Genomic DNA, 57,671 nt, shown 5'->3' with positions numbered 1-57,671 from the left:
GATCACATTTCCCCTGCAAGTGCGATTCCGAAAGATAGCTACGTCGCTGACTTCCTGGTGGAGCGCGGCGACGATCGTAACGACCTCAATGTTTTTGCGTCTCGCCGTGGGAACTGGGAAGTCATGGTGCGTGCCGCCTTTTACAACAAGACGCTTGTCAATCTATTGAAGGCTGACGCCCCGACGGCGAACACGTTGCACGTCCCGACTGGTGACGTGCTGCCGATCTTCGAAGCTGCCAATCGATACCGCGCCGATGGAGACTCGGTCGTTCTCATCGCCGGCGAGCGATATGGGACGGGATCCTCGCGCGACTGGGCCGCGAAAGGCCAGCGACTGCTCGGCATTCGCGCGGTCCTGGCTGTCAGCTTCGAGCGTATTCACCGGTCGAATCTGATCGGGATGGGCATCCTGCCTCTGCGCCTGATCGTGGGTGCGCGGTCGTTTTCCGGCAATCCGTACGATGGCCACACGCTGGCCGAGCAGCTCGAACAGACGCGCATTCTGTTAGAAAACGTGCCGGGTGAACCGAAGCCCAAGACGGTACTTGCTGATCTCGGCTTTCGCGGTGTTGACGCTGAACTTGGCCCGGTACAGTTGATTCACCGTGGCAAACACAAGACGTTGACCAACCCACAGCGGCGCTGGCTCAAGCGACGCCAGGCAATCGAACCGATCATTGGCCACCTGAAGCAAGACCATGGCATGCGACCTTGTTGGCTTAAAGGACAAAGCGGCGATGCGCTGCATGCGGTGTTGTGCGCGACAGGCTATAACCTGCGCTGGCTGCTGCGCGCGATTGTTCGCCTGGGTCTGACGGCGGTATTTTTGTGCTCGCCTGGCTGCGCTGCTTCATCGCGAACGCCACATTACCGCCCATTTAACCCTTCGGGCGTGCGATCCCGAGTCCGTCCCGACATCCAATCACAACTCCGAATAGCTTTGCCGGGTGAATTTTGCAGGACCGACTAAGTACTGGCTCACCTGCGTGTTGTGACTGGTTGAAACAGCACTAACGCGGTACTGGAGGTTTCTTTGCTTTGGCGATTACCTAACGCCGGTTTATCGGTTTGACGATTAACATCCGCGCCAGACAATGTGGAACCGTTAACATTGAGCACGACTGGGCAATTGATTACAATGCTTGTACGCGTAACGGCAACCTCGTCTTTGCGCACTGCCTCTAGCAAAGCCGCTTCGCTCTTTAGCATATAAGGATGCGACGCGTTATTCCAACTAACCGTGTATAGCAGCCATAAAGGGCTGTATTGCTTGTCTGCACTGGCAGCGCCGACGGGATTCGGCGCCGAGGAAAACACAGCATCCTGGTCGCCGGCGGGGAATTTTTAGACACGCTCAAGAACAGTTTTTACCCCCGGCGGCTTCGGATACGACGGTACAGCGTCGCGCAACCTTGGCGTAAGCGTGATTCCGGTTCCGGCCGCCATTGCTGGATCTGTAATTTCGGTAGTGATGTAATACACCAGCCTGTTATCGTACCAAGCGGCTGACAAAGGCAATGTAATACTTTTAGGTGCGAGCGAGTTGGAGAGCACGGGTTTCCCGCCGCACGCGACCAATCCACACACCATGAAAACCGTCGCCCACTTTCGACACATTGATTACACCCAGGTTGTTGTAACGAACCTCGCAAGACCTTCGCCGGAGTCAGATTTCGAACACGGATACAGACTCGACTAAACTGTCCGATTGTTCTTTGAGCGAGCGGGCAGCACTTGCAGTTTGTTCTACCAGCGTTGCGTTTTGCTGGGTCGATCGATCCATCTGCGCGACTACGCCACTTACTTGTTCGATGGCGATCGACTGTTCCGATGCGGCAATCAAAATTTCGTGCATCGTCTTCGTTACTTTTTCGGCCGAATCGACGATCTCTTGCATGGTCCGCCCTGCTTCTATAACCTGTTCTGACCCGCGCTCCACAAACACCGCGGAATCCTCTATCAATACCTTTACTTCCTTGGCTGCGTGAGCACTGCGCAGAGCCAGCGAACGAACTTCTGCAGCCACCACTGCAAAACCTCGCCCATCCTGCTGCGCTCGCGCTGCTTCGACCGCTGCATTCAGCGCAAGGATATTCGTCTGAAACGCAATGCCATCGATGATGCTAACGATGTCCGAAATTTTCCGCGCGCTATCTGCTACCTTTTCCATCGTGCCAATAATGCGCTCAACGTTTTCACCACCACGCTTTGCGTCAACCGTTGCGCGCTGCGCAAGCTCATTGGTCGTTCGCGTGTTGTCGGCGTTTTCTTTCACTGCTGCTGCAAGGCGCTCGAGCGTGGCTGCGGTCTGCTCCAAATCCGATGCTTGCTTCTCGGTGCGTTCAGATAGCTCGGTGTTGCCATCGGCGATATTACTCGCGCCCTTGTAGACATCTTCCGTGCCGCTACGAATCGACGATACGGTACGGATCAAGCCCTGCTGCATTCGGCCTAGCGCGGCCATCAATGCGCCAATCTCGTTATCGCGTAGAGAAGTGACTGCTATGGTCAAGTCACCGCCGGCGATCCGGTCAAAATGCGCCGCCGTCGCGCGCAGCGGCTTCAATAACAGTCGTTCCACGATCAACCAATACAGACCGACCAGAAGCAACGATATTGCGAATAATGAGAGCGCCAGCTTACTGGCCGTCCGATACCGCTCTGCCGAGGCGCGCTTGAAGCTGTCACGATCGGCTTCCACGTGGGTGCTAACTTCACGCAGCGTCGACTGGAAGTTGGAATCTGCACTTTCAGCCTTGCCGGTCGCCGCCACATACGCATCCAGCGATACATCGTATAGCGCTTCTTCGCGTCCATCGAGCACCCTACCGTACATGTCGTAGGCCGCAATGAGTCGAGCGAAATCCTGGTCGGCGCCAGCGTCACCGGCGGCCTTGCGGGCGGCGTCGAATACTCGTTTAGCCTCTTGCCTCGCATTCGAAGCCTTGCGGGTGTAGTCGGTAGCAGTCACTTGATCGCCGCGTTGCAAGTTGATATAGGCGTTGTCCATGTTCACGAGCGCAGTTAGCAACAGCCGCTCGGTGTCGTGCAACGGCTGGATACGTTCATCCGACAATCGGATCACACCTTCCATGGCGCGTGTGGCTTCCCGTGCGTTGGACCACGCCTGATACACGGTGCACCATAGTGCCACGGAGAACAAGCCCAATAGGACGAGCAAGGCGGTACGGATCTTAAGCTTCTCAAACATTGGAATGCCTGATTGATAAATGTAGTGGCGTTAATGAGGGTCTCGGCACTCCCGAGCGGGCGATTGCTTATTTAATGCCTAACTTATTATCGAGGGAACACGTTCCCCCACCTCGCGCGATCAAGTACAGCATCAAGCCGGCCCAGGACAAATGCGTGGGCCATGCGTCAGGGTAGACAAACACTTCGATCACCGTCGTCATTCCGAGCAACGCAAACGCGGACAACCGCGTGAAAACGCCCAAAACCAGTAGGATCGGAAAAAAATGTTCTGAGTAGGCTGAGATGTGCGCGGCAATTTCCGGCGGAATAATCGGGATTTTGTATTCCGTGCGAAACAGCTCATACGTACCGGGAGTAATGGTTAAGATGCCCGAAACTTTGGTACGTCCGGACATGAAGAAAATGGCGGCTATCGCGAACCGGGCGATGAATGCAAGCAGGGAGTGCGTAATCAGCCGATCTGCGATAACTGCACCGGCATTCCAAAATGCGCGCAATCGGCCAGCAGGCGAAGTAGATACTGAAGTAGAAAGGTCCAAGCGAACTCCATCAAGAGAGGAAATGATCATGACCGCGCGCAGTGAAAACGCCAGCGGAGACTAGGCTTGACAGCATGGCGCCGACGTCCAGAGAAGGTTCAACGGCTATCGATTTTTCAATCGCGAGATCCAACAGCAGATCGTCAGCGCATGCGTCCAAGAACGTACAACCCCCGGCCGAGAGTGCACGCCAGGACACCGCGCCATCCACGCGCGTAATCAAGGCGCCCTCTCCAATCCAATCGAGCGGCGTGGGGACATCTACATGCTCGCGGTTCGCGCTCCAGATTGTGTAGACAGGCTGATCCGCAAACCAGATCCATCGAGCGGCTTTCTGAGGCGTCAGCTTGCTGGTTTGCATGCATTCAGTGGGAAGCTGAGCGATTGTGGTCGCGTTCAACAGGCGGTCATCGGTCGCCATATGTGCCTCCGTCCATAACCTGTCCAGGTACGCTATGTTCGCCAGATACGGCAAACTTTGAGCAGGTTCAAACTCCCCAAGGAAATGGGCGAAATCTCGACCGTACTCAAGCAGTCTCGAGTCGTGTGGTGGCGATTGTCGTACATGCACCGCTGCAGCAGCGCGAAACCAATCTGTGCCCACCAGCCTTTCGACTGTCGGGTAATTCGCCTGCAAGGCATCAATGCATGCCTTGATTATCGTATTGCGATAGACAGCAAAAGCTGGTTGCCCGATAAACGACCTCAGAGGTTCGCAGCAATCCATGGTGGTATGGTCGAAGTGATAGATTGCGCGAACAAATTGGTCTTGAAAAATCCTTAACGCCGTGCTCACTTAGCCTCCGCCATTGCTGCATCCAGCACTGACTGTGCTCGGGCACGCTCGCCAAGCAATACATCGAACGGGGGAATCTCATCATCGCGCTCGATGATCGTAGGCCGAGCACCAATACGTGCCACAAGGCGTTCGAACAAATCCCAGACAGGGTCTGCCACGGGTGCCGCATGGGAATCGATCAGCAAAGCACTTTCGCCATCTTCGCCGTGGCCGGCCAGATGAATTTCTAAAACAACGTCGCACGGAACATTATCAATATAGTCGTTCGCATCAAACCCGAGGTTGTAAGCACTGAGATAAACATTGTTCACGTCGAGCAAAATCCCGCACCCTGTGCGCCTCGTAAGTTCAGAGAAGAAGTCAAGTTCACCCCAGTCGTGCCCTTTCAACTCACCATAATGGGTCGGATTTTCGATCGCAATGCGCCGGCCGAGTACCTCTTGTGTTTTTTCGACGTTGTCACAAACACGCGCTAGCGCTTCGTGCGAGCGTGGGAATGGCAAAAGGTCGGGGTGATACTGCCCACGCCACGTAGACCAGGCAAGATGCTCCGATACCAACGCGGGTTCTATTCTGTTAGCAAGCGATTTCAAGCGCTTGAGATGGTCGCTGTCTGGAGAGCAATCTGCCGCCAGCGAAAGCGATACGCCGTGCAGCGAGACCGGACGACGCGCGCGAATGGCCTCAAGCAAGGCCAGGCGTGGCCCGCCGTCGACCATGTAGTTTTCTGGATGCACTTCATACCAAAGACCAGCCTCGGTGCACGCAAGCGCAGCCTCGAAGTGGATGGGCTTGAATCCGACGCCCGCCCCCGTGTTCCTCGTCTGGTCAATCATACGGCACTCAACAGTTACAGTTCGACTGGCGTCAGCGAGCCGGCACCATGGGGCGTCTTAATCGAGGTACACGTGCCTGCAGGGACGTTTTTCCAGGAATTAGTCTGATAGTCCATCTTTTGCGTGCCAGCACACGTGGTTCCTGCACCCGCCTTGCAGTCGTTATGGCTCGCAAGCGACACACCATAGCACTTTTCCACCGCTGCGCTAGCGGGCTTAGTTTGGGCGACTGCGACAGTTGACGCAACAGAAGCGAGCAAGACAGCAGCACTACCGACTTTGAGTAAATTCATTTGATATCTCCGTAAGTAAAAACAGCGCGCCGCACAGCGGGACGCCCAGATGGCGACACGAGCGGTCAATCATTTCCGTCGTGCAACGTCTTCAACGGCATTTCGTCAGGGATCTTTAATTTTTGATTGGAAAAGAAACCCTGACCGGTATCACGAACTTGCCGCTTGCGAAACGTCCAAACAGTAGTGGTAGCAAATGTTGAGCAAACGACGAGACGATCTAATCCGGGCGATTCTCCGGACATCTTTCCTTCGTGCCCCTTGCCGAGACGTAACATCATCCGAAGCGGTGGCTTCAATGAACCCGGGGTGGATAAGCTTCACAGTGGGCTAGCATCAACATTCTTTTGGCCAACGTGTAACCACATGTGCCTGCGAACCGAATTAGGTGAAGAAACTTGAAGGTTGGAAGGGGCTAAGCCTTCTATGAATGCAAGGTGCGGGTCGGCTACGCGCCCGCAATCGAAGGTGAACAACATACAGAGAAATACCTTTACAAGTTCTTCAACCCCGGGAGAGAGAAATGCCATTCGCGGGGTAGGCAGGTCACGCATCGTACTTGCGTGAAAATGGAATCACTGAACCCACCACACCTGCAGCTTAGTCCCTTGCCCCGGATGCAGCCTGACTTACCCGTTCACACGAATGTGGAGGAAAAGTAAGCAGCAGTACGACGTCACCGGAACCGGGAGCATGCGTAAGGTCGCACAAAGGGGCGGTGGCAGTCCCATCAAGACGTTAAGCCGAAAACTGGACGCGACTGTTTTAATAAACACAAAAGGAAAATAACTTTGAAAATTCGAACTCTAATAGCCGTAGCCGCCGCGCTGATTGCGACCCATGTGGTGCACGCCGCTTCACTTCCGTCGATCTCTTCAACAACCTCCTATCACACTTTAACGGTCGATGGCATAGGCATCTTTTACCGGGAAGCTGGACCAAAGAATGCGCCTACATTGGTACTTCTGCACGGCTTTCCTTCCTCCTCGCGCGAGTTTGACGCACTCATTCCATTGCTTGCTACGCGTTATCACCTCCTGGCGCCGGATCTCCCGGGCTTCGGCCAAAGCGACGCTCCGCCGCCATCGTCGTACGCTTACACCTTCGACCATTTGGCACAGACGACCGATCATTTCCTCGAGCAACTGGGAATCGACAAATACAGCCTTTATCTGCACGACTACGGCGGACCAGTAGGCTTTCGGGTCATGACAGCCCACCCAGAGCGGGTCCAGACACTCGTCGTTCAGAATGCCAACGCTTACCGAGACGGACTCGGGACCAAATGGACCGATATCGCTCAATATTGGGCGAATCCTCAAGGGCACCCTGAGATACTAGATGCATTTATGTCGTTGCCGGCTACTGAACAGCGACACACCGCCGGCAGTTCTCATCCAGACCGATACGATCCGGATGCCTGGACTGACGAGTACGCGCACCTGTCAAAACCTGGCCAACGCGCAATTCAGGGTTCACTCCTATACGACTATCAAACGAACGTCGCTTCCTACCCCGCGTGGCAAGCGTGGTTACGCGAGTTCAAACCACCCACCCTGGTGGTGTGGGGTAAAAATGATCCTTCGTTCCTTGCTTCTGGGGCGGAAGCGTTCAAACGTGATCTGCCCGATGCTGAAGTTCATCTCTTGAACGCCGGCCATTTCGCCTTCGACGAGAAAGTCGATGAGATTGCCGCAATTATGCTGGTCTTTCTAAACAAGCATCTCGACTAGGCCGCCTCCTAGCGGCCTTGTCGAATACTTGCCGCTGAGGTGGTTCCAGTCCGCAGCCTGACCGGACCTGCCATTCAAGTGTCGGTCTAGACACAAACAAATTGATCTCACTTGATGATTAGATGATTGCCTTCCAGCGCGACAAGACAGTATCGAAGCGCTGCCTCCACCGTACGAGTTAACCGCCCTATGCCGGTTCAGTAAAAGGATTAATTTATACAACGCGTACATTGTTTTAGAACGTATGTCGAATACCAGCGACAACTCCGATTTGCTTGTAGGATTGCTACCGCTCGGTCCGCCCCCGGCGTCGAAGCTCTTCCCCGTAAAGTGCACATTTCGAATGTTTAAACTAAATTGATTTCATAGGGACACGACGCGGTCGTTACAGCGCTTCGGTGGAACCAGACGAGCCGGGACGAGCGAGTTCCTGCCATGCAATCCGTCCGAGGACACGATCCTTTGAGCGGGAGGTAGCTGCTCTCGAGCGGTTCTGCATCCATCCTGACAGGCGGAAGGTAGATCGCGATGAGACTCGGCCGAGTTAAGCGGAAATCTCTTTATTTCGGGAGAGGTAAAATAAACGACTGGGCAGCCGCTTAAGGTTACTGTTTCTTGCCGGCGACGCTTGCCGCGGTCTGGCCGAACAGTATATTCTTGCCTTCCTCCGTGACCGAGGGACGGCTCGAAAAGTTGTCACCCTTCGCATAAGCGCGCACGGTTGCGGGCCGTTCACGCACGTTGTCGAACCAGCGGCGCAGATTCGGAAAGTCGTCGAGGTTCATCTGCTGGCGTTGCCATGGCACCACCCACGGATAAGACGCCATGTCAGCGATCGAATAGTGCTCGCCCGCGATGAAAGCACGGCCCTCCAGGCGGCGATCGAGCACGCCATACAGCCGGTTCGTCTCGTTGACATAGCGCGCGATCGCGTAAGGCAGTTTGTCCGGCGCATAGATACCGAAGTGATGATTCTGTCCAGCCATCGGCCCCAGACCCCCGACCTGCCAGAAGAGCCACTCGTTGACCACATTGCGGGAACGGACATCGGACGGAAAGAAGCGACCCGCTTTCTCCGCGAGATACGTGAGAATTGCACCAGACTCGAACACGCCGATCGCTTCGCCGCCATCGACGGGCGCGGTATCAATGATTGCCGGCATGCGATTGTTCGGCGAGAACGCAAGGAACGCCGGCGCAAATTGGTCGCCCGCGCTAATGTCCACCGGATGGATGCGATAGTCGAGACCCGCTTCCTCCAGGAGCATCGTAATCTTGTGACCGTTTGGTGTTGGCCAGTAATAAAGTTCGATCATTAGGCTAAAACTCCTTGCTTCTCATGATTGTCGAGCAGCACGAGGGCGGTCTGTACGAGCCCATGCAGCAATGCGGGTTCGGGTCGGGAGCGGGCCAACACACGGATAGCGAGCAATACGCCAAGCAACATGCGCGCGAGGTCATCCGCCGGCTGGGAGCAGGCGATTTCTCCCGCCTGCTGCCCCGCCAACACGCAACGCCGAAAGAACGCTTCGATCTTGACTAGCACGCCCGCCACGACCTGCTGGAACTCAGGATCGTGAGGCGCTACCTCCAGGGCCGAATTGACGAGCATGCAGCCTTTGCGGTCCTCATCGCGCAGGGAACGTTCGACGATCTCGGCAAAGAACCCTTTGATGGCTTGCAATGGAGGAAGGTGTCCCTCGAAGCGGCAGACCCGTTCATCGAAACTCGTCGCGACGTAATAGACAAGCGCCCGGCGAAACAGCGAGCGCTTGTCGCCGAACGCGTTGTAAAGGCTGGCACCCGTGATGCCCATGCTCTCGGCAAGCTCGCGCACCGAAGTAGCCTCGTACCCACGTTTCCAGAAACATCGCATGGCGGTGTCGAGCACTGCGGCCTCATCGAACTCACGTGGTCTCGACATGCTGGCTTACTCCTCGTTTCCACCAGTAGGTTGCCATCCCGAATAAGCTAAGATATTCTAAATCGATCGATCTAAAAAGCAAGCGACTTCTCTGTGGAAGACATCTGGGCGCAGTTAGCGTTGCGTTGCGTTCCGAGTGCAAGACAACGAGATACTCTTTTCCATGCAAGGACACCATGATTCGCTTCTACTTTCACCCCACGCCGAATCCCGCGAAGGTCGCCCTTTTCCTCGAAGATGCAGGGCTGGATTACGAATTGATTGCCGTCGACACCAGCAAGGGCGAGCAGCACTTGCCGGCGTTTAGGCGCATCAATCCCAACGGCAAGGTGCCGGCCATCATCGACACGGAAGGTCCAGGCGGACGCGAGGCGCGCGTATTCGATTCCAGCGCTATCCTGCTGTACCTCGGCGACAAGATCCAGCGCTTCGTCGGCATGCCGGCGGACCGCCCCGAGCTGCTGTCGTGGCTCTTCTTCCTCGGCACGGGTCTTGGGCCCTTTTCCGGCCAGGCGGTGCACTTCCAGCACGCGGCGCCCGAGAAGCTGCCCTACGCCATCAACCGGTATCGCCGCGAGATCGAGCGCCACTACCGCGTGCTCGACGAACACATGGCCGGGCGCGAGTACGTCGTTGGCAATGAGTACTCGATTGCCGACATGTCCGCATGGGGTTGGCTCGATCGGGCGCCGCGCGTGCTTCCAGGCGAAGGTGACCCGCTTGCCGCTTTTCCCAACCTGCAGCGCCTCTTCGACACCGTCGACGCCCGCCCTGCGGTGGCACGGGCGCGTCTTGCAGGACGCGACCACGTCTTCAAGCGTGAACTGGATGACGAGGCGCGTCGCGCGCTCTTTCCGTCCAACTATGCCGATGCCGCAAGCTGATTCCTCGAGGAAATTCCGCCGTGACTGATTTGGCTTTGTTCGTGGAACTCAAGCGAAAGTCGGCAAGGAAAAGGAAGTTGCCGCATTTCTGAGCGGCGCTCAAGCATTGCCGTGCAAGAGCCGGGAACGACGGAATGTTCGCCGTGCGCTTTGTGCACGATTGCCATCCCGATCAATCCTTGATTCACTTTTGCTCCTGGCTGGCTCAAGATCCACCAAACCCGTGCAAGACCGCGCTCTGTCATCGCGATGTGTCAACTCAACCAGGCGGGTCTGGAAGACTAATTGAGATGTCTTTGGATTCAGGTCGTAGATTTGATCGGCTCGCTCTTCCTAGTTAATCATGCGATGGCGAGACGACCAAAGACGCTTTGGCGAGTAATACCTATTGTCTCCGTTCTGATCAATTGATTTTCCAGGTACCGCTGCGCGGCAGCCTCGGCTCGATATATCGCTTAAAAAAGAAAGCGTTTGACCGGTCCTGTCCACCGCTCGATAGGAAGACTTCCGCCCTCTTTTCAAGTTGACGTACTTTCGCAAGAAATCGTTTGCCTTGCCACGTATCACATCACAGCCTTAATGCAACAAATCCCGGCGGTTCTGGGTCTCGGTATGCCTTGGCGGAATAGGTGTTATTTGCTGTTGCGCACTACTGCGTGCATGGCGACTGCGCGAACATAGTTTACGCCACGCACCGCCCGGCGCTCACCGAAACGGATAAATCCCATGACTCACTTCACCGCAGATACAGCACCGGAAGCATCGAAGGCAACGCTGGCGGCCGTCAAATCCACGTTCGGCTTCGTCCCGAACCTGCAAGCAAATATGGCCGAGTCACCTGAATTGCTAACCGGCTACTCGGCGCTCTGGGATCTCTTTTCCAAAAGCACGCTGAGCTCGCACGAGCAGCAGGTAGTCTATATGAGCTCAAATTTTGAAAACAACTGTCACTACTGCATGGCGGGCCACACGACGCTTGCCGGGATGATCAAGATGGATCCCGCCGTGATCGAAGCGTTGCGTGCCGGCGTACCACTCCCCAACGCAAAACTCGAAGCATTGCATCGCTTTACCACCCTTGTCGTCCGCGATCGCGGCTTTGTACCGGAAGTGGACATTGTCGCCTTCCTTGCTGCCGGCTATACGCGTCAGAACGTTCTCGAAGTCGTGCTGGGCGTCGCTGCCAAGGTGATGAGCAATTACACCAACCATTTGGCGCACACCCCGCTCGACATTTTCATGAAAGGCAACGAATGGACCAAACCGGTCTCTGAAGCCGCCTAAGTTCTTTTATCTATTGTTCAAGGAGCACTCGTCATGTCACTGCAAGACAAACTCGATGCCTTCAAGAGAGACTTCAAGGTGGGTAAGGCCCCTTATTTTGCACCGCCTGAGATCCATCCAGTGATGGAGCGCGCCACGGCCGAACTGATTGCATCGGGACAAGCGGAACGCGCGCTGAAAGCCGGCGCCAGCGCACCTGCGTTCACCTTAGCCGATCCAGACGGCACACCGGTATCTTCGATAGAACTACTCAAGAATGGGCCGCTTATTATCACCTTCTATCGCGGAGTCTGGTGCCCATACTGCAACATGGAATTACAGGCGTTGGAGGAAACTCTGCCGAAATTTGAAGCCGGGGGCGCGCGCCTGGTCGCGATTTCGCCGCAGAACCCGGTGAACAGTCGCAAGTCCGTTCGGCAGAACAAACTCAGCTTTCCCATCCTGAGTGATGCGCGCAACGATGTCGCCGCCGCATTTGGCTTGCGCTTCGCGCTGCCGGATTATCTCGTCGCGCTGTACAAGAATCTAAAGAACGACTTGCCTGCTTTCAACGACGACCCGAGTTGGACGCTACCGATACCCGCGCGCTACGTGATCGGGCAAGACGGCACGATCCTGTATTCGGAAGTCAATCCCGACTACACCCGTCGACCGGAACCGTCAGACATGCTGCCCGCGTTGCGACGGGCAGTTGCATAGGCAACGCGAGGGACGCTGTGGTCGTATCGCGGACCGGTCCAGCCCCTTGCTGCGTGGCGTTGTGGAGCGCTCGGCCTTTTTAGGTGGATACGGTTGCGAATCCCAGGGTCGCCTCGACGAACGTGACAAACGCGCGCGCCTTCGCGCTGGCCATCCGGCCGGTCGGAAACACGGCCCACAGATCGACGGGCGGCAAGGTCCAGTCGGTTAGTACCGCGTCCACCGCGCCGACCGCAAGCTCCGGTGCAAACATCCATTCGGATACTATCGCGATCCCTATGTCTGCGAGCACGGCCGCGCGGACGCCTTCGGCGGCCGTTACGCTCATCCGGCCAGATACCGCCACCGCGGTTTCCGAGCTGCCCCGTTTGAACGTCCATGCAGCAACGCCGCCAGACTGCCCGTAGACAATCGCCTGATGCCCGATCAGGTCGGCAGGCACATCGGGGGTTCCAGCCGATCTAAAATAGGCGGGGGTCCCAACCACGAGCCGCCGGGCTTGCCCGATCTTGCGCGCAGTCATGCCCGAGTCAAGAAGGACCCCCATGCGCAACGCGACATCAATGCCCTCTTCGAGCAAATCGATATGACGGTCGTCGAGCACGACTTCGATGGTCAGCTCCGGATGCGCGGCCAGAAAGAGCTTCATCGCAGGAACAATGCGCAGACGCGCAAAAGTCACCGGAGCGCATACCCGCAAGCGTCCGGAGAGACTCGCACCGGCGCCGCGCGCGACTAGCTCTGCTTCATCCGCTTCCTCGATAGCGCGTTTCGAACGTTCGTAGAATTGCTTGCCGGTATCGGTAGGCGTAAGGCCGCGTGTTGAGCGCAGCAGCAAACGCACGCCAAGCCTTTCCTCAAGCTGCGCAATTGACTTCGATACAGCCGGCTGCCCCACCTTTAACCGGCGCGCGGCGCCAGAAAACGAGCCGGCTTCGATCACGCTGACAAAGGTTTCCATTGCGGTCAATCTATCCATTGCGTCATTCCTCCAGGGAATGAATCATATCTCCGCGACCGGTCTACCGTCCGGAAGTCGAAAAGGACATTCTTCCTCTCGAAATGGGACAGAACGGCCTTTTAATTGATGGTGACACTGCGAGCGAGCCGCGGGACGATCATCGAGACGGGGCGTTTCGGCACAACAACCGACGATACACACAGGAATTGCATTATGGAACTCAAGCAGGAACTCGCAGCTTTTCGCACTGAATACGAACGCACGGCACCGGCTGAACGGGTCGCGCTCTATGACGCAAAGGTTGAGGAGTTGCAAGCAACTTTCCCAATTGCCAACGTGCTGGCTGTCGGACAGCATGCACCTGACTTTGTATTGCCCGGCGTTGCTGGCCAAATGTTTTCACTTTCGGACGTACTTCGCGAGGGACCCGCTGTTGTCGTGTTCTACAGGGGCGGCTGGTGCCCTTATTGCAATATTCAGCTCAGAGCATTCCAGCGGCTGCTGCCGCAGCTTGCCGGACTGGGCGCCAGCCTGGTCGCGATCTCGCCCCAGTTGCCCGACGGCTCAATGTCAACTGCCGAACGCAATGCGCTTGATTTTGCCGTTCTGAGCGACGCAGGCAATGACGTGGCGCGTTCCTTCGGGCTCGTCTACTCACTCCCGGAAGAATTACGCCAAACCCTGCGCTCGATCGGCAAGGTGTTACCAGACATTAATGGCGAGGACGGCTGGGAGTTGCCGGTTCCAGCGACGTTCGTTATTACGAAAGACAGGCGCATCGTCTTCTCCCATATCGACATTGACTACCGAAGTCGCTGTGCACCGAACGCTGTGGTCTCGGCGCTGCGCTCGATATGTTCGACTTAAGCTACCCCACAATCGAGTGCCAGCCGTTCGTTGTTTGACGCTACCGAAAAATTGGGAAATTTATACAAAGTGCGACGTCCAGTGGCAAGCGCCACTAAACGAAGTATGCAACGCTCCTGTAAAAGCTGTTCTACAGCTTCTCGGACATAGCCCCGCTCGATCAGGTAAGCGACGTATGCATTCGCCTGCTCGTCCAGCTGGCCTTGCTGAACCATTGTTCAGCCAAGCAAGTAGCCCGGTTTAACGCGAGAGTATGTTGGCATATAAACTCTCCTCAAATATACGAAATAAAAAAGTAAAGTACTGCGAATATTGGATCTGTTGGCCAGGCCGCGACAGCAGATAAAACCTTATAAGTAGCCGCTTAGATGCGCTCCATCAACAGCGACCTTCCATAAACCCGATCTATCGATAGAATTTTTTGTTCTAAACCGCTGAGGTAGTGCGAGGTAATCGGAGGCCAGTGGCTTACGTTGTGTCGTGACAGGTAGCGACGGGATGTGGGGGACGCCAAGATCGCTGCCCGGCGCAAGGGAGCAGCATGGATGTGACCGACAGGGCGTTCCGTTACTCTTCCCAGGAGTTTCATCATGACACCGCTCCGCCAACGCATGTTGCACGACATGCAGATCCGCAATCTTGCCGAGAACACATAGAAATTTATCTGCAGCAGGTTTCGAGTTTTGCCGGGCACTTCCGGCGCTCGCCTGAAACGCTCGGACCTGAAGAGATTCGCACCGTGCCCGGCATCGGCTCAACGCTGGCCACCGTCATCCTGCTGGAGACGGGCGATGTCGGACGCTTTGCCGACATCGGGAACTATGCCTCCTATTGCGGCTGTGTCAGCAGTACCCACCTCTCGAACGGCAAGAAAAAAGGCGAAGGCAACACCAAGAATGGCAACCGCTATCTGGCGTGGGCGTACATTGAGGCATCCAATTTCGCGCTCCGATTTTGCGAGTTGGCGCGCAAGTTTTACCAGTGTAAGAAGGCCAAACGGAATGCAAACGTCGCGACCAAAGCGGTCGCGCACAAACTAGCGCGTGCCTGCTTTCTGATGCTAAAAACTAGCATATGCGCTGGAGTCGAATGGGAGCATACAGCGTCGTGCAAGTGCACATAGCGGTGTTGAATCAAGAATTCGACGAACTTGCTCGGCGACAATTTCCGTGGGTTGGACAACGACGTGTTACGTAGCCCTGGCAGAAAGCATCTAAGTTTTTTAACGGCTTCCAACAACAAACGAAGTGATGTATTGATGTACGTCCTACTTCGGACTTTTCACGCGCGCGCGGTGAGTGTCGTGGCGATCACGGAGACCGTGCCGCATTCGGTCTGAATGGCGTGAATGGGATTCATCGGACGGGGTCTGGTTGTCTCGATGCAACTTGTCGAACACGATCACCATGACTCCGCGACCGCGCTGCTTCAATCCCTGTGCATGTTCGGCTCCGCGATGACCAGCGCGCTGCAACCGTCTCTATGCAAGCGGCGTGCATCGTTCGCTCGATTCCTATCAGGCGACACAATGGTTCAAGTCATTCGCGAGTCCCGAACTGCTAGTTGGTCACGTGGAGCAAAGCCACGTTGATCGGCCGTTTGATCGTGGACGGCCACGCGGGCGACGCCATGATGAGTTCGGCGCGCGGCGCACTGTTGGAATCCATTCACGTAGGGCTCGGGCTTGCGGCTGCTTATGCAATCCTAGGACTTTGCTTTGCATGGGTCGTGCCGCCAGTGCGGGTCGATCAACTCGAACGGCTAGATCAGGGGCACCTGGACGTTAGTCCGTCACATGCCGCAATCTACCAGCGCAGCAGGCGCGGCCCCAGAACGGCGCCAACAACGGTCGGCACCAGCATGCCAAGCACGTACCAGACGCCCCAGAACGGCACGGTCATCTCCACGCAATACAGCATGTAGACCAGCACTGCCTGCGCGCCGCTCAGCAACCCGGCAGCCGCTCCGGCGATGACCGGCTGCGTGGGGGCAAGCCCCTTCATGGCCCAGAAGACGGCAATAAACGTCGGCACCGACAAGACCGCGATGTTCATCGTGCAGACCTGCCACGTGTTGCCGAGCACAAGCTGGAGACGCAGCGTCGCAGGTGCCGCGACGATCACGACCAGCGCCACCGCCCAGACCAGCGCGAGCGGAATGGCGAGTGCGATCCAAGCCATCGTAGCGTCGGCACCAGGTCGGGAGACACGCATCACGATCGAAAGCGAAGCGCCCACAACCGCAAGTGGGAACGCGACCTTGATCCAGAAAAGCGGCGTGACGAGCATTTGCGGCATGTCGCCGCGAACGCCATAAAGGGCTACGACCATGCAGGCGGCCCCGGTCAGTCCGAGGAAAAGTGCTGCCGAAAAGCGCAGCGCGACAACATGGGGAGGGGTCGGGAAGATGCCGGTGGCAAGCATCGACACGAACTCGCGGGTTTTCATGGCCACTCCACTGATGGAAACTGATAGCGCCGCCTGATCGAAGGCGACGTCACGCGCTGTGCGCATGATTTCTATTCGGTTCCGCCAGCGCGAGGGTTACGCGCGTGTGCGAATTTTTATGAAGGAATGACGCGTACTACCATCGCAAGAAACGGGGGCCAAGCGCCGCACCGATCAACGTGGCGAGCGCCATGCCGAGCAGGTACCAGATGGCCCAGAATGCGACACTCATCTCTGGACAATGCAGGCAGTACGCCATGGTAGCCATGGTCCCGGCAAGCATGCCGCCAGCAGCGCCCGCGAGGCGCAGGCGGGTTGGCGCAAGTCCGCGAATGGCCCAGAACACGGCAACAAACGCCGGCACGGACAGCAGCACGATATTGAACGGGCAGGAGCGCCATGTGTGGCCAATCACGAGCGGGACGCGGGCTTCGGGCGAGGCGAGACACAAGACCGCTACCGCCGCGCTCCATACCACGAGAATGGGTACGGCGGGTATTGCCCAGAATGCGCCGACCGTCGTACCCGGCCGCGATAGCCGGGCGGCGAGGAAAAGGGCGCTCGCCGCCAGCGTCGCGGGAAACGCAAAGCGCGCCCAGAACAGCGGCGTGCGCAATACCGCGGAGAGGTCCGGACGCAGGCCATAGACGGACAGCATCAGCACGAATGCGCCAATGCCGCCAAGCAGCAGCGCGCGTGCGAAGCGGCGGCGAGACATGCCGGTGTCAACGGGCGCGACGCCCGTTGAGAGAAGCGAAATAAGGTCCTCTGTTTTCATGCGGTGCCTCTGACCTTTGCTGCGAGCGCTTTCAGTCCACGGTGGATGCCAACTTTGACAGCCGATTCAGACATGCCTGTCAGCTCGGCCGCCTCCGTCACGGAGAGTCCCTGCAGCTTCACGTGCACAATCGGCAACCGATGACGGTCGGGTAATTGCTTGAGCAGCTTGCCAATATCACGCTTGGCGTCGGCGGGCTCTTCATCCGAAGTCGCAAAAATATCGAGTTTCTCGTCCAGCGGGTCGTTCAGTGCTTCACGCCGCGACCGCGCACGGAAAAGATCCATCAGCTTGTAGCGCGCGATGGCGTGCACCCACGCCGTCAGTGGGTCGTCCGAACGATACGTATGGCGGCTGTTATGCACGGCCAGCAGGATCTCCTGCACGACATCCTCGATGTCATCCTGCAGGTAATAGATGCGTTTTCGCAAAAACCCACGCAGGTGCCTGGTGAGGTCTTCGAGAAACGCACGATATGCTTTCGCGTCGCCATCTAGGCCGCGTACGAATAGCGCCCGGAGCCGCTCTTCGACACTGGACAAGGCACTGTTCTGTGTTATTCGCTTCATCGCGGAATAAGGTTACAGCGCGCTTGAGATAGAAATGCGGCGGGCGGCGACAAGTCTCAACGGTCCCCCGCTCCGGGATGGACATGGGTCGTCGCGGCAATACTACTGCAGTTTTTCTGGTTTCTCGCGCCATGGACCCGGCCGCTGAGCGGAGTCGCGCCGGACCATGGGCCGATTGTTTTGCCGAATCAAGACGAGCGGATTGTGCCGCATCGTCCTGCTGGTGTCGATGGCGGCCTGCTGCCCCAATCAGCACTCCGGCGTGCAGGCGGTAGCAACGTTGAACTTGATCCGGGCGTTAGGCGGTGGCTGAGGCGACGCTCCCGCCGCAGATGCAAGCATCGCGCAACGGTGGTCGTCAAATGCATGGCGGCCTGAATCGTGCCGCCATGCCAAGGATGACTCAGGTGCCGGTCAGGCCCTGCAAACTGATCTTCGATTGGGTGTTCGCCGGTTGCTCACCAAGCTTGGTCAGTGTCCCGTTCACGCCAATGGAATACGCGACGATCTTGTCGTCGCCGGCGAAGTCCTGATAAAGAAACTTGCCGTCCGGACTGACCCACGAATCGTTCGCAAAGCTGGATGTAGTCGATAACGCCGCCGGTTCGCTCGCCGCCGATGCGTTGGCCAACGAGAGCTTGCCGTTGCTGTCAAGTGAAAACAACGAGACCGCTCCGCTGCCGCTGCTCACGTAGACGAACTTGTTGTCAGGCGTTATTGCAATCCAGCAAGGCGCTGCCTGCCCTGTCACCGCGACAGGCCCGCTTAGCGGTGTAAAGCTGCCGCTGCTTGCGAATGAATACGAACTGGCCGTGCCGCCCGGGGCGTCGGTCGTCGCGTACACGCCTGCCTGTGCGCCATGACCAAAAATCCCTCCGAACGGCCCTACACCTACCGAGGTTGAACTCACCACCTGTCCCAGTGTTCCGTCGGCGTTGATTGGATAAGCCAGCAGCGCATTGGCAGGCTGAACCGGCGTCAGTGTTTTCAGAAAGCCGTTCACAACAACGAACTTGCCGTCGGGGCTGACGCTGACTTCAGTTGGAAGGGCATCTTGCTGGACAACGGGATAGGTTCCAATGGATGTCAGTTTGCCATCCGACCCAACACGATACGCGCCCAGCTCATTCACGCCTTGCTGATGCGTCACGTAAAGCACATTGTTTGCAAGTGCGAGGGACGTCGGTCGGGTGCCGCCTGTCGGCGATACGGCGAGAAGCGTGAGCGTGCCCGACGTCTTGTCGATGGAAAATGTGCTCACGGTATTGTCGCCGGCGTTGGCAACGAAAAGCTGCGAGCCGTCGGTGCTGGTAATGACGCTATGGTTACTCGTCAACGCATCGGGCGCCACGATGTTCCCCATGAAATAGTTGACGCCGTTCGTTCCTTTGCCTCCGGTGAGCACGGCCGGTTGTTTCGCCAATGTGCCATCGGCGTTGCGGATGAAATGCACAACCGCATTCGTGGAATCGTTTGTCTGTGCGAAAAGCTGCGACACGGTAGGCGCGGAATCATTACCGCCGCCGCACGCGGCGACGAGTGTCACAACACCGGTCGCCATTGTCAGTTTCTTGAACACGTGTACCCCTCCGTACCTGGTCAGTTGGATTTGCATCTGTGGTGGATCTGACCTTAGTTCGTCATGTCCGTGAAGCTGGTTACAGTCGCAGCATATTTATTTGGCATCACTCTGATGCGCCGCGCAATTGCTCCCGTGCAACGCTCCTTGAAAAGAATGGAGTCGGTTCGCACGAAAATTTTTCGCGTTGCTGTAACCGTTGACCTCGCCTGATCGAACTAGTAAGTCGCGCCCTTTGACGGACACGGGGCAGCCTGACAATCATTTTACAGATGACTTCCGAAAGCAGAGCGCAAATGGATCTAAACTTCGAATGCACCATGTGCGGCAAATGCTGTCACGATCTTAAGCTGCCGCTAAGTGTCAGCGAGGCGCTGCTCTGGCTTGAACGTGGTGGCGACGTCCAGTTCCTGTGCGAAGCGGTTCCGTGGCACGAGGAACCCGCCGAAGACAACCTGCTCGCGCAACACAAACGCCGCAGGTCGTTTGTGGCATCGAGCGGCGCATTGCCGGCTCGCATAGTGGTTGTCATCGCGGCCGCATTCGAAGGTGCTTGCCCGCATTTGCTGCCGAATCTGAGTTGCGGCGTGTACGAAGAACGGCCGACCGTCTGCCGTATTTATCCGGCCGAGGTGAATCCGTTTATTGAATTGAATACGCAACAGAAGGCTTGTCCGCCGGAAGCGTGGGCGCCGGACAAGCCGATTCTCATGCGCGCGCACAGGATAGTGGATGTGCAGACGGCGGCTCTCATCGACAAATCGCGCATGGCCGATGCCGGCGACACCGGCACGAAGGCGCTTGCCTGCGCGCATCTGGGAATCGATACCGCAGCGCTCGCCAACGAAGGGTTGACGATCTATTCGCCGCCGCGCGCGCAGTCGGTTGCTGCACTGAAGCTTGCGCGGGAGACGGGTGATACAACTGGCTATGTACCCGACTGGAAAGTGGCGTCGAATCGTCAGGAGACGGTGGAGACGCTGACGTCTATCGGAGCGTCAAGCGTGTTTTGCACCTCGCTGAATGCCGAGTCGTTTCAATATCTGGGTTTCTTTGCGGAGTCGGCTTAAGCGCGGGTATCAAGATTTGGCCATAGAGGAAAGGAACAGCTGGAAACCAACGCCCCCAATATGCCGAATCTCCGCTTGCTCGACGAACGCTCCTTGGACAATGGTATTTGGCTGATTTCCTCGAAGAAATGAAGGCCTTAGGTTTCGTGAAAAGCACCATGGACAAGCATGGCGTCAGCGGTTTGCAGGTCGCTTCCCGCTGATCTTTTATATGATCCAGAACGGCTATCCGGATCTACCCTTAGCATCGTCGATCCTCTGGCCGCTCGTTGGTGTAGGGCACTTCCGCCGATTCTCCAATTATACGTGGCCTCCCCGCCTCAAGCCCGATTGCGAGCCGCGAACCGACACGCTCTGCTCCTTTCCCACAATACAAGCTAGGATCCTTGAAAAATAATTTTGTGCCTGTGTAACCATCCGGACCTTCGCGACGAAATAATCGTTGCAAGGCGATTATCGATACAGCCTTGAGCTTATAAACCGCCGGCCTGACCGGTAGTCACTTTACCTAAATGGAGTTCCAAATGAAAAAATTCGCTCTCGCAGCAGTAGCAGCCGGCTTTCTCGTGTGTGGCGGTTCGGCATTTGCCCAAGCAAGCAGCGCGATGTCCAGCGATGCCATGAGTCACGATTCAATGGCCAAGGATTCCACGTCGAAAGATGGCATGAGCCACGATTCAATGAAGAAAGACGAAATGAAGAAGGGCATGAAACACGAGGATAAGATGAAGGACGGCATGGCTCACGACGCTTCGGGCGCAATGGCCAATTAAGTGCACGCTGCTTCAAGCGGCAGCGTGAACGCGTGGGAACGGCCAGACTTCTCCTTGTCGGGCCGTTCCCAGCATGCTCGCTTGCTACTGCGCCTATATTCTACTGATCTAGGGACCTCATGCGCGTATCATTGCTCATATTGAATGCGGGCCTGTCGTGTCCTGCGTTCAAGCGACGGCGAATGCTGCAAGCGCCCGACACGTGCAGTGTCTGCTGCGCGCCCCATCCCTCGAGCGCTCATGGATTTGACACGGCCGGAGCTGACCGCCAGTAGCGGTTGGCACCGACGGACCGAGCATATGGCCCGCACGTCCCAAGTGTTTTCGGGTTGGCAGAAATTGCGTGCGCAGTCGAGCGCATCACTCCCTTCACCGCGGGAGAAACACTGAAATGAAAGCGCCTCTGCGCGGAAAATGCGGTTGCCCACGTTGGCACTTGTAAGGCACGGCTGTAGAGTGATATCAGAGGCGGCGATAAATAGGAGGCGACGCTGCATGATTGATGCATGGTGCAGCGCTGGACCGGTCGAGTCAAATTGGTCAATGGCCGTGCGCAAATCTTAGGCGACCAACCGCCTGAAGTGAAACCGAAATGCGCGATGGCTTCGTTGTACACGCGCAGACTGCGCCATCTCCGAAATGGCGGTGAAGCAGGCTGCATGGGTAGCAAAGAATCTTAAGACTGAAGTTCACGAGGTTCATATGAGCACAACAACCGTTTCTCACCCCGTTCAAACAATCCAGCCAGTCTGGGTGCGCCTCACGCACTGGCTCAACGCGCTGGCAGTCGTACTCATGCTGATGTCCGGATGGCGGATTTATGACGCTTCGCCGGTGATCAAAGGCTTTATGATCCCGACCAAGATCACATTGGGCGGCTGGTTGGGCGGCGCGTTGCAATGGCATTTCGCGGCCATGTGGCTGCTGTTCTTCAACGGCCTTTTTTACCTTGGCATGAACATCGCCACCGGCCGCATCAGGACGAAGTTCTTTCCGCTATCGCCACTCGCAGTATTGCGCGATCTCGGCGAGGCGTTGAAAGGGCATCTGTCGCACGCCGATCCGAGCAAGTACAACGCGGTGCAGAAGTTTGCTTATTTGTTCGTCATGCTCGACATCACCGTGCTGATTTTGTCCGGCCTCGCGATCTGGAAATCCGTGCAGTTTCATGTCCTGCGCGACTTGTTCGGCGGCTACGACTTTGCGCGCGTCGTGCACTTCAGCGCAATGTCTCTTATCGCGGCTTTCATCGTGGTGCACCTAGTGATGGTCACGCTCGTGCCGCGTTCGCTCTTGACCATGATTCGCGGCCGATAATATCCAAATGGAAGCACTCGCATGAACCCGCTCAAACCTGTTAAAAAGCTGCGGCTGGACCTTGATCGCGAGTCGCTGATCATCGACGTGCGTCGCCAGCTCGACATGCCTTCGCGCCGCTTGTTCGGCCAGCGCATCCTGACACTCGGCGGCCTCGCAATGATGACCGGCTGCACGCTCGTCGACGATAAATCCGTCGATAACTTCCTCACGCGCGTATCGCGGATGAACGACACCGTGCAGGGCTGGCTCTTCGATCCCAACCGTCTCGCGCCCACTTACACCGAAGCGCAGATCACGCGTCCGTTTCCGTTCAATGCGTTCTACGACGTCGACCAGGCGCCCGAAGTCAACGGCGACAGCTTCCGCCTAAAAGTGAGCGGCCTGGTTCAGAACAAGAGCGTGTGGACCTTGTCCGACCTGTACGCGCTTCCAAAAGCAGAGCAGATCACGCGGCATATCTGCGTGGAGGGCTGGAGCGCGATCGGGCGATGGGGCGGCACACCGTTCTCCGAATTTCTGAAGCGCGTGGGTGCGGATACATCGGCTAAATATATTGGCTTCAAATGCGCCGACGACTACTACGAAAGCATCGACATGCCGACTGCCCTGCATCCGCAAACGCTGCTGACCTTTACCTATGACGGCCAGCGTCTGCCGGCCAAATACGGTTATCCGATGAAGCTGCGGATGCCTACAAAGCTGGGCTACAAAAACCCGAAGCACATCATGGAGATCTTCGTGACGAACGAGTTTCCGGGCGGCTACTGGGTCGATCAGGGCTATAACTGGTTTGGCGGCTCCTGAGCCGGAGTTTGCGAACAGACGAGTCCACTGGTTGAGATGAGCGAGCTTGTAGCGATCAAGGTCTAACAGACGCCATAGGCTCTTATTTGTTTTGGCGACAACGAGAGCATTGAACATGTCAAGCGAGTGGAAGAGCCGTCTGAAGATCTTTCTGCGCCGGTTCTGCCAGCCGACAAGCGCGTGTATGACGTGTATGCCTGGGAGCTGGGGCAATGCCGTTAGCCTTGCTCATTGGACCATTGCGGTCCACACAGGCTTACTGACCGGCTTGCTGGCCTTACTTCTGACATTTACGCCTGCGAGCAGAATGTTTCGGAATCGATATGGCAACGCGACGATCGTCGGTTTGCTTACGATATTAGGTGACGCCTACTCTCACACGAGCCACTACCATATTGCGTCAGTGGAGCACATCCTGACAGGTATCGTTTCTGGCTTCCTAACTTTGGGCGCGTCTTATCTGTTCGATGATCGAGCACGCCGCCTTCGCTTGGTATGGGTACGCGCATTTGGACGCGCTTAGCCCTTAACCAATCACAACGCCCTCGAGAGTTGAGATCCGTTAAAAAAGTGGACGCTAACATTCCGTAGAATTGAGGATTGGCGGCACTGATGAATCGAACCCCGAAGGCCGAATACACGAAGGAATTTCGTGACAAAGCGGTAAAGCTAGCAATGACTGGCGGCGTAAGCGTTTCCGAAGCGGCGCGTCGATTGTCGATTTCGATGAGGAATTACTGTGAGCGAGCGCATGACAAAACAGCTGGCCATGCAAGCCTTATTTTCGAGCTATCGCATCGCACCGACCGCCACCGGGTCCAATACAATACACGAACCGTGGCAGCCAAATATTGCGCCCACGCGTATAAGAAGCTCCTCAAACAGTTCGACATGCAGGCATCTATAAGCAAACGTGGAAACTGTTTCGACGATGCACCTATCGAATTGTGCTGGGGCTTGCTGAAAAACGAACTTTGCCTATTTCGCAAGTTCGCGACCAAGCCGCCGAAGGAATCGCGGATTAGATTGAGATCTTTTACAACCGGCAGCGCACACAGATCTTCATCATGATGGAAGACTGCATCAGAATGAACGGGCGTCGATAGGTCGGAGGACAAGAGGATCGATCTATACGCCGTCATTTGCCTACAAATCAATGCTAAAGACTGATCTCGACACAGAGAACGGTTCAGGGACAATTCTGATATTGCAGAACCATCTGAGCCTGGTGAATCTTTTTACTTGTGATCCACGGCGCCGTTGTGTGCTGGAACTACCCACGGAGAACTAATCCTGTTCGACTACCTCGCGTCAATATAGCGGCCGTGAGGACCACGCGTCATCCTGCGGCTTGTATCGGTAGGACGAGCCATTCTACGCCAGCCCAGCGCAGGTTCACGTGATGGACGTCACGTCGGGTTCGTCATGCTCGATAACGATGAAAAACGTGGTCTCTTACGTCGGCAATAGTCGAGTGCAACAAATTTACTCGTCAATAATAAGTCTCGTGGTGCGCTTATAAGTTAGATATGCCCACAACCAGTTGAACAGCACAGTCAGGCGATTGCGGCTGCCAGCCAGAAAAACAATGTGTGCCGCGCCCCAGAACCACCAAGCCGGCGCACCCCACAGCCGCACGCGGCCGAAGTCCGCGACCGCTGCCTGTCGGCCGATTGTCGCGAGGCTTCCCGAGTGCCGATACTGGAATGGCGGGGGTGCTGGCCTGCCGCGCAAGCGCAAGCCGATCACGCGGGCGGCATAGCGTCCCTGCTGCTTCGCCGCAGACGCGAGACCGGGAACGGTCGCGCCGTTCCATCCAAGTGACAAGGCCGTGTCGCCGAGCGCAAACACGCCGTCGAGTCCCGCGACAGAAAGATCCGCAGATACTGCCAGCCGCCCCGACGAGTCAGCCTCCTGCCCAAGCCACTGCGCGGCAGCGGAAGCCTCTACGCCGGCCGCCCATAACACCGTACGCGCCGGGATGTGCTCGCCGTGTATGCCTACGCCGTCGGTGTCAACAGAAAGCACTTTGGAGCGCAGCCGGACCTCCACGCCCAGCGATGAGAGCGAGCGCTGCGCCGCGGCCGACGAAGCGGCACTGAACGCGGGCAATATCCGGTCAGCCGACTGCAACAAGATCACGCGAGCGGTCGACGGATCAATGACGCGATACTCGTCGCTCATGCCGTGGTGCGCGAGCTCGCGGATCGCTCCCGCCATCTCGATGCCTGTCGGGCCACCGCCTACGATGACGAACGTCATCCAGGCATTGCGCACGGTGTCATCGACGGCGTTTTCAGCTTCTTCGAAGGCTCGTAACAGGCGGCTGCGAATGGAAACCGCGTCGTCGATAGTTTTTAGCCCGGGCGCGAACTGCGCCCAGGCGTCCTTCCCAAAATAACCATGACGTGCGCCGGTCGCGAGCACGAGATAATCGAACGAAACGCTTCGGCTCGCGGTCAATACCTCGCGTTTGGCGGTATCGACCCCTGTAACTTGCGCGAGCTGCACGCGCACATTGCGTTGCGCGCGAAACAGCTCGCGGATTGGCGTCGCGATATCGGCTGGCGACAGCGCGGCCGTGGCGACCTGATAGAGCAACGGCTGGAACAGATGGTGGTTGCGCTGATCAATAAGCGTGATGCGGCAAGGCAGGCCGCTCAGGCCTCGCACAGTCTCCACGCCACCAAAGCCGCCACCTACGACCACTACGTGCGGCAAGCGGCATTCCGGCTCGCTCTTTCGTCTAGCAACAGACGAAAGAGCGAGGCTAATCAAACGATCGACTGTAAAGAGCCCTCCTCCCGCGACCACGATCAGGAGCACAAGCAGCAGGACCGCGAGCCGATCGTCCATCGACATGGCGACTGCGGCGGTCGATATTTCCAGCGCAAGGATTAGCGCCGACAATCGCGTACATGCGCCAAGCACGAGCAGTAAGGCGACGGTGACCGCCAACCAGGCGGGCTGAACTAGCGTGCCAGCGGGTACGCCCAACATCATGAGGCCGGCGTGTTGTACAACGGGCGAAGATTGGCGGACGATGGCAAGTGCAAGCGCGACTCGAATCGCCAGCAACGCCAGCGGCGTTCCTTTTCGCTTCAGGACGTCGTAAAACCGGTCGCCAGCGCGCATCAGCCGCGATGGGAAAACGCTCATGCCGCGCTTTAAAAGATGATCGAGCGAGAAAACGTCCGGCCCGCTTACGACCAACCACATCAGCAACGCGAGCTTCACGCCGATTGCCCCTGAGATCATCGAGGAGCCTCCCAAAGTCTGCGAAATGAGCATCAGTGCAATGGGTCGCGACAAAAACCCGGCGAACAGCAATAGCGGCACGATCATGTGAAATGCCACGTCGACTGAGGACGGAACATGGAGAACGCTCGGATGAGCGCTTTCAGCCATCGCCATGATTTGGTGGACAGAGAGAATCTGCGCGAACCACGCCCTGGCGATCAACATCAACCAGGGCATGCACAACGCGCGCGTTGCAGCGGTGAGACCGGTTAGGAATTTGAAATTGTCTTGGATCACGACCGCTCGACTCCACTCAGTTAATCAATAATCAGGATTACGAATTAGAAGGAATAGAAATTATTGCGCTCACTTGACCAGCGCGAAGTATTGAACTGGGTTTATATCGATGTTGTCAGCCGGGTCAGCCACATCGGCGAAACAGAAAGAAGCGCCGACTCTATGTTCCGGTCATATCCGAACAGCACGACGAGCCCCAGCGCGACAAATGCCACGCCGAGCGCGATCTTGGAAGCCCTTCCCAATAAACCAAGGGCCCTATGGGATCGGAGCCACGACGTCCGCGATGCAGCGCCAAGCAGCAGCAACGGCGCACCTGCCCCTAGGCCGAACACCATCATCAGCAGAGCGATTTGCCCGAGGTGTCTGCCTTGAGCGGCAAGCGTGGTCGCAGCGCCCAGCGTCGGTCCCACGCAGGGGCTCCACACAAATCCAAGCACCAGCCCGATAGCAAACTGCGACGCAAGACCGTCGCCGCTGAGCGTGTTTAGTACGCCACTGCCCGCGTTGCTTATCTGCGAACCTATTACCGCGAACCAAGCTGACAGACGCGCGGACAACATGATCAGCCCGAAAGCGACCATCAGCGTGGCCGCAGCCCGGCGAATCAACTCCGGGTCAAAGCCGGTACTGGCGCCGAGATTGGCAAGGACCGTACCGACCGCTGCGAACGCCACGCCAAGCCCTGCAGCCAACGCGACAGCACCCAGACGATGCTTCGACAACGCGGACGCGACTAGGATGGGGATCAGCGGCAGCACGCACGGCGACAACACCGATGCCGCCCCGGCCACGAAACTCAGCGCATAGGTGCCAGGGCCGAATTCCATCACAGCCCTGTTTCGAAGGTCTTACGGATGGCCGCTTCACTGGTCTCGCCCGTAGACCGGGTGACCTCGTGACCTCCTTTGAACACAACGAAGGTGGACTGCTGGGTGATTCGCAAGCTCTTCTTCAACGCCGTTTCGGTGTCGTAGTCCGCCTCCAACACGGTCAACGATTTGAATTCAGCATCCGAAGACAGCCGGTCCACGATCGGCTGCTGGATCTTGCAGGTTGGACACCAGGTTGCGTGCAGGTACACCACCGTCGCCTGACCGTTCGCCACCTGTTTATCGAAACGGGCTTTGGTGTAGGGCACCTCCGCTGCAGTAGCTAGGTTCGCCAGCGCGAGGCATACATATCCTACCAACGCGGCCTTTCCCATAGTCGTTTTCATGATTCCTTCCGCACTTTTAAATTATTCAACGAAGCCTGAGAACAAAAATTCGTTGGCGGCTGTGCCCTGGTTACACCTCTTGAGAAATAAATTGCCCAGCTTGCAGCCGGGCGTGCACCGGGCGGTGTTCGCCGTGAATACAGCCAGGTGGACCGATGAACCTCACTGGTCGCGCGATCGTCGATCATTAAAGGAACGCCATGAGAACAAGTCACTGTTGACAATGCTGGCGCGCGGAGACGCGCGGGTGGGTCGGCACTCGGTCGATCATCGGTTTGCGCTAACGATAGCCATCGGACTCGCACGCAGCACAATGCCGTTAATCGTTGTTTATTGCATTCATAGTGACATGCCCATCTTGTGAAACGTCCTATCTTCTGGATAAAGGTAATATTTCCACTTTCGATGGTCAGTCGGCGCTGCTGCTCATGTTGCAACTGCGCGTCCTGGCGCCCGCACGAAAATGGCATGGGTTCCTCTTATTTCTTCCATTGCGCTGGTCTGGCTAATCGCCATATTCATTACAAATCGAGGCGCCGTTAGAGCTTCACTTGACATCGATACTCGGCGCGACTTGACGTACCTGCATGCTGAGCATCACTGCATTGTCCGTTCCGCCCTTCGTCGCCATGTTTTGGGCAATGGAAGATATGGTCACAACTCGCCCCATACGGGAAGGTGTCGCGATCGGGCTTTTGAGCGGGGTGCAGGCCGCCGTAATTTACTCGTTCTATTGCGTTGAAATGGCCTTGCTGTCCTGGGCCGTTTGGTACGTTCATGAAATCCCGTTCCCGGCCGTCCCGGGAATCCTGCTCGGCCGCAGAGTCTCAGTTTGGTAAGCCAAATCGCCTCCACCGATCAGTGAGCCTATCCAAGGAGGATCAGTGAAAATATGAAGTCGGATCACCGCGGCCAAGAGGCTATTAGCAATAGACACTTACCAACCCAAAGAAAAATACAAATCGAAAAACATTCAATTTTCGACTTCCCAGCAGCGAGCAAAAATTGTCAGTAGTTGCCGCGAGATTGCTGAAAAGGGATATCCGCGGCGAAGTCGTGGCTACTATGCTTGTCGTCAGACTTATCTGCCCGCGCCTATGCGCTCGCTCCTACTTCACACCAGCGGTCGTTCACGAGCCGGGTTTTCCCGCAGAAACCTCTTCTGACCCAGCAGCGTCGAGCGCGCGTATGACTGCTGCCGTTCCGAGAGTCTCCGGCAACAGCTTACCAGCGGGCATTCGCGGGCCATACACGACATCGAGCGGAATCCCAAAACGACCAAAGTGCTGAATGTATGCGGCTATTGTGGGATCCGGACGACTCCAGTCGGCTCTCATCCGCACGGTATCGCTCTGAGCCAGGCGCCGCTGTACTTTTCCAGTCTGCAAGACCGTCAGCTCGTTCACCTTGCAAGTGAGGCACCAACTCGCGCTTACGTCGACGAACACCGTTTTGCCGTCCGCGACAAGCGCCTCGATGGCCACTGGATCGAAAGACTGCCAGCCATCGGCTCCCTTGATAGCCGGAACGCCCACCGTCGAGGCAAAAGTGGCCGCTACGGCAATGGTCAACGAAGCGAGTCCGACCGTAGAGATTCCGGACCACCGGAACCCGATACTCGCATGGCGATAGGTCACCAGCGCGCGAAATGCAAGCGTGCACACAAGCAATGCAGCGACAGCGCTCGTGACAGCGGGACCCGCGACTTGCCACAGCGTGAAGAGAAGCCATAGTGCCGTTCCGAGCAATAGGAGGCCGAGACCTTGGCGCAAGCGCACCATCCAGGCGCCCGGGTGCGGCAACCAGGCGACCAGGGCAGGCATTGCGGCTACGGCAAGAAACGGCAACGCCATCCCCACTCCAAGGCTTGCGAACACTACGAGGATCTCGGCGGGATTCCGGGCGAGCGCGAAACCCACCGCTGTGCCAACAAACGGTGCCGAACAAGGCGTGGCAAGCAAGGTCGCCAAGGCACCGCCGAGGAACGCTTCGGCGAGCGGTCCTCGCGCCGATGCGCCAAACGCGCCGGCAAATATCTGCGGAAGCTGAATGGGCAGCCATTCGAAAAAGCTCGCGGCAAAGAGCGTAATAACAACAGCCATTGAAGCAAGGAACCAAGGTTGCTGGAACTGGATCCCCCAACCGAGCGATGTTCCCGACAGCTTCAGCACTGAAAGCACGGTCGCGAGCAACAGGAACGACGACACGATGCCCAAAGCGGTCGCGAGGGCGCCTCGCCGGGCGGCTCGGCGCTCTTCGCCTGCGTATCGGGCCAGGGCAAAGAGCTTGATCGACAGAATCGGCAGCACGCACGGCATGAGGTTCAGGATCAGCCCCCCAAGCAACGCTGTAGCGATGATGACAAGGATGCTGCTATCGGCGTGGGCTGAGGATGCCACCCCGGATTCGGGGCCCGCGAATTCCACCGCGCGCGCGCCGTCTACAACGGTCAGCACAAGCGACTTTCTATTGGTTGACGAGCTTCCGGACGGAATTGAGGCGACCAGCGTGGCAATCCGACCGCCGTCCGATAGTCGAACGTGAGGAGCGGCCGGAAGTCCCTCGCCGGCTCCCTCTATGAACAGGTCAGGCGATCTTAACGGCTCTGACGTGCTTCGCAGCGTGATAAGAAGCCGCTTACGCGCGCCCGTCCCCTCGGTTTCGCTGCGGGTGACCTGGATGCCGGAGTTCGCGAGTGGGCTGGGTACGGTCGCTTTCGCAGCGGCGATTGCAGCCGCTTGGGGCGAGGCTTCCCCGGAACCGGTTGGCAGATCCAGAGATAGATCGGCGTGCTTGGGAACACAGATATTCGCGCAAGCGGCGTAGTCGATCGACACAGCAATACGCGCTTTCGCGTGCTGATCGATAAGCTTGAGCCCGACGGGAAGAATGAAACGCCCTTGATAAACGCTGTTTTGCAGACCCGAGACAACTAGACGGGAAGGCGCCGGCCAGGACACTGAAGGGTCGCGTACATTCATCGATTTCGACCAATCGAATATGGGCGCGATCCCCGCGTCGCCCGGCGTACGCCAGTATCCGTGCCACCCCGGAGGATATCGAAACTCGAGCCCGGCTTCGATCGGATTGCCATTGACGCTTTCCGCCGCCGTCACCAGTCGTACCTCCCCTCGCTGGTCCCCGACCCAGTCGGACGCCGCCGCGTTGGCCTGCGTTGCAGTAGCAGCGAGGTAAGCCGCGCTGATGAAAAGCGCTCGCAAGACTGCGACGAAGGTCATGGCTGATCCGTAGGAAAGGTGATACCGAAGGTTGGGAATTACGTCACTTTTCGCCAGGCGCTTCAGGAAGGCGTACCGACTCGTGCCGCGCCGACGATACTGCCATCGGGTGCCTCGAGAATCACTGCTGCCTTCTCGCCGGCCGGTATCGCCGCGTTGAGCGAGAGCGGAGCGCCGGTCCAAAGACCTACAGTCTGGATCGAGCGGACGATGTTCGACTCCGTGAGCACACGGCCATTGTTTTCGCCGCGACCAACCGGAGTGGAATGCTCGGCGTCGTAGCCCACCAGCATGACGCGCGCATGGCCGCTACCGGCGCCCACATTGATCGAGATACCCGTGCCGGCCGGCGTCGCGCTTACCGCAGCACTCGTCCCACCCACTTGCTTTGCGGCAGCGATGGCGGCTTCTGCCGAACTACGGTCGGAACCAACCAACCCGCGTCGACCGTCGACGACCATTTCGGGCGTGTACGATCCGTCGCCAAACCGGGCAGCGTATGTCGCTTGCCGTTGCGTAGCGGCATCGAAAGAGAAAGGGTCTTTCCAGCCGAGGTTGTTCCAGTACGTTACATGGAAAGCCAAAGGCAAGACGTCGGGACGATTGTGGGAAAGATCGCTAAGATAGGCGTCCGCTGGCGGGCAAGACGAGCAGCCTTGCGACGTGAACAACTCCACGACGACTAGCGGATCGGCCGCGGCTGCCTGCGCAGCGACAGGCAGTGCGACGATTAGGGCAGCGGTAGCAAGAAAGCGGTGGAACATGGTGGCACTCCGGATGTGGACGTTGTACTAGTAGTTCGCAATTGCGTCGAAGAAAGTTACAGCGACGGGCAACGCGGACAAATTTTTTCCTCTTTTGAATTTGGCGTGGGATGTGCCAAGAACGCGAGCTTCAACTGACCGATGTTTGCGGTGCTTTACCAAAGATGAAGAAGGCCCTTCGGAGTCGGCTTGCAGGAGCAGGATCCAAACCGCCACAAGCTGCGTGGGTAAAGAGCCCTCGTGGTGAGCGTCGTTGGAAAAGGCAGGGATCTACTCTGTCAGGGAGGAATCAAAGAGACGAACGTAAGTGAACCGCTGATAACGTGTTGATAATTTCACGAACTGATGTCAAAACCGGAGAACTAACTTGCTCCGGGACAAGATCGGGCGATGCCTGCTGACGGCCCAATCGGCATCCGGCACAAAGGCGGCGTGACTTTGATTCAGGCTTTGGTAAGGAACTTGGGAACCTGTCGTCCCGATGGGAAGGAAGAAATCCAAGCGGAAGGTCTCCGCAAGTATGAGAGTACTTATGCGGGGCACGGGGGCGGAGACGCCCGTAGTAGGGTTGAAGGTCCTGTAAGGGGACTGGACCGAAGGGGCATCATCGTCCGGCGTTATCACGTCGGCAACTTGAAAGAGGAGGACCGGGGTGAATAATGCAAAGCCGTTTTGTATTACCAAGCGAGAGGTGTGGGAGGAGTGTAAGCAAGCGAAGGCCAACCGCGGGGCGGCGGGTGTGGTCAAGCAGTCGATGACGGAATTCGAGGCGGATCTGCAGAACAATCAGTATCAAATCGGGAATCGGATGTCGTCTGGCAGCTACCTTCCGCCGCCGGTCTTGCGGGTTGACAGACCAAAAAGGATGGGAGTGCTGGTACGAGACCGTTGGGAATATCAACGATTTCAGATCGCATCGCCCAGACGGTGGTCAAGCGATCTCTGGAAGCACGTGCGGAGCCGGTGTTCGACAATGATTCATACGGGTATCGTCCTTATCGTCCTGGACGGTCGGCGCATCAGGCACTGGAGGTGGCCCGGCAGCGATGCTGGAACCGTGACTGGGTGCTGGACCTCGACATCAAGAATTTGTTTGACAGTATTGATCGGGGACTCATGATGCGAGCGGTGCGCTGCCATACGGGCTGTGCGTGGCAGCTATACGTCATTTTCGAAGACAGCGTCGCTCCCGATCCCGAGCTTACGGGCATTGTTGTCCGGCTTCGCGCGAGCCGGCGATAACTGGCACTGTTCCATCACTAGACGTTGATGGAAGATGGCAGTATTAGACGATGGCCCGGCAGATACGACGGGCAATGTCTCAACATATGAACGCTGATTAGCGACGACGCGGCTGCACCGCGTCATCGCTGGAACGCTGTGTACTTCATGCGCCGGAAAGTAACGCTCCCGCGCCGGGAACGATTGGCTCGAGCTTAAGATGATCGAGCATGCGCCGGGTGGTACATACCGAAGTCGAGACGGTCCGGATACCCAGCATGTCTTCAATGCGTTGGATCGCCGGCAAGGAGGGCATCTGCACGCATGCGGACGCCACGACCACATCCGCGCCGTCCGTGTTCAGTCGCCGAACGTCGTCGACCAACTGCATCGGGTCGCGTAGACCGACTTCGAGGTTGTCGGGAATCTCGAAGCAGATGGAATCGATCACCTCGATCCCTTCGTTTTCGATATAGGCAACGACAAGGTCGGTCAAGGGGCGCATGTATGGCGCCATGAGTGAAATCCGACGAGCGCCCAGGATCTTCAGACCTTCTACCAAAGCTCCCGCGGAGGTCATGACTGGCGCCGCGCAATGATTGGCACGAACAAACTCCAACAGTTCGCGTTCAGTTTCTCGATGATATCCGGGCCCCATCGCCATAATCGCGACCAGGCACGCCGTGCTCATGACATCAACACGAGCGTCGGCAAGTTCCGCCGCGCAGCGCAAGCCCTCCTTGTTCATCGCTACCAATTCTTCCTTCGTGACCTTGTGCATTCTCATCCGACTCGAATGAAACGTGAACCGCTCGGGGCGGATCGCTTCGCGTGCCCGCAACATGGCGGGGATTTCGGTTTCCATGGTCGTATTCGAGCTTGGAACGATCTGTCCAATACGAAAATTCTGAGGCATTTTCATCTCCAAAAAAAAGTTAGATAGCCAAAGCGCTTAACAAGATGTTCATGACATCCTGATCCGCGTAAAAGTTGACCGTGCAAAACTCGACCCGGCATAGGGTGCGGCAATATCGTCTCAGTTGACTTCAGACTCAATTGGAAAGGTCACAGCCTTGCGAAGGCTTCCCGCTGGCCTCTCCTCCGGCGCTCGTCCCGTCACACCTGGTCTCGGCGTGGCGACGTAAGTCGTTGTGCGTTGCTTGCATACGCTTTCCAGAACACCAACTGGAAGATCGCCGATTTAGTCCGGCATGCCTGCGCCACGCGTCTCAGGCAAGAACCACGGCAGCACGATACCGAGCAGATACACAGAGCCGAGCGCCAACGCCGCATGCGCCACACCGCCGAACGATTCAATCATGCTGCCTGCGATGATCGGAAAGACCCACGCGATCAGGCGCGCCGCATTGAACACAAAGCTGATCGCAGTGGAACGCACGCTGCTGGCAAAGAGTTCACATGGGTAGATCGCCATCCAGACATAGGCACAGCCCAGGGTGAAAAAGCCATTGATCGGCGCCACGATCATCATTGCTTCGACGGTCGTCGTCAGCTTGTACGTGATAAACGTTGTTACCAGCGCACCGACGAAAGTGAGTGAGATGAAGGCTCGCCTGCCGATTGCATCCACCACAAAGCCGGCGATTGTGTAGGCCACAATCGCGCCAGCTGTGTATGCGATCGATATTTTCGAGCCCCACGACAAGGCGTCGGGGACACCTTCGGCCTTAGCGAGCAACACGGTGTAGGTCGGCAACCAGCTGGAAATGGCCCACCAGCCTACGGTCGTGACGATCGATAGCACCAGCAGAAGCAGCGTGCGGCGAAGCGCTTCCGGTTCACTGAACAGTTGCGTCAGCGTGAAGGGGCGTTTCCCGGATACAGCCGCGTCGCCCGCAACCGGCTGGCCGCTCGTCGCGCTCCAGCGTTTCTCGCGCACCGCGCGTTGCTATTTTTCCGACTCGCTGACGCCGCGGCGGATATACAACACAAAGATCGCCGGGACTGCGCCAAGCACGAACATCAGCCGCCAGGTTTCGGCGCCGAGTGGATGCGTCGACGAAAGCGTGTACCACACGACCGCCGCGATCAGCGTACCCCAGCCGAAGCCCGATTGCAGAAAGCCCGCCCCTTTCGCACGAGCCCGCTCCGGCCAGGTTTCCGACAGCAGCGCGACGCCCGTGCTCCATTCGCTGCCCATTGCGAGGCCAGTCAGGAAACGCAGCCCGCACAACACCCAGAAGGTTTGCGAGAACGCGGTCAAACCCGAAAATACCGCATAGAGAAATACGGACCAGAGCATCATTCGCTTGCGTCCGACATAGTCCGCGAGAATTCCGCCGATCAGACCGCCCACACCCCAGCCAAGCAACGTGATGCCGATTACCAGACCCGCGTAAGTCGTCGGGGACGCGGCTTGCGCCGGCGACAGCACCGAATGCAGCATCGGCCCAAGGACAACGACGAGTGCCAACGCCTCGTAGCCGTCGAAGATCCAGCCGAGAAAGCTAGCCTTTAGCACACGCCAGTGCATCGCCGTGAGACCCTCGTACCAGCGAGTTCGTGAGCTCAAAGAAACTTGTTTGTGTTCCATCTTTTGTCTCCTTCATATTTTCAACAGAGTTTTCATGCGTTCCGGCCGTACACCGGCTTGTGCTTCTAAAAAGGCTAGTGTTCCGGCGCTCAGGACAACCTCGCCTGCTCGACGAGATAAAATGGCGATGCACGCTGCCTGGCCTCCCGCCTTGATCGATGGTCCTGCGCGGATCGAACTCTCTGGCACATAGGATGCCGGTCGCCGGGCGTATAGAAAACTTCTTAATGTTCAATACAGGCATCGCGAAACGCGATGGGTGCAAACCGACCGGATATCCAACCCGAAGGAGCAAGGATGCGTGTTTCAGCAGATCGGCCGTTGCGACTTGATATGGAGTCCCTGCGCATTTTCGTGGCTGTCATCGAGGAGGGCAGCATTGCTGCGGCGGCAGCCCGCATGCACATCGTGGCATCGGCCGTAAGTAAGCGTGTATCAGATCTCGAAGACGACACCGGAACACCATTGTTATATCGGCACAGCCGCGGTGTTCAGGCTACCCCGCGGGCGAGGCGCTCTATCATCATGCGAAGCGGCTGGGAGAGCACTTGCAGCAGATTTCGGACGAACTGTCTGAATATTCGGAGTTTTGCGTCGTGGAGCTTGACGAACCGTGGTCGCTGCGGCCGCTGTCCATAATCGCCCGCAATTTTGACACGCTGCCGCTTCCTGCGCGCATGCTGGTCGACCACCTCGACAAGCACCGAAGCGAGGTGTCGTGAGGACTGTTGCAAGTCCATGGCGAGTCGCACAGCGCCGCGAACTGCGGCTGCCCTCTTGGCGAGTTGGGCCGTGGTGATCACACTCCACGAGGCTCAGTCAACCGCCGCCCAACTTTCCTCCAACACTGCGCGCGGTCCGATAGCTCACCTACCGCGCCACCGCGTTTCGCAATTGGTGGCATCGATACTTATTGATTTACGTCGTGGGCCGGTTTTTATATACGGTACTAACTTTTTCAATTCCTGGAATGGCGCAACATGGACCCCAAACTCCCTATCAAGGTAGCAATCCCCGACGACTATCAGAACGTCGCGCTGAGCGTGGCAGACAGGGCGCCTCTTGAGAACCTGTCGGACGTGACGGTGTTCAACGACCACGTCGCTGATATCGGGAATCTTATTTAACGCCTGCAGCCGTTCGACATTGTATGCGTGATGCGAGAACGCACACCGCTGTCCCGCGTGGTCATCGAAAGCTGCCCGAACCCGAAGTTGATCGCCTCGACCGGCGCAGGGAATGCATCGATCGATCGGGATGCGGCTGCGGCTGCGGAACGCGGCATCGAAATTCGTCATTATGCAGCCCGGGTTGTGCCGATCCACGGGCTAGACCTAGCTTAGAGTCTCGCAACGAAACGCGGTAAATTCCCTTGCGTTGCGTACGCCGCTACACCGCGTTGACTCTCGTTATCGGCGTTTCGCCCGAAGGTTGATCTAGAAGGCAAAGGCGAGATTCCAGCTTCCCCACAAGTACCGGCAATGCCGACAGCGTCTCGGCCGCCCCAAAGATGTAGTAGTCGGGTCGAACCACGATCGCCTTGACACCATGTTCGTCAAAGAAGCGCCGGTACTTTCCGCTCACGTCTAATAGGATTCTGCCTGCCACCGTCTTTCGAGGGTCGGCGGTAATGCCGATCGTCTGGGCACCGATGCGCTTCAGCGCTAATAGCGAACCAACGTCCAAATGCTGTTCTGGATCGCCGTCGAGAACGATGATGTGAAAGCCGTTTGGCAATGCATCGTCGTACCGCAATTGCTCGCCGTCGTTGCTGACCTGTCCATGCACGCTCAGGAGGCCGGCTGCGCCGTGGGCTGCGTAGCGTTCTTCGCCGCAAATGAGACCATCGGTCAGGCCTGGGAAGGGAGGCAGAGGGGGTACCTGACCGGACAAATAGGCTTCATCGCGCAGCGCAGCTTCCTGTTGATTAGAGATGCAGACAACCTGCCCCATGGCGATAGACGCATCGATGACCGCGCGCACTTGCGGGCGACGCTCTGGCGTGTAACCTTCGAGCAGCTCTGATGAAGATATGCCCTTCAATATTAGATCGAACCGCCATGCGAGATTCCACGCGTCCCGAATTCCAGAGCACATGCCTTGCCCCATGAACGGCGGCATCTGGTGCGCGGCGTCGCCTGCGAGCACCACCCGGCCGCTGTGCCAGTTCTCGGCAATCAGCGAGCGGAATTTATAGACCGCATAGCGCACCAAGGTCGCATCCTGCGGTGTCACCCATGGGGCGAGCAAGTCCCAGACCTTTTCCGGCTTTTGCAGGTCCTCCACCGACTCGTGCGGCAGGCGCATGAACTCCCATCGCCTGTAACCGGGGCCGCCCGGCACCATCGTCGTCGGACGCGCCGGATTGCACCACTGGCCGATATCCGGTACGTCAAGCTTGACGCCCTCGTTGGGCTTCAGGTCAATGACAAGCCAATCTTCCTGAAAGCCCAAATCTTCAAAGGCGATGCCCTCGGATTTGCGCACGAAACTGTTCGCACCATCGGCTCCCACCACATATCGGGCTCGAACCGTTTGAGTCTCACCGGTCGGAACCCATACGTTGCCGTCCATCTTCCCTTTGCGCAGCGTCAACTCGCAGCAATCGGGGAACTGGCGGAGTTCAGTCGCTTCCCAGCCCTGCTGAACAGAAACGCCGGCCAAAGATTTGGCTTTTTCATCCAGCAGTGCCTCAAGCGAAGGCTGATTAAAAAGATAGCCGACCGGACCATCGCTGATCGATTCGGCCGACCAGTCGATTTCAACTAGCGTTTTCCAGTCGGCGTTGAACCACTGATAGGTTGACGACGGCTGCGAGATTCGCTCGACTTCCTTGCCAATGCCCATTGCCTGGAAGATCCGACGGATCTCATGGTCATGAAATACGGCACGCGGCAGTGGATACAGAGATGGCCAGCGATCGAACGCCGCGACGTTGTACCCGCGTTCGCCGAGTAAGATGGCCAGCGATTGTCCGACGGGGCCGTATCCCACGATCGCAACGTCAAGAATGTTTTGGTCAGCCATTTGAGTTCACCTGCTGGAATAAATCGAGTTATGCCCCTGGCACCAGTTGGTCTGGCTGCCATTCATAAGCATGCTGGAAACGACCGCTAGCCTTCGGGAATGACGCCGGCTACGTCAGCCGGCGCCTCCGTGTTGTGGACAAAGTTCTTCGGAACAGCAGGGCCCCACAGGTAAAGCGAATCTTCGGGGGGAAAGTCGCCAGCGGGCCATGCGCGGCCTGCGGAGATGAAATCAATGTCCGCGGAGTACTCGCAAAATGAGCCCCATGGGTCTTCGACATAGTGAAAGTAGTTAGAACCCAGCACGTGTCGTCCGGTCCCCCATCCCTTGTCGTAGCCGACCGCTGCCATTTGCGATGCACCTTCGCCAACCAGGTTGACGTTATCGACATCCCAGGCTGAGTGATGAAACCCGCGCGCCGTACTTTTCGCAAATGCGACGAGATGATGATCACTGCCATGTGGCGCATGGGTGAAAGCGATAATGTCCAGCGATTTGTCCGAGAGCCGCAGGCCAAGCGCTTTGCCGTAAAAGTCGAGCGCGCGCAGGACGTCTGGAGTGAACAAAAGAACGTGAGAAAGACGTCGCGGTCGAACGATCTTCGAGGCCGAGCGCGTATGTGAGCCGCGCTCATCGGCTGCACTGCCTGCGACGACACATGCCGTCTTGACTGATGGGCTAGTCTTTGGGCCCACTTTGACCTGAATGAGGTTGCCATCGGGATCGTGAAACCAGAAACCGGAGCGGTCGCACGCGCGATCGCCATCAATGGTCGCCCCCGCGGCCATCGCTTGGGCCTTGATGGCGCCTAAGTCTGCTTCAAAGCAGTTGAAACTCAGATAGGCCAGCGACTTACTGGAGGACGGAAGGATGCGCGCCCACCGATGATCGTCGGCCGCGCGAAGCTCCAGCTCACGCGAATCGGTGTCCATCGATGTGACCTTGAAGCCAAAGGCGCGAAAGAAGCGCTCTGCTTCACTTACCGAAGGAACGTTAAGCGCAAAGTGGTCGATCGAATGCACACTTGCGCCGGAACTAACGGCTTGGGGCTCTGCCATGGCTGTCTCCATCATTTGTTTGCCGGGGCCGGCTCTTCGGTCGGCTTCGAATGGGTGCTTCGTTTTTTGTTGCCGTTTAGCTCGCGGCTTCGTCGGCAATGACGTTCCTGAGGGTGCCGATTTTCTCGACGGTCACCTCGCACACATCCCCCGCTTTCATCAGCAGTTTCGGATTGCGCGCCCAGCCGATGCCCGACGGCGTACCCGAGACGATGACATCGCCTGGTTCGAGCGTCATCGCTTCGCTTATGATGCTGATGAGACTCGCGACGTCGAAAACCATCTCGTCCGTATTGGCCGACTGAACAACTTCACCGTTTAGCCGCGTTTCAAGAAGCAGCCCCTTGGCGCCTGCGGGCAGTTCGTCTGCCGTCACCAGGTCTGGCCCAAACGCTCCCGTGCCGTCAAAGTTCTTTCCAACCGTCCACTGCGGCGTTTTGAACTGGTATTCGCGCACTGACCCATCGTTGAACAGCGCATAGCCGGCGACGTGGGAAAGCGCATCATCTTTCGTGATGTGACGCCCACTCTTTCCAAGCACGACAGCGATTTCGCCTTCGAAGTCCAGCCCCGCGCAATCGACGACGCGTGGGCGAACCATCGCTTGGTCGTGGGCGATCAGGCTCGTATGCACGCGAAAAAACAGCGTCGGATAGTCGGGCTGCTCGTACTTGCTCTCAGACGTGTGGTCCGCGAAGTTCAGTCCGACACAGATGATTTTCGGCGGCCTCTGGAGCGGAGGCAAAAACTTAAGATCCCGCGCTGAGACTTTCTCTTGCCCGATATTGCTTTCGGCGTACTCGCAGAGATCAACACCGCGTCCGAGTAACGATTCAAGCGATTCGGTGCCCACAATTCGCACGTGCTCACCCTCACGAACGCCGAGTACGGCTTTACCGTCCCGCTCAAAACTTACGAACCGCATTTCTGCCTCCTGTAGATTTGCCAGCGTTCCGAGCGAACGCTTGACCGATTTGACATATCTGTCAAAACATATTTTAGTTGAATTGACTTTTCCGTCAACTAGAATATGCCTAGGACAAACCCGGTACCCGCACCCTGATAAAATGCAAGCGAATTAATGGGAAAAACCATGCACGAGTCACAAGCGGCGGAAACGTATCAGACCCGCGTCGGCGCGCTACGGCGCGAGAAAACGCGTAACCGACTCATCGAAAGCGCGCTGGGGGTGTTCGCGGAGAAGGGCCCCGATGCTCCGTTGATTGACGACTTTATATCTGCGGCCGGCGTCGCGCGTGGCACCTTTTATAACTACTTTCGCACCACTGCCGAGCTTTTGGCTGCGGTGGCCGGCGAAAGCAGTGACGAGGTGCTTGGCGTCATTGATCCGCTGGTGCGCGAAATAGAGGACCCCGCACAGCGGGTAATTGCGGGCTCTTGTCTGTATATGCAGATGGCGAGCCGCTATCCTTTGTGGGGGGCGTTCATTACGCGAGTCGGCACGAAGCGTGGGTCCAGAGGCCGGCTGCTTGACGAGTATCTGACACGGGACCTGCAGTTGGCAATCAGCACCGGAAGATTCCACCCGATTGATGTCGTAGTGGCACGGGATATTGTTTTAGGCTCGATTATGTACGGTATCGAAACCCTCCTTTCAGGTAGCGCGCCGGTCGACTACGCGCAGCAGTCGATGTACGCGCTGCTTCAGGCCTTCGGTATCAATGCGCGAGAGGCGCGCACGCTTGCCTATGCGTCGATCGTTGACTGTCCAGACCCGCGCGGCGTCATATTCGAACGCGTTGATGAACTGCGTGAAGCGAGCAAAGCCATTGCTCCGGAGACTCATGCCGTGTCACTTTAATCCGACCGTGCGCAAACTTGATGTACATCTTCGAGGCTCGACATGGACGTTCGCTCTACGTTACGGAATTCGACGAATAGGCCGAAATCATCCGCTTCGAGGTTAGTTATTGCGTCCTGATAGTCAGCGAATACTATGCTATGAGCTCTTCAAGGAACACATCCGCAACATAACGAACCGTGCCTTCGACAATCGGTAGACCGCAAAAGTCAAACGCATGCGGCGAATCTTTGTTCGTTCGCTCCAGTAGCAGCGTTGGGAGCGCTAGGTCTTCTGTTTCGAATCGGCACCTGCTTTCGATTGTGGCTCGGTGCAAAAGCGACGCCCAAGATAACGCAGAGGTTACGTTTCGGCGCGAGGATGTCCCGTCGCGCCAAACCGCACAATGCTATGGCGCTGAAATGCTTCGAGGTGCTGCGGCTTTATGCTCTTGCACTTTTCGTTCGGCGTCTTGCACGTTGTTAGGGTAGTCCTGCTGTTCGCCTCCAGGCTGATAGCCTTTCTTTTCAAGCGCTCCAAGTTCGGCGTTTTTTTTGATCCTTGCCTCTTTACGGTCAGCCTTGCGTTGCGCTTTCTGCATCTGTTTGGTAGTGGCCTCGGACACTGCGGTAGAGGACTGAGCAATTGCAGCGGGAACTGATGCTGCCAACACTACCGTCCCAATCAAAACTTTTGCAAAATGACGGCTAAGTAAGGTCATGTCTTGTCTCTCCAATAAATCGTTCAGGTGATCGCTGCGGGTATATCACTGGGAGTGCCTTAGAAAAGCGACGACCAGCGAAAACGCGGTATGCCCGTTATCGATGGCATTGACGCCCTGCACGGCGCTCGTCAATAGTCAATTCGACCGTCGCTGCTCACCTCGACAATCATTCGCAGTTACTCGATCCCCAGCTTCTGACTTATGGGGTTTTAACCGCATCAAGCATCTGGCTCAAAGCCGATTAACGGAGACGAAAAGTTGACCGTGCGCTTCACAACACTGCGCTTCTATCACTGAACGGTCGTCTAGGCAGCGCTCTCGGTCTCGGACGCTTGGTTGGTAGACGAACAGTCATGCGCACCGCGACATCGTTCGCAATGCGCTGATCGTTATGGCTAGAAATGAAATCCCAAACTCCCGTTGTTTCTAAAGCTATTGAGGAATTGAAAACGTGCTGTGGACACTTCCGGCTGTGCCTGGACCGGTGTCGCAAGGCCCATAACCAAACCACCCGGCCCGGTGTAGGCCGGCCAGTTCGGCAATCCGCTGCCGTTTGGATTGCCCGTCTTCGCAAAATTGGTCCAGTAAGACGACATTGCGTCGGCTACCGCCAGATCACTTGCATTCACTGCACCGTGCCCATTAGGAACAAGATCCTGAAAAACGTAAGGGACCTCTGATACGTGAATAGGCAGCGGGTTATACGGCGACGTTTGGCTAAAATAGTAGGAATATACCGGGGACTGTCCCGCCGTTCTTTGTAAGTTTGCCATTTCCCACGTCTGGGAGGCAATGATGAGATCTCCCGCTAGAGTCACCTCGGACTGCTGGGCCTGCGCGTTCGTGCTGGCAGGGTAAAATTGCAGAAACGTGGTGATGTTGTTCGTACCGAAGGCTGAGGTTGCCGCGGCCGTGAAATTCGCGGCGCTGTCGCTCGGTATGCCGGCGGTAGCAGCGAAGATCACGCCCTCGTCGGCATTTTGACCTTCGAGTAACGGGACATGCTGCTGCTGACCTGCGGCAAACCGAGAATAGGGATCGGCGGGCAAGACATAACCGTCAACGCTCGGGCTGTAAGCGGCCTCCGTCGGATCTGCCATTAACTGCGCTGCAGGGATGGCGCGAAGGTCGGCAATTGTCTTCGCGCCTAATGCTGCGCCCAAGTGCGTGCCGATTTGCGAGGCGGCGACATGAGATGCCATCACGCCTTTCGGACTTTCCCAAAACGCGCCGCTCTCGGCAATTGCCTTCTGAAAAGTGCCTGTCGTCAGTGGAGATGCCAGCAGAATACCCACTGCATGGGCGCCAGCCGATTCCCCGAATACGGTGATGTTGGAAGGATCCCCTCCAAATGCAGCGGCGTTAGCCTTAACCCATTGAAGCGCGGCGATTTGATCAAGCACACCATACATCCCGGACGACTTGCCCCCTGATTCAGCATCCAAATCTGGTCGTGTCAGGAAACCAAAGACGCCTAGGCGGTAGTTGACCGATACAACAACAACGCCTTTTTTCGCGAGGTTGCCGCCTTCCCAGCGTGGATCTCCAGATGTGCCGAACTGGAATCCGCCACCATGAAGCCACACCATGACCGGGCGTTTATCGGTGGTTGACTTCGCGCCCGTCCAGACATTCAATGACAAACAGTCTTCGTTTGCCTGACTGTTGTCCACAGGGCCGAATGCGGTTCCCTGCCAGCACGTGGGCCCGTATTGAGTCGCCTGCTTGTTGCCCGTCCAATGCGCGACCGGCTGCGGCGCTTGCCATCGCAACGCTCCGACCGGTGCCGCTGCATAAGGGACACCCTTGAAGCTAATAATTCCTGAGGCATCTGCTGGATTACCTACCAAGACGCCGGCGTCAACCATTGTCTGGTTTTGTGCCAAGTTCGTCGAAGGCTGGTTCCCTCCGTCGGAGCTGCCGCAGGCGCTCAAGAGTATGCTGGCGCAGCCTAATGCTGCCCCACAGCAGACGTTTTTACTGTGAATACGGAACATTGCTTGTCTCCACCGCTTAGTTATACGACTGGCCAAAGCCTACGGGAAGTGCTTTGCCGTCCGTAGGCTCTTTTTAGTGTATGGGTCAATTCTTTATGAAGCTTGAGCCATACTGCTTCGTTTACCTTCGATTTGAATTCGCGCAGTTCTATGCAACGAAGCCAATCCCACGTCATTCAAAGCAGCGCATTAAAAGGTGTGGCGAATGCCGACCATCACGCCCAGTTGGCCAATGCCGGCGGCCGGTGTTGTTCCCGCCCCGCCCTGGCTAAGCGTGTATTTTGCTTTTGCACTATTGAACAAGTAACCACTTTGCAGATAAACGCCGGTCCGCTTAGATAACAGGTAAGTTCCTCGAAGCGCGGTCAACGTTGCGCGGGTGTCTTGTTGTTTATCGACCATGCGGTACACCCCGCCGTCTAAGATCACCGAGGGCGTCACAAGATAAATTCCAGTAAGATAGAAAAGATTAGTGCGCACGTCAGGAATCGAGGGCAGCACCGTTTCCACACGACGGCCGAGCCACCCTCCGCCGATCTTTAACGGTCCGACTTTAGCGTAGCCGTTAAGCTGCATCCGCACATCCTTGTCCCCGGACTGGGTCAGCGCAAAGGGCGCCACGCCGTTGAATATGTTGGCGGCAGCACCTGGGCCGCCGCGCTGCTCGTCGTACGAGCTTGCAACCCCGAATGAATTCGCATCGTAGCGGAGCAACGCGGACCATTGACGACACGCCTGAACGTTGCCAGGAATTGAACCTGCGCACGTTCCTTGCCCTGGCGAATTACCGGTCCCCGCCGCATCGCGGCCAAACGAATAGGTCGCGCCTGCAGTGACGCCTGCATAGCTACCTTTGTAGGCGATCGTGTTGTCACTGCGGGCATTGGGGATGTACGCGTCGAGCGATCCGACGCCGCCGTAGATGTCCGGGCCCAATGCATCAGAATCGAGGATGGCCCAATAGGACATCGTATATTGGCGCCCAAAAGTGAGCGCGCCATACGGACTTGAGATTCCGACCCATGCTTGCCGACCGAAGAAGCGGCCACCTTGATTGACATCGCCGGCTCGAGTATTAAAGCCGTCTTCCAAAGTAAAAATCGCGGCGAGTCCACCACCCAGGTCCTCCGTCCCACGCAGGCCCCAGCGCGACGGCACCGATCCAGTGATACCGGGCATGCGTACAACCTTGTCACCAGCCGCGTTGGCATGAGTCACAAGCTCTACGCCAGTATCCAAGATACCGTAAAGTGTGACGCTGCTTTGCGCGTAGGCAGATCCGCTGATTGCGAGTGCAACCGCCGTTGCGATCGATTTATATTTCATGTCTCCAAACCCATGTAGTTTTATTGTGTTGGCTAATGCCGCACGTGATAATTCACACCGTCACGCTTCGGTGTTGCAGATGAAATAATCAGGAACATCGGGACCCCATTGATAAAGGGAATCTTCGGGACGAAAATCGCCAGCGGGCCACTCTGAACCCGCGCTGACATAGTCCATGTCGGCCGAATATTCGCTGAACGAACCCCACGGGTCGCGAACGTAGTGAAAATAGTTTGATCCCAGCACATGCCGTCCTGTACCCCAACCGGCTTTGAACCCAGCGGCCGCCATCTGCGTCGCGCCGTTCCCGACCTCGTCAATGCTCGCCACCTCCCACGCAACGTGATGCCATCCCTTGGCGCTGCTTTGAACGAAGGCAACGAGGTGGTGATCGCAGCCGTGCGGGGCATGCGTAAATGCGATGATGTCTGCGGATCGATCCGACAACCGTAGGCCGAGCGCTTCTCGGTAGAAAGCCAATGCGCGAGCGATATCGGGCGTGAACAGCAAAACATGCGACATGCGCCGCGGCCTTACCTTGGCGACCTCCGAGCGCATAAGGGAGCCGCGCGCATTCGCAAGCGTCCTACGCTGCTCGAGCGGTGCCTTCTCGTTGGGTAGCGTCTTCTCGCCGACGCGGACTTGTACAAGATTGCCGTCTGGATCGTTGAACCAAAACCCCTCGCGGTCGCCGTCAGAAGAGGTCAAAATATCAGCGCCCGCGGCTAACACTTGACGCTCGATAGCGGGAAGGTCTCCCTCGAAACAATTGAAACTCAAGTACGCCAACGACTTCGAATCCGACGGCAGGACGCGAGCCCATCGATGCCCGTCAGCGGCTCGTAAATCCAACGCGTTTTCGTTCGATGTAACGTCCAAACCAAACGCATCGAAGAAATATCTTGCATCTGATATCGACGGAACGTTGAGCGCAAAATGGTCGATTGAATGAACGCTGGTGATCGTGTCAAACTGCTGGTCTATGGACATGCTTCCTCCGTCTGGACGTCTCTTACCCGATCTCACCCTCATCGACAATCGTGTTTCGAAGCGTGCCAATACCTTGTACGGACACCTCGCACACGTCTCCATGACGCATCAACAGCTTTGGACTACGCGCCCATCCGATCCCTGATGGTGTGCCGGCAACAATCACGTCGCCCGGTTCCAACGTCATCGCTTCACTAAGCAGCGAGATCAAGGTTGGTACATCGAAGACCATATCGTTCGTGTTGGCGCTTTGGACGAGTTCCCCGTTCAGACGAGTCTCCAGGCGCAACCCCTGAGCACCGAGGGGCAGCTCGTCAGCAGTGACTAAGTCGGGACCGAAAGCGCCGGTGTCGTCGAAATTCTTGCCGATTGTCCACTGCGGTGTTTTAAACTGGTACTCACGCACTGACGCATCGTTAAAGAGCGCATATCCTGCGACGTGAGACAGCGCGTCATTCTTCGAAATATGGCGACCACCTCTACCAAGAACAACTGCTATTTCGCCTTCAAAATCTAAACTATCTGACACCCGAGGGCGCACGATCGGCGCGTTGTGTGCGACCAGGCTAGTGTTCACCCGGAGAAACATCGTCGGATAGTCGGGTTGTTCGAAATTACTTTCTTTCGAATGATCTTTAAAATTCAATCCGACGCACACAATTTTAGGTGGATGACGTAGCGGCGGAAGATACTTCATGCCTATCTCTGATTCAATGTGACCGCCCTCCTGTTTGGCAGCCCATCCAGTCAGGTCGATGCCCTCCGCCAGCAATTCTTCAAGCGTTACCTCCCCCAGCGTGCGGACCGCCCCGTTCTCACGCACTCCTAAAAGCGCTTTCCCATCCTTCTCAAAGCTTACGTATCTCATTTCTTCTCCTTAGTGAAAGCGAAGCGCCGCTTCTAAGTCTTCAAGCGGAGTTCCCGCGGTAAAACCAGCCATTTGCAAGCATTGCCGCGCCTGCGATCACCACTGGGACTGCAAATACAACAAAAGCCGCACTGACTGAATGTAAGGCTGCAAGCAAGATACCGCCGGTCATTGACCCAATGATCGATCCGACGCGCCCGACCCCCAGCGCCCAGCTGACCCCGGTTGCACGTGCCGCAGTCGTATAGAATCCGGCAACAAGGACATTTGCGCCGGTCTGTGCGCCCGAGAGACCCAGGCCCGCCAAAAAGACAGTGATATACACCCATAGCGGCTCGTTAATTGAGAGGCCAATCAAGGCGATAGATACTGCCGCTACCGCATAAGAGCCGGCGAGGACGAAGAACGGATTTGTTCGGTCCATCAGGCGCGCGTTGATAAGCGATCCGATGGTGCCCCCCAGGGGCAGCATGGCGCCCACACGCGCTGCGTGTGCGGCGTCAATACCCGCCTCTGTGATGACGGTTGGCAGCCAACTTGCGATTTGGTAGTACACCCACAGAGTGCAAAAAAACGCGACCCAAAGCAGCAACGTGCCTGTGCGGTACCGTTTGTTAAAAAGGGTTTTGACAGCAGTTTCCTGCGCCGCGTCAGCGCTCGCTTCTTCCGGTACTACGCGGTGTAGCGGCGTGTCTTCGTTTCCGGTTAAGCGCCGGAGAACCGCCTTTGCCTCCCGCTCAAACCGCGGCTTGCCCGCCATAAAACGGAGAGACTCTGGTAGGAATAGCCATACAACCGGTGTCAGACAAAGCGGGAACAGGCCGCCGAAGACGAAAACGCCTTGCCAACCAAAGCTTGGGATCAAAATTGATGCAACCGCCCCGCCAAACGCCAGCCCAAGTGTAAATCCGCAAAACATAAGCGTTACCATTAATGCGCGGCTGCGCGTCGGACTAAATTCAGAGGACAAGGTAATAGCATTAGGCATTGCCCCGCCCAGCCCAGCCCCGGTTGCAAAACGGAGCACGATTAGCCAGAAAGGCGACGGCGCGTACGCGCACGCGAGACTACCTATGCCGAACAAGATGAGTGATATGACAATCACGCGCTTGCGGCCAATCCGGTCGGCGAGCGGTCCAAAAAGAAAACTTCCGACGGTCAGCCCAAACAGACCAGCACCAAAAATCGGTCCGAGTTGTGAGGGACTGAGCGACCACGCTTTTTTTAGCAGTGGTGCCACGTATCCCACCGAAGCCACATCAAAACCGTCAGCTGCTACGACGAGAAAACACAGCATTAACGTGAGCACTTGCAGCGACGATATTTGCTGACGGTCCATCACGTTGTCGGGCGTAGTTGCTTGCACTTGCATTTCTTGTCTCCTGGGGACCGATCGCTCTATGACGAAGCTGATTCCCGATTATTTATTGCGGCGACCCTTTATCTGCCACGCAGATTGGCGGCGCTCTTTTGGGACTGGCTGTATAGCCTTTGTTATGCAGCCGCGTCTACTACCGCGCTCGTACCTTCGGATACTCGTCCAACGGTGTGCAAGGCTGCGGTCACGAACTCCTCATTGAGCTCCTCTCCTCGCCACGCGACATGTTGGTCCGGGCGAATCAACACGAAAGCAGCTTTATAGAGATCTGCCACAACTGGGTCGTCAATATTCAGAACCGCCAAGTGCGGCAGGATGGAGGCGGCACGCTCTAATGCCTGATGGCGCGACGCATTGATACCATGTTGAGCGGTGCAAAGTAACGTGAAGCTGGGTCCGAACCGATCGTACAGCGACCGCCCGTCCGCTAACCACGCGTGAGGCGCACGGTGCCCGGGTCTGGCCGTTGGCACATAGAGGTTTGCCGTATCAACCGGAACGGGACCAGGTTCAGCAGCGACAAGCGGTGATGATTCATAGCGCGTGCCGAGATGGACCCCAGGAATGACAAACTCGGCTGTGGCGTGAAATGCCAGATAGGCCCCGACCGCTTCGCGCGCTGCAGTACCACTGGGCCCGGATGCAAATGTCTCGGCGGGCACCTGAACGCGGCCGATGCTGTCGGCGAAGGCTCTCGCGAACGTTGTGTTTCTCAACGCCGAGGGCTTACGTTCGGCCTCATAGCTAGCTGCCATCGCCTCGCCCGCAAAACCCTTTAACATCGCTTCAAGCTTCCAAGCGAGGTTTGCAGCGTCATCAATACCCGTGTTGTAACCAAGCCCGCCCGTTGGTGTAAACAAATGAGCTGCGTCACCCGCGAGGAAGACATTTCCGAGAGAGAATCTTTCGGCGACAAGCGTGAATCCAGCAGTCCACGTTGAACTACTTTTGAGCTCGAACGGTACATCCGCGCCGATCGCCTCGGAGATGCGCCGTCGCACCGTATCGTCGTCCGGCACCTCATCTTCACGCATCTGCACGTTCATGATGAAATGGCCTTGGCCATCTACAGCAATAATCAACGCGCGCTGCTTAGGACTGAAGGTCCAATACTGCCACGCAGGTTTATGCGGGCTGATTTTGTAAATTTCTGGCGCGTAGAAGTAGACGGCATCCATCTGGCCGCCCATAAAGTCTCGTTTCTCGCCCGACAACCCTTCGAAGCGAATGCTAAGTGCTTTGCGAACCATGCTTCGAGGCCCATCGCAACCAACCAGGTAGCGAGCTTTTATCGATTTTGTCTCAGCCGGCTTGTCCTCGGTTGCATCATATTCGACACTAGCGGTGACGATGTCATCACTTTCAAAAAAGCCGACCACCCGCGCACCGAAGGAGACGTGGCAGGTGTCGTGGCTTCGCGCAGCCTCAAGCAGAATAGGCTCGACAAATAGCTGCGAACAACGGTGGGGCGGCTCGGGCGTTGCCCAGGTGAAAGAGTGCGACTTCGCCCGTTCAACGGAGTCCTTTGAGGCGGGCTGCTCAAGCCTCGCGAGCTCGTGTCCCGCAATCGATGTGAAGTACGCTACGTCCGGCGCGTAGTCAGGCGGCAGTCCCATCGCGCGGACTTTCGACGAAATCCCGATGCGACGAAAGTGTTCCATCGTTCGGGCGCTGTTCGCGTTGGCGGCAGGGTGCGAACTGGTTCCTGGTTTAGCGTCGAAAACTTCGACGCGTATCCCACGCTGTCCGAGTTCGGCCGCGAGAAACAAACCAACCGGGCCACCGCCCACAATGATAACGTCACAGTCCAGCACTTCAGTCTCCGATCTATTTTCTTTGTCTGGACTAGACCATAATCCGTTTTCCTGTATATATCTATTCAATCACTTTCATACTGACAATGAATCTGGTGCATACATGCAACCGCCTGATCTGAACTTTTTATACGTTCTACAGACGCTTGGGGAGGAGCGCAGCGTATCCCGCGCTGCAGACAGGTTAGGTCTCACACAACCTGCGGTCAGTCATGCGTTAGGGAAATTACGTATCCTTTTCCAGGACGAATTGTTCGTGCGTGTAGGGTTATCGATGATCCCGACACCCGTTGGTGAGCGCCTCATTGAAGGCGCTGCGAATGTGCTGAGCGCCGTTCAGCGAGAAATATGGAGCGCCAACGTCTTCGACGCGGCTACCACGACCCGAACGTTTTCGGTGTGCCTTAGCGATATGGGGGTAATCGTTCTGCTGCCCCGTCTTTTGGCGGCGCTGCGGGAACAAGCGCCCCTTGCTACCCTGAAACCCATTCAACTTCCATCGCTAGAACTTGCGAGTGCACTTCAGGATGGCGAGGTTGACCTCGCGATCGGGTATTTGGGAAAAATGGGAGATGCGCTGCATCAGCAACCGCTCTTCAGGCGCTCTCTGGTCGGGATCATCAAGGGCGGGGTCACACGTAAAAAAGTAAAACTGACGCTGGAGCAGTTCATAGCCGCTAAGCACGTGGTGTCCGGAACTCTAGCAATAAGCAATCAGCTACTAGAAAAAGAATTAAAACGACGAGGCGCGCGTTTGAAGGTCGGCATCGCCGTGCCTTACCTGCTCGCTGTACCGAGCCTGGTCGCGACGTCCGACTTCATCGCGGCGGTTCCCGACGAACTCGCCGAACTTTTCTCTCTCTTGGCGAACGTTGATGTCTTTACACTTCCTGTCCCATTGCCCGACCTGACTGTTCAACAATTCTGGCATGCGCGGTTTCACAACGATGCGGGCCACCGGTGGTTCCGAGGCGTGGTCGCAAGTACGTTTGGCTCGGACAGCAGTCAACACCGCAGTTGATGACCGAATGACCGTGCTCACTGAACGAAGAAATTCCAAACCACTCGGTGACGGCTTGATTGCAATCCGCCGCCTACAGCACGGTGTGGGGCGATATTGCTTTACCGTTCCAGTAACCACGATCTCGTCGTCCGACTGCCCTAGGTTGTGTCGCGATAAGGTCGGCGAAGCGAAAACTTCTGTGATGAAAAGGGTCCTTGCGCCACCAACAGATAGAACTGATCGGCGGGGCTTCGGTTAACGCCAGCGTCTTTCATCTGGCCTTTGCTGATCATTGCATCGTCTCAATGCCGGACAGGATGATGCGTGCACACCGGAAATCCTTGAACCCCATCATCGGCTTGATGATGCGTTTGATGGCACGGTGATCCTGCTTGACGACGTTATTCAGGTATTTGTTTTGCCGAACCTTGATCGGCGTTGAACGCTCGGCATTGAGCGCTTCAAGCGCAGCCAGATTCGCGCCGCTCTTGGCCACCGTAATTGTCCCGGGCTCGCCGTTATGGTCAATCGCCTTCTCGAAGTAGCGGCGAGCAGCGGCCTTATCGCCATGGGCGCGCAGCAGGAAATCCACCGTGTTGCCGGCCTTGTCGACGGCACGGTCAAGTATTTCCATTGGCCCTTGACCTTGACGTAGGTCTCATCGACGCGCCAGCTCTTGCACGACAGGCCGTTTGCGATCGCGGAATGCCTTTTCAAACACCGGCAGCAACTTGATGACCCAGCGGTGCATGCTCGAATGATCCGCTTCGATTCCCCGTTCGGCCATTATTTCCTCAAGGTTGCGCAGGCCCAGCGAGTACGCCACATACCAGCGCACCCACAGCAGACTTACATCCAGTGGATAGTGCAGTCGCTTCAGTACCTTGCCAATGCCGGTGGGCAGCGTCTTGCGTGGCGTCTTCGTCCTTGCCATCGTGCTCGTCATGCTTGGTAATTGGACCAATTCTACTTCATCGCGTTAGCGCGACAGAACCTAAAACCGCACGCTTATGCCGACTCGCGCGGCGATCTGATTCCCGGTGCTCGACGCGCTGACGGTCGTCAGATCAGCGACTGCCGCCCTCCCGGTCGAATCAATGCCCGAAGCATGCTGCCACGCAGCCTCTGCATACAGACGCGTGCGTTTGGACAGGAAATATTGAGTACCCAGGGTCACCTGGCTGTATTTCGCCTCGTCTGCGTGAGTATAGGCGTAGGAGATGCCAACTACGGCCGCTGCAATGATCCGCGCGGAGTATGCAACCTCAACGCTGGTGATCGACGGGCTTGCGCCGCCGCGAGGCGTCGTTGCCGTTTTCACAACACGGTTGAACTGCGTACTTGTCAGATTGACGCCGATTGTCGACGCGCCGATAGTCAAACCCGCGCCCACGCCGAAAGCGTCGAGACTCGCTGCCGAGCTATAACCCAGATAGATGGGATTATTGACTGGGTTACTAAACGGTGTATTGCTGCTTGCGGTCGCAGCCCCATCGAAGTAAGTGACCGTTGGATCGTTGATGTGATGGTAGACAGCGCTCGCGGAAAACGGACCGCCGGCATAATGGGCGGCCATACCCCAAAGCTGATTGGTGCCGACGGAACCGGACACGCCGCCGACCCCATACAAGCCTCCGAAAGAGAAACCGCCGAGGGAAGGACTCGCGTACTTGACGGTATTGCTCAGCTTGTAGGAGATGAAAATGTTGTCGAGGTCGCCGGCGTGGGTGCCCAACGGACCGGAGAACTGAACGCTTCCGGAGTAGGCACCCAGATAGTCGCCCATCACGTCGTCTTGCCGACCGAGCGTCAGCGTTCCCCACTGCGAGTTCAAGCCGACGTAAGCAAGCCGGCCGAATTCGCGGCCATTTTGCAGAAGCTGTCCGGTTTGCAGGTTGAAGCCGCTTTCCAGCTTGAAGATAGTGGACATTCCGCCTCCTAGATTCTCTACGCCGGTCAGCCCCCAGCGGCTGCTTCCCAGGCCGCCGCTGGTCGCCTGCGTCGACGACGCTCCCCCTTGGTTGTTCGTGTACGTGATCCCCCCATCGGCAATACCGTACAGGGTGACGTTGTTGGCCTGAGCATGAGCCAGTGTGTTCAACGTTCCGAGAAAGAGAACTACACATATCGTGGCAAGCCGACGTTGCCCCAAGCGCTGATAGCTATCTATTCTTGAATAGATACCGATTGGTCCTCCGTTTATAAGCATAACGAAATTTATTTTAGTCATGTTCAAATGTCTTTGATCAGATTTGGTTTTCATAATTCCGTCGTAGCTCGACCGCGGTCGACGCGGCGCAAGTAGTGGGGCCGATGCTCAGAAAGCAAGCATGATCTAATGGTAAATGTATAGACAATCTGACTGCAACAAAAAAATAACAAAAAAGCCTCTTGCTGACGATTTGTAAGAATATTGCTTATGAAATAAGCCATCCATGTTCGGATCGCGTGGCGAAATCTCGGTAACTGCTGCATGCTTTCGGCATTGCAGCTGTCGAAAACGAGGTGCCCTCGAACTTCGATATCTCAATTTTAGTCAATTCAAAACTCTATAACCCGAGTTCCAAATGAGGCAGACTACTTCAAGGGGCGTTGTCAACTTGCCAAGAATAGAACGGCACGACGGGCAGTGTGACGATTGGTCAGAAAGCGCTCGATGGACTTTGGGTGATTCGGCGAATTCACGCCAAGCGACGAACCGAGCGGCGAGATGTTTGCGATAGAGTGAAGCGCTTAGCAGATGCCGCTTCAGCGCGAAGTGTTGGCGAATCGGACCAAAGCACGAGAGATACTGCTGCGTGCGTTTCAGGTTGCTAAAGCCGCGCATGCAACGCTCGGGTTCGCGTGTAGGTTGATTGCTGTTTTCGGATCGGTTATTAAGCCGGGCAGCCGCTTTGACGAATACGTGCTTCACGCTCGCAAGCTCCGGGATCTCGGCTCTGGCGGCCGGTAGCTGCGTAACTGACCCGTGACGATCTTGCGTGGCAAGGGGCTCGAGCGCAGCACGCGCTTGAAGAAGCGTTTGGCGGCGGCTTTATCACGCCGCTTCTGCACCAGGATGTCGAGTTCGGCGCCATGTTCGTCTACCGCACGCCACAACAGATACGGTTCACCTCGCAAACGTGACGAACATCTCGTCAAGGTGCCACGTACTACCCGGCTTGCGTCGCACCGCTATTACTCGATGAGCAAAGCCCTTACCAAATTTGTCACTCCTGCATCGGATCGTGTCGTATGTCACGATCACGCCGCGCTCGAAAGAGCAGTTCCTCGATGTCGCGCAAGCTCAACTGAAAGCGGAAATACCAGCGCACGGCGCAACTGATGACCGCAACTGGAAAACAATGACCGTGATAAAGCGATTTTGATTTCTTCACCTCGCCATCTTTTGTGAGTGGCCCAACAACCTAACAACGCCCTCTGGATTGATACCGGCAAGATATGTATAGACAATCTTAAATGGCGCTGCTACTTTGCGAAATCAATGAAGTCGCTTGCGCAGCCGATGCCCAAAAAAGAGCCGAGGACGCGGCAGAGGCACTGGAAAAGGAACGAACAACATGAACGAGACAAATCTGATTCTTGGTGGACGGAAGGCATGGACAATTGTCGTACTTGTCTTTCTGTTCATGCTAATCAACTTCGCGGATAAGGCGGTCGTTGGCTTGTCAAGCACGGCGATCATCACCGAATTACGACTAACTCACGCGCAGTTTGGCGCGTTGGGAAGTGCGTTCTTTTTGCTGTTCTCAATTTCGGGTGTCGCAATTGGATTCCTGTCTAACCACGTCTCAACCAAACGCATCATGCTGGTAATGAGCGTGATCTGGGCCCTGGCACTTTTACCCATGACAGGGACCGTCAGCTTTGTCGCGCTATTTGGCAGCCGGGTGATTCTCGGCGCTGCGGAAGGACCTGCATTTCCTGTCGCACTTCACGCCGTGTACAAGTGGTTTGGCGATAACCGCCGAGCCGTGCCGACCAGCGTTGTTGCATGCGGCGCCGCGTTCGGAGCCGGCGTGGTTGCGCCACTCATCACATGGATCATCGTGCGTTACAGCTGGCATGCCGCTTTTGCCGCGCTGGCTGTGGCGGGTCTCGCCTGGGCCATCGTCTGGGCCGCTGTCGGCGAGGACGGGCCCATAGGCCACGTGATAGCAGACGGCGTAGCGCCCACCCGCATTCCTTACCGCTATCTGATTCTGAGCCGTACCGCGCTCGGCGTGTATATAGCAGGCTTCGCCGCATACTGGATGATTGCGCTTAACATCGTCTGGCTTGCCAACTATCTGATCCGGGCTGTTCACCTCAGCCCCTCGACGGCGGCTTGGGTGATTGCCCTCCCCTCGGTGATGCAGATCGTGCTGGCACCCTGCTTCGCATTCATATCGCAACGGCTCGCGAAGAATGGCTATTCGAGCCGCGTTGCACGGGGTGCGTTCGGCTGCATGTGCGTGATCGGCGCCGGTGCGGCGGCGGCCTGTCTACCGATGTTGGCTCTGGGTCCGTTGAAGATCTTTCTGATTGGCCTCGCGTTTTCAATAGGCAGCGTTATCTTCACGCTCGGTTCGACGCTGATCGGAGAAATCTGCCCGTCCTCGCAGCGTGGCGCGCTGCTGGGCATCACCAACTCGGTTCATACTCTTGCCGGCCTGATCGCACCCGTCGCCATGGGCCTGATTGTCGACGTCGGCTCGGACCCCGTCGACGGCTTCCGGACTGGCTATCTTTACGCGGGTCTGCTCGTCATCACTCTCGGTATCGTAGCGGCCCTGCTGATTCACCCGGAAGCCGATCTGCGCCGCTTTCGCCGACTTGGCATTACGCAATCGCCGGACGAAACGACGGCACCCACGCAAAACCACTCGCACATGTCCGCACCTCCCGCTAAAGGCGGCCTGTCGGATTAACACCTATTTTTTCAGGAAACCCTCTATGGAATCGATTCATTTCACCTTTCTGAACCGTCTGGACGTCGAGCGACTGGAGTTGACGGACGCGGAGATTCTGGCTGCCGTGGAATCGGCGCTGGCCGCCCAGGGCAATCGCGAAACCGTGATCGAACCCCGTGTCCATTTGATCCCGAAGGATTCGGCGGAAGGACACTTTAACGTACTGCGCGGGGTCATCCACCCGCTCGGACTTGCGGGCGTGAAAGTGGTCGGCGACTTCGTCAACAACTATCAGCGCGGTTTGCCTTCAGAGCTAGCCGTGCTTAACCTTTTTGATCCCGAGACAGGTGCCCCGAAAGCTATCCTCGATGCAACGTCGATCACAGATATGCGCACCGGCGCGATGACCGCGTTGGGAGCCAAATATCTAGCCCGCAAAGGCAGCAAGGTTCTTGCGCACATCGGTGCGCGCGGCACGTCCTACTGGAACGTGCGACTGCTCGACCACCTGTTCAACTTCGACGAAATCCGTGTGCATTCGCGGCGCGAAGAAAGCCGCAATGCGTTCGCGCAGCGGCTGTCCCAAGATCTCGGGAAGCCAGTCCGGGTCACTGAGGATTGGGAATCCTGCGTACGCGGCGCAGACATCGTGGTGGAAGCATCGCGCCTGCCAAAACCGGAACCGCTGCTAAAAACCGAATGGATCAAGCGCGGAGCGCTGGTAATGCCCTATGGCACGATGAGTGCCGTCGAGCTCTCACTGACGGATATCATGAACAAGATGGTGGTTGACGATTGGGGCCAGTGCCGCAAAGGTCTGCCGTTCGGCTCACTCAGGCAGCACGTCGACACCGACCGCCTTTCGGAAGAAACGCTACATGCGGA

The 57,671-nt window shown here is 57.0% G+C and carries 48 protein-coding genes and 10 pseudogenes (2 of these 58 cut by a window edge); 24 read left to right on the top strand and 34 right to left on the bottom strand.

Annotated elements, in window-relative coordinates; translation table 11 throughout:
• Both AXG89_RS42890 and AXG89_RS33345 read left to right on the top strand, forming a co-directional pair.
• Positions 1-435: pseudogene (locus AXG89_RS42890) on the top strand (aconitate hydratase AcnA) (its annotated part extends 12 nt beyond the left edge of the window); the annotation flags it as partial.
• A pseudogene (locus AXG89_RS33345) lies at positions 424-972 on the top strand (transposase); the annotation flags it as partial. The pseudogenes AXG89_RS42890 and AXG89_RS33345, both read left to right, overlap by 12 nt.
• Before the next feature lie 8 nt (positions 973-980).
• On the opposite strand, the gene AXG89_RS45145 reads toward AXG89_RS33345, so the two are convergent.
• From AXG89_RS45145 to AXG89_RS33320, 7 genes and pseudogenes are all read right to left on the bottom strand, one after another.
• Positions 981-1,319, bottom strand: a complete 339-nt coding sequence (locus AXG89_RS45145; protein ID WP_442861777.1) for a DUF7482 domain-containing protein — start codon at positions 1,317-1,319, stop codon at positions 981-983.
• 349 nt (positions 1,320-1,668) lie between these two features.
• Positions 1,669-2,775, bottom strand: coding sequence for a methyl-accepting chemotaxis protein (locus AXG89_RS33340; RefSeq protein ID WP_236873608.1), 1,107 nt, complete (start codon positions 2,773-2,775; stop codon positions 1,669-1,671).
• A gap of 102 nt (positions 2,776-2,877) precedes the next feature.
• Positions 2,878-3,213: pseudogene (locus AXG89_RS43885) on the bottom strand (Tar ligand binding domain-containing protein); the annotation flags it as partial.
• Positions 3,214-3,280: 67 nt separating this feature from the next.
• Positions 3,281-3,754, bottom strand: coding sequence for a DoxX family protein (locus tag AXG89_RS33335; protein ID WP_236873583.1), 474 nt, complete (start codon positions 3,752-3,754; stop codon positions 3,281-3,283).
• 10 nt (positions 3,755-3,764) lie between these two features.
• Positions 3,765-4,550, bottom strand: coding sequence for an HvfC/BufC N-terminal domain-containing protein (locus tag AXG89_RS33330; RefSeq protein WP_062174858.1), 786 nt, complete (start codon positions 4,548-4,550; stop codon positions 3,765-3,767).
• Complete coding sequence (gene bufB / locus AXG89_RS33325; protein WP_062174857.1) at positions 4,547-5,389, bottom strand: MNIO family bufferin maturase; 843 nt, start codon at positions 5,387-5,389, stop codon at positions 4,547-4,549. Before bufB ends, AXG89_RS33330 begins: the two co-directional genes overlap by 4 nt.
• A gap of 14 nt (positions 5,390-5,403) precedes the next feature.
• Positions 5,404-5,682 (bottom strand): BufA1 family periplasmic bufferin-type metallophore, encoded by a 279-nt coding sequence (locus AXG89_RS33320; protein WP_082771718.1) that lies wholly within the window; start codon positions 5,680-5,682, stop codon positions 5,404-5,406.
• A gap of 791 nt (positions 5,683-6,473) precedes the next feature.
• Between AXG89_RS33320 and AXG89_RS33315 the strand changes: the two genes are divergently transcribed.
• Entirely contained in the window at positions 6,474-7,415 is a 942-nt protein-coding gene (locus tag AXG89_RS33315) for an alpha/beta fold hydrolase (RefSeq protein WP_062174856.1), read from the top strand.
• Positions 7,416-8,020: 605 nt separating this feature from the next.
• On the opposite strand, the gene AXG89_RS33310 is transcribed toward AXG89_RS33315, so the two are convergent.
• A complete protein-coding gene (locus tag AXG89_RS33310) occupies positions 8,021-8,731 on the bottom strand; it encodes a glutathione binding-like protein (RefSeq protein ID WP_062174855.1) in 711 nt (236 codons plus the stop codon).
• Positions 8,731-9,339, bottom strand: a complete 609-nt coding sequence (locus AXG89_RS33305) for a TetR/AcrR family transcriptional regulator (RefSeq protein ID WP_062174854.1) — start codon at positions 9,337-9,339, stop codon at positions 8,731-8,733. The genes AXG89_RS33310 and AXG89_RS33305 overlap by 1 nt, the downstream gene beginning before the upstream one ends.
• A gap of 176 nt (positions 9,340-9,515) precedes the next feature.
• Between AXG89_RS33305 and AXG89_RS33300 the strand changes: the two genes are divergently transcribed.
• The 3 genes from AXG89_RS33300 (at position 9,516) to AXG89_RS33290 (ending at position 12,206) form a co-directional block, all read left to right on the top strand.
• Positions 9,516-10,223 (top strand): glutathione S-transferase family protein, encoded by a 708-nt coding sequence (locus AXG89_RS33300; RefSeq protein ID WP_062003978.1) that lies wholly within the window; start codon positions 9,516-9,518, stop codon positions 10,221-10,223.
• A 726-nt stretch (positions 10,224-10,949) separates the two neighbouring features.
• Positions 10,950-11,507 carry a carboxymuconolactone decarboxylase family protein gene (locus AXG89_RS33295; RefSeq protein WP_062174853.1) on the top strand — a complete coding sequence of 186 codons (558 nt, stop codon included), beginning with the start codon at positions 10,950-10,952 and terminating at the stop codon, positions 11,505-11,507.
• Positions 11,508-11,540: 33 nt separating this feature from the next.
• Entirely contained in the window at positions 11,541-12,206 is a 666-nt protein-coding gene (locus AXG89_RS33290) for a peroxiredoxin-like family protein (protein WP_062174852.1), read from the top strand.
• Between the two features lie 79 nt (positions 12,207-12,285).
• On the opposite strand, the gene AXG89_RS33285 is transcribed toward AXG89_RS33290, so the two are convergent.
• Positions 12,286-13,185: a LysR family transcriptional regulator gene (locus AXG89_RS33285; protein WP_062003972.1), complete on the bottom strand. Its 900-nt coding sequence runs from the start codon at positions 13,183-13,185 to the stop codon at positions 12,286-12,288.
• Between the two features lie 195 nt (positions 13,186-13,380).
• Between AXG89_RS33285 and AXG89_RS33280 the strand changes: the two genes are divergently transcribed.
• Both AXG89_RS33280 and AXG89_RS45140 read left to right on the top strand, forming a co-directional pair.
• Positions 13,381-14,034, top strand: a complete 654-nt coding sequence (locus AXG89_RS33280) for a peroxiredoxin-like family protein (protein WP_062174851.1) — start codon at positions 13,381-13,383, stop codon at positions 14,032-14,034.
• Positions 14,035-14,764: 730 nt separating this feature from the next.
• Positions 14,765-15,157: pseudogene (locus AXG89_RS45140) on the top strand (transposase); the annotation flags it as partial.
• Between the two features lie 682 nt (positions 15,158-15,839).
• Here AXG89_RS45140 and AXG89_RS33265 read toward each other — a convergent pair.
• The 4 genes from AXG89_RS33265 to AXG89_RS33250 form a co-directional block, all read right to left on the bottom strand.
• Positions 15,840-16,481 (bottom strand): DUF1109 domain-containing protein, encoded by a 642-nt coding sequence (locus tag AXG89_RS33265; RefSeq protein ID WP_062174916.1) that lies wholly within the window; start codon positions 16,479-16,481, stop codon positions 15,840-15,842.
• A 136-nt stretch (positions 16,482-16,617) separates the two neighbouring features.
• Positions 16,618-17,259, bottom strand: a complete 642-nt coding sequence (locus AXG89_RS33260) for a DUF1109 domain-containing protein (protein WP_062174849.1) — start codon at positions 17,257-17,259, stop codon at positions 16,618-16,620.
• Positions 17,256-17,828, bottom strand: coding sequence for a sigma-70 family RNA polymerase sigma factor (locus AXG89_RS33255; protein ID WP_082771717.1), 573 nt, complete (start codon positions 17,826-17,828; stop codon positions 17,256-17,258). Before AXG89_RS33255 ends, AXG89_RS33260 begins: the two co-directional genes overlap by 4 nt.
• Before the next feature lie 403 nt (positions 17,829-18,231).
• Complete coding sequence (locus AXG89_RS33250; protein ID WP_062174847.1) at positions 18,232-19,407, bottom strand: lactonase family protein; 1,176 nt, start codon at positions 19,405-19,407, stop codon at positions 18,232-18,234.
• Positions 19,408-19,703: 296 nt separating this feature from the next.
• Here AXG89_RS33250 and AXG89_RS33245 point away from each other — a divergent pair, with 296 nt between their 5' ends.
• From AXG89_RS33245 to AXG89_RS43875, 7 genes and pseudogenes are all read left to right on the top strand, one after another.
• Complete coding sequence (locus AXG89_RS33245; RefSeq protein WP_062174846.1) at positions 19,704-20,477, top strand: YkgJ family cysteine cluster protein; 774 nt, start codon at positions 19,704-19,706, stop codon at positions 20,475-20,477.
• Positions 20,478-21,001: 524 nt separating this feature from the next.
• A complete protein-coding gene (locus tag AXG89_RS33240) occupies positions 21,002-21,250 on the top strand; it encodes a pentapeptide MXKDX repeat protein (protein WP_062003949.1) in 249 nt (82 codons plus the stop codon).
• 702 nt (positions 21,251-21,952) lie between these two features.
• Positions 21,953-22,567, top strand: coding sequence for a cytochrome b/b6 domain-containing protein (locus AXG89_RS33235; RefSeq protein ID WP_062174845.1), 615 nt, complete (start codon positions 21,953-21,955; stop codon positions 22,565-22,567).
• 21 nt (positions 22,568-22,588) lie between these two features.
• Positions 22,589-23,374, top strand: a complete 786-nt coding sequence (locus AXG89_RS33230; protein ID WP_062174844.1) for a molybdopterin-dependent oxidoreductase — start codon at positions 22,589-22,591, stop codon at positions 23,372-23,374.
• Between the two features lie 115 nt (positions 23,375-23,489).
• Positions 23,490-23,897, top strand: a complete 408-nt coding sequence (locus AXG89_RS43880; protein ID WP_062174843.1) for a hypothetical protein — start codon at positions 23,490-23,492, stop codon at positions 23,895-23,897.
• Between the two features lie 89 nt (positions 23,898-23,986).
• Positions 23,987-24,058 (top strand): annotated as a pseudogene (locus AXG89_RS45135) (hypothetical protein); the annotation flags it as partial.
• A gap of 46 nt (positions 24,059-24,104) precedes the next feature.
• Positions 24,105-24,432: pseudogene (locus AXG89_RS43875) on the top strand (IS3-like element ISBvi4 family transposase); the annotation flags it as partial.
• Positions 24,433-24,859: 427 nt separating this feature from the next.
• Here the strand turns inward: AXG89_RS43875 and AXG89_RS33215 are convergent.
• The 3 genes from AXG89_RS33215 to AXG89_RS33205 all read right to left on the bottom strand — a co-directional run bounded on the left by AXG89_RS33215 (position 24,860) and on the right by AXG89_RS33205 (position 28,130).
• Positions 24,860-26,911 carry an NAD(P)/FAD-dependent oxidoreductase gene (locus tag AXG89_RS33215; RefSeq protein ID WP_236873582.1) on the bottom strand — a complete coding sequence of 684 codons (2,052 nt, stop codon included), beginning with the start codon at positions 26,909-26,911 and terminating at the stop codon, positions 24,860-24,862.
• A gap of 101 nt (positions 26,912-27,012) precedes the next feature.
• Positions 27,013-27,741 carry a cytochrome c biogenesis CcdA family protein gene (locus AXG89_RS33210; protein ID WP_062174841.1) on the bottom strand — a complete coding sequence of 243 codons (729 nt, stop codon included), beginning with the start codon at positions 27,739-27,741 and terminating at the stop codon, positions 27,013-27,015.
• On the bottom strand, positions 27,741-28,130 hold the full coding sequence (locus AXG89_RS33205) for a thioredoxin family protein (RefSeq protein WP_082771716.1): 390 nt from the start codon (positions 28,128-28,130) through the stop codon (positions 27,741-27,743). The genes AXG89_RS33210 and AXG89_RS33205 overlap by 1 nt, the downstream gene beginning before the upstream one ends.
• 587 nt (positions 28,131-28,717) lie before the next feature.
• On the opposite strand from AXG89_RS33205, the gene AXG89_RS33200 reads away from it, so the two are divergent.
• Positions 28,718-28,969 (top strand): NrsF family protein, encoded by a 252-nt coding sequence (locus AXG89_RS33200; RefSeq protein ID WP_062174840.1) that lies wholly within the window; start codon positions 28,718-28,720, stop codon positions 28,967-28,969.
• Between the two features lie 291 nt (positions 28,970-29,260).
• Here AXG89_RS33200 and AXG89_RS33195 read toward each other — a convergent pair whose 3' ends face one another.
• Positions 29,261-31,369: a protein-disulfide reductase DsbD family protein gene (locus AXG89_RS33195; protein WP_062174839.1), complete on the bottom strand. Its 2,109-nt coding sequence runs from the start codon at positions 31,367-31,369 to the stop codon at positions 29,261-29,263.
• A 62-nt stretch (positions 31,370-31,431) separates the two neighbouring features.
• Positions 31,432-32,133, bottom strand: coding sequence for a DUF1223 domain-containing protein (locus tag AXG89_RS33190; protein ID WP_062174838.1), 702 nt, complete (start codon positions 32,131-32,133; stop codon positions 31,432-31,434).
• An 888-nt stretch (positions 32,134-33,021) separates the two neighbouring features.
• Here AXG89_RS33190 and AXG89_RS43870 point away from each other — a divergent pair.
• Entirely contained in the window at positions 33,022-33,375 is a 354-nt protein-coding gene (locus tag AXG89_RS43870; RefSeq protein ID WP_062174836.1) for a reverse transcriptase domain-containing protein, read from the top strand.
• A 145-nt stretch (positions 33,376-33,520) separates the two neighbouring features.
• Here AXG89_RS43870 and AXG89_RS33175 read toward each other — a convergent pair whose 3' ends face one another.
• Together AXG89_RS33175 and AXG89_RS33170 are read right to left on the bottom strand one after the other, a co-directional pair.
• Complete coding sequence (locus AXG89_RS33175) at positions 33,521-34,270, bottom strand: maleate cis-trans isomerase family protein (protein WP_062174835.1); 750 nt, start codon at positions 34,268-34,270, stop codon at positions 33,521-33,523.
• Between the two features lie 285 nt (positions 34,271-34,555).
• Positions 34,556-35,908, bottom strand: a pseudogene (locus AXG89_RS33170) (MFS transporter).
• A 255-nt stretch (positions 35,909-36,163) separates the two neighbouring features.
• Here AXG89_RS33170 and AXG89_RS44495 point away from each other — a divergent pair.
• The 3 genes and pseudogenes from AXG89_RS44495 to AXG89_RS43855 form a co-directional block, all read left to right on the top strand.
• Positions 36,164-36,361, top strand: a pseudogene (locus AXG89_RS44495) (helix-turn-helix domain-containing protein); the annotation flags it as partial.
• Between the two features lie 95 nt (positions 36,362-36,456).
• Positions 36,457-36,630 (top strand): hypothetical protein, encoded by a 174-nt coding sequence (locus tag AXG89_RS43860; protein ID WP_236873609.1) that lies wholly within the window; start codon positions 36,457-36,459, stop codon positions 36,628-36,630.
• A gap of 258 nt (positions 36,631-36,888) precedes the next feature.
• Positions 36,889-37,035 carry a hypothetical protein gene (locus tag AXG89_RS43855; protein ID WP_236873581.1) on the top strand — a complete coding sequence of 49 codons (147 nt, stop codon included), beginning with the start codon at positions 36,889-36,891 and terminating at the stop codon, positions 37,033-37,035.
• A 262-nt stretch (positions 37,036-37,297) separates the two neighbouring features.
• Here the strand turns inward: AXG89_RS43855 and mhpA are convergent, their stop codons facing one another.
• The 3 genes from mhpA to AXG89_RS33145 form a co-directional block, all read right to left on the bottom strand.
• Positions 37,298-38,935, bottom strand: coding sequence for a bifunctional 3-(3-hydroxy-phenyl)propionate/3-hydroxycinnamic acid hydroxylase MhpA (mhpA, locus tag AXG89_RS33155; protein WP_062174834.1), 1,638 nt, complete (start codon positions 38,933-38,935; stop codon positions 37,298-37,300).
• 86 nt (positions 38,936-39,021) lie between these two features.
• Positions 39,022-39,993 carry a VOC family protein gene (locus AXG89_RS33150; protein WP_062174833.1) on the bottom strand — a complete coding sequence of 324 codons (972 nt, stop codon included), beginning with the start codon at positions 39,991-39,993 and terminating at the stop codon, positions 39,022-39,024.
• 76 nt (positions 39,994-40,069) lie between these two features.
• Positions 40,070-40,918, bottom strand: coding sequence for a fumarylacetoacetate hydrolase family protein (locus AXG89_RS33145; RefSeq protein ID WP_062174832.1), 849 nt, complete (start codon positions 40,916-40,918; stop codon positions 40,070-40,072).
• Between the two features lie 168 nt (positions 40,919-41,086).
• Between AXG89_RS33145 and AXG89_RS33140 the strand changes: the two genes are divergently transcribed.
• Positions 41,087-41,815 (top strand): TetR/AcrR family transcriptional regulator, encoded by a 729-nt coding sequence (locus tag AXG89_RS33140; protein WP_062174914.1) that lies wholly within the window; start codon positions 41,087-41,089, stop codon positions 41,813-41,815.
• Positions 41,816-42,203: 388 nt separating this feature from the next.
• Here AXG89_RS33140 and AXG89_RS33135 read toward each other — a convergent pair whose 3' ends face one another.
• The 7 genes from AXG89_RS33135 to AXG89_RS33105 all read right to left on the bottom strand — a co-directional run bounded on the left by AXG89_RS33135 (position 42,204) and on the right by AXG89_RS33105 (position 50,891).
• The gene (locus AXG89_RS33135) at positions 42,204-42,515 is read right to left on the bottom strand and encodes a DUF4148 domain-containing protein (RefSeq protein WP_062174831.1); all 312 of its coding nucleotides are present in this window, start codon (positions 42,513-42,515) and stop codon (positions 42,204-42,206) included.
• 398 nt (positions 42,516-42,913) lie between these two features.
• Complete coding sequence (locus AXG89_RS33130; RefSeq protein ID WP_218778198.1) at positions 42,914-44,515, bottom strand: carboxylesterase/lipase family protein; 1,602 nt, start codon at positions 44,513-44,515, stop codon at positions 42,914-42,916.
• 189 nt (positions 44,516-44,704) lie between these two features.
• Positions 44,705-45,841, bottom strand: coding sequence for a porin (locus tag AXG89_RS33125; RefSeq protein WP_062174829.1), 1,137 nt, complete (start codon positions 45,839-45,841; stop codon positions 44,705-44,707).
• A gap of 60 nt (positions 45,842-45,901) precedes the next feature.
• Positions 45,902-46,831: a VOC family protein gene (locus AXG89_RS33120; protein WP_062174828.1), complete on the bottom strand. Its 930-nt coding sequence runs from the start codon at positions 46,829-46,831 to the stop codon at positions 45,902-45,904.
• A 22-nt stretch (positions 46,832-46,853) separates the two neighbouring features.
• Positions 46,854-47,699 (bottom strand): fumarylacetoacetate hydrolase family protein, encoded by an 846-nt coding sequence (locus tag AXG89_RS33115; RefSeq protein WP_062174827.1) that lies wholly within the window; start codon positions 47,697-47,699, stop codon positions 46,854-46,856.
• 40 nt (positions 47,700-47,739) lie between these two features.
• Positions 47,740-49,071 (bottom strand): MFS transporter, encoded by a 1,332-nt coding sequence (locus AXG89_RS33110; protein ID WP_062174826.1) that lies wholly within the window; start codon positions 49,069-49,071, stop codon positions 47,740-47,742.
• 122 nt (positions 49,072-49,193) lie between these two features.
• Entirely contained in the window at positions 49,194-50,891 is a 1,698-nt protein-coding gene (locus tag AXG89_RS33105; RefSeq protein WP_062174825.1) for an FAD-dependent oxidoreductase, read from the bottom strand.
• A 103-nt stretch (positions 50,892-50,994) separates the two neighbouring features.
• On the opposite strand from AXG89_RS33105, the gene AXG89_RS33100 reads away from it, so the two are divergent.
• The gene (locus AXG89_RS33100; RefSeq protein WP_062003908.1) at positions 50,995-51,912 is read left to right on the top strand and encodes a LysR family transcriptional regulator; all 918 of its coding nucleotides are present in this window, start codon (positions 50,995-50,997) and stop codon (positions 51,910-51,912) included.
• Between the two features lie 200 nt (positions 51,913-52,112).
• Here the strand turns inward: AXG89_RS33100 and AXG89_RS33095 are convergent.
• The 3 genes and pseudogenes from AXG89_RS33095 to AXG89_RS33085 all read right to left on the bottom strand — a co-directional run.
• A pseudogene (locus AXG89_RS33095) lies at positions 52,113-52,840 on the bottom strand (IS6 family transposase); the annotation flags it as partial.
• A gap of 48 nt (positions 52,841-52,888) precedes the next feature.
• Positions 52,889-54,157, bottom strand: a complete 1,269-nt coding sequence (locus AXG89_RS33090) for a porin (RefSeq protein WP_082771714.1) — start codon at positions 54,155-54,157, stop codon at positions 52,889-52,891.
• A 379-nt stretch (positions 54,158-54,536) separates the two neighbouring features.
• Positions 54,537-55,271: pseudogene (locus tag AXG89_RS33085) on the bottom strand (IS6 family transposase).
• A 183-nt stretch (positions 55,272-55,454) separates the two neighbouring features.
• Here AXG89_RS33085 and AXG89_RS33080 point away from each other — a divergent pair.
• Both AXG89_RS33080 and AXG89_RS33075 read left to right on the top strand, forming a co-directional pair.
• Positions 55,455-56,804 carry an MFS transporter gene (locus AXG89_RS33080; protein ID WP_069638489.1) on the top strand — a complete coding sequence of 450 codons (1,350 nt, stop codon included), beginning with the start codon at positions 55,455-55,457 and terminating at the stop codon, positions 56,802-56,804.
• Positions 56,805-56,829: 25 nt separating this feature from the next.
• Positions 56,830-57,671, top strand: partial view of an ornithine cyclodeaminase family protein gene (locus tag AXG89_RS33075; protein ID WP_062174822.1) — the 5' portion only. The gene runs 163 nt beyond the window's last position; the window shows 842 of its 1,005 coding nt (coding positions 1-842); the start codon lies at positions 56,830-56,832; the stop codon falls past the right edge of the window.

Source organism: Burkholderia sp. PAMC 26561, assembly GCF_001557535.2.
Classification (GTDB): domain Bacteria; phylum Pseudomonadota; class Gammaproteobacteria; order Burkholderiales; family Burkholderiaceae; genus Caballeronia.
The sequence above is the reverse complement of the archived record's forward strand: the minus strand, read 5'-3'. Positions and strand labels throughout refer to the sequence as shown.

Bases quoted from the DNA above. Each gene is read 5' to 3' on its own strand.
- AXG89_RS33255 (WP_082771717.1), bottom strand. From the start codon at position 17,828: ATGAAGCGAATAACACAGAACAGTGCCTTGTCCAGTGTCGAAGAGCGG.
- AXG89_RS33200 (WP_062174840.1), top strand. From the start codon at position 28,718: ATGCTGAGCATCACTGCATTGTCCGTTCCGCCCTTCGTCGCCATGTTT.
- AXG89_RS33285 (WP_062003972.1), bottom strand. From the start codon at position 13,185: ATGGATAGATTGACCGCAATGGAAACCTTTGTCAGCGTGATCGAAGCC.
- AXG89_RS33295 (WP_062174853.1), top strand. From the start codon at position 10,950: ATGACTCACTTCACCGCAGATACAGCACCGGAAGCATCGAAGGCAACG.
- AXG89_RS33190 (WP_062174838.1), bottom strand. From the start codon at position 32,133: ATGTTCCACCGCTTTCTTGCTACCGCTGCCCTAATCGTCGCACTGCCT.
- AXG89_RS33205 (WP_082771716.1), bottom strand. From the start codon at position 28,130: ATGAAAACGACTATGGGAAAGGCCGCGTTGGTAGGATATGTATGCCTC.
- AXG89_RS33320 (WP_082771718.1), bottom strand. From the start codon at position 5,682: ATGAATTTACTCAAAGTCGGTAGTGCTGCTGTCTTGCTCGCTTCTGTT.
- AXG89_RS33115 (WP_062174827.1), bottom strand. From the start codon at position 47,699: ATGAGATACGTAAGCTTTGAGAAGGATGGGAAAGCGCTTTTAGGAGTG.
- AXG89_RS33240 (WP_062003949.1), top strand. From the start codon at position 21,002: ATGAAAAAATTCGCTCTCGCAGCAGTAGCAGCCGGCTTTCTCGTGTGT.
- AXG89_RS33135 (WP_062174831.1), bottom strand. From the start codon at position 42,515: ATGACCTTACTTAGCCGTCATTTTGCAAAAGTTTTGATTGGGACGGTA.
- AXG89_RS33300 (WP_062003978.1), top strand. From the start codon at position 9,516: ATGATTCGCTTCTACTTTCACCCCACGCCGAATCCCGCGAAGGTCGCC.
- AXG89_RS33310 (WP_062174855.1), bottom strand. From the start codon at position 8,731: ATGATCGAACTTTATTACTGGCCAACACCAAACGGTCACAAGATTACG.
- AXG89_RS33175 (WP_062174835.1), bottom strand. From the start codon at position 34,270: ATGCCTCAGAATTTTCGTATTGGACAGATCGTTCCAAGCTCGAATACG.
- AXG89_RS33100 (WP_062003908.1), top strand. From the start codon at position 50,995: ATGCAACCGCCTGATCTGAACTTTTTATACGTTCTACAGACGCTTGGG.
- AXG89_RS33245 (WP_062174846.1), top strand. From the start codon at position 19,704: ATGGATCTAAACTTCGAATGCACCATGTGCGGCAAATGCTGTCACGAT.
- AXG89_RS33120 (WP_062174828.1), bottom strand. From the start codon at position 46,831: ATGTCCATAGACCAGCAGTTTGACACGATCACCAGCGTTCATTCAATC.
- AXG89_RS33265 (WP_062174916.1), bottom strand. From the start codon at position 16,481: ATGAAAACCCGCGAGTTCGTGTCGATGCTTGCCACCGGCATCTTCCCG.
- mhpA (WP_062174834.1), bottom strand. From the start codon at position 38,935: ATGGCTGACCAAAACATTCTTGACGTTGCGATCGTGGGATACGGCCCC.
- AXG89_RS33260 (WP_062174849.1), bottom strand. From the start codon at position 17,259: ATGAAAACAGAGGACCTTATTTCGCTTCTCTCAACGGGCGTCGCGCCC.
- AXG89_RS33280 (WP_062174851.1), top strand. From the start codon at position 13,381: ATGGAACTCAAGCAGGAACTCGCAGCTTTTCGCACTGAATACGAACGC.
- AXG89_RS43855 (WP_236873581.1), top strand. From the start codon at position 36,889: ATGGACCCCAAACTCCCTATCAAGGTAGCAATCCCCGACGACTATCAG.
- AXG89_RS43880 (WP_062174843.1), top strand. From the start codon at position 23,490: ATGTCAAGCGAGTGGAAGAGCCGTCTGAAGATCTTTCTGCGCCGGTTC.
- AXG89_RS33195 (WP_062174839.1), bottom strand. From the start codon at position 31,369: ATGACCTTCGTCGCAGTCTTGCGAGCGCTTTTCATCAGCGCGGCTTAC.
- AXG89_RS33125 (WP_062174829.1), bottom strand. From the start codon at position 45,841: ATGAAATATAAATCGATCGCAACGGCGGTTGCACTCGCAATCAGCGGA.
- AXG89_RS33150 (WP_062174833.1), bottom strand. From the start codon at position 39,993: ATGGCAGAGCCCCAAGCCGTTAGTTCCGGCGCAAGTGTGCATTCGATC.
- AXG89_RS33290 (WP_062174852.1), top strand. From the start codon at position 11,541: ATGTCACTGCAAGACAAACTCGATGCCTTCAAGAGAGACTTCAAGGTG.
- bufB (WP_062174857.1), bottom strand. From the start codon at position 5,389: ATGATTGACCAGACGAGGAACACGGGGGCGGGCGTCGGATTCAAGCCC.
- AXG89_RS33145 (WP_062174832.1), bottom strand. From the start codon at position 40,918: ATGCGGTTCGTAAGTTTTGAGCGGGACGGTAAAGCCGTACTCGGCGTT.
- AXG89_RS33235 (WP_062174845.1), top strand. From the start codon at position 21,953: ATGAGCACAACAACCGTTTCTCACCCCGTTCAAACAATCCAGCCAGTC.
- AXG89_RS33110 (WP_062174826.1), bottom strand. From the start codon at position 49,071: ATGCAAGTGCAAGCAACTACGCCCGACAACGTGATGGACCGTCAGCAA.
- AXG89_RS33305 (WP_062174854.1), bottom strand. From the start codon at position 9,339: ATGTCGAGACCACGTGAGTTCGATGAGGCCGCAGTGCTCGACACCGCC.
- AXG89_RS33080 (WP_069638489.1), top strand. From the start codon at position 55,455: ATGAACGAGACAAATCTGATTCTTGGTGGACGGAAGGCATGGACAATT.
- AXG89_RS33140 (WP_062174914.1), top strand. From the start codon at position 41,087: ATGCACGAGTCACAAGCGGCGGAAACGTATCAGACCCGCGTCGGCGCG.
- AXG89_RS33210 (WP_062174841.1), bottom strand. From the start codon at position 27,741: ATGGAATTCGGCCCTGGCACCTATGCGCTGAGTTTCGTGGCCGGGGCG.
- AXG89_RS33130 (WP_218778198.1), bottom strand. From the start codon at position 44,515: ATGTTCCGTATTCACAGTAAAAACGTCTGCTGTGGGGCAGCATTAGGC.
- AXG89_RS33090 (WP_082771714.1), bottom strand. From the start codon at position 54,157: ATGAAAACCAAATCTGATCAAAGACATTTGAACATGACTAAAATAAAT.
- AXG89_RS33230 (WP_062174844.1), top strand. From the start codon at position 22,589: ATGAACCCGCTCAAACCTGTTAAAAAGCTGCGGCTGGACCTTGATCGC.